This window comes from Novosphingobium sp. UBA6272 (assembly GCF_002440635.1).
GTDB lineage: Bacteria > Pseudomonadota > Alphaproteobacteria > Sphingomonadales > Sphingomonadaceae > Novosphingobium.
The window spans coordinates 252,224-308,723 of sequence record NZ_DJUW01000002.1; the positions used below are offsets into that span (position 1 = coordinate 252,224).

General features: G+C 65.3%; 51 protein-coding genes (2 of these 51 cut by a window edge). 23 read left to right on the plus strand and 28 right to left on the minus strand.

Annotation, left to right across the window (positions count from 1 at the left end; translation table 11 throughout):
* The 4 genes from B2V17_RS01950 to B2V17_RS01965 all read right to left on the minus strand — a co-directional run.
* Positions 1-1,903 carry the beginning of an NAD-glutamate dehydrogenase domain-containing protein gene (locus tag B2V17_RS01950; protein WP_292994588.1) on the minus strand. It extends 2,765 nt beyond the left edge of the window, so 1,903 of the gene's 4,668 nt are visible here — the first part of the coding sequence; it begins with the start codon at positions 1,901-1,903; its stop codon lies beyond the left edge, outside the window.
* A 132-nt stretch (positions 1,904-2,035) separates the two neighbouring features.
* Complete coding sequence (locus B2V17_RS01955; protein WP_292994589.1) at positions 2,036-3,016, minus strand: LLM class flavin-dependent oxidoreductase; 981 nt, start codon at positions 3,014-3,016, stop codon at positions 2,036-2,038.
* Positions 3,013-3,858 carry a tetratricopeptide repeat protein gene (locus tag B2V17_RS01960; RefSeq protein WP_292994590.1) on the minus strand — a complete coding sequence of 282 codons (846 nt, stop codon included), beginning with the start codon at positions 3,856-3,858 and terminating at the stop codon, positions 3,013-3,015. The genes B2V17_RS01955 and B2V17_RS01960 overlap by 4 nt, the downstream gene beginning before the upstream one ends.
* A 13-nt stretch (positions 3,859-3,871) precedes the next feature.
* The gene (locus B2V17_RS01965; protein ID WP_292994591.1) at positions 3,872-4,603 is read right to left on the minus strand and encodes an alpha/beta fold hydrolase; all 732 of its coding nucleotides are present in this window, start codon (positions 4,601-4,603) and stop codon (positions 3,872-3,874) included.
* A gap of 58 nt (positions 4,604-4,661) precedes the next feature.
* Here B2V17_RS01965 and B2V17_RS01970 point away from each other — a divergent pair, with 58 nt between their 5' ends.
* The 4 genes from B2V17_RS01970 to B2V17_RS01985 all read left to right on the plus strand — a co-directional run bounded on the left by B2V17_RS01970 (position 4,662) and on the right by B2V17_RS01985 (position 9,790).
* Complete coding sequence (locus tag B2V17_RS01970) at positions 4,662-6,314, plus strand: alkaline phosphatase D family protein (protein ID WP_292994592.1); 1,653 nt, start codon at positions 4,662-4,664, stop codon at positions 6,312-6,314.
* 104 nt (positions 6,315-6,418) lie between these two features.
* A complete protein-coding gene (locus B2V17_RS01975) occupies positions 6,419-6,745 on the plus strand; it encodes a GIY-YIG nuclease family protein (RefSeq protein WP_292994593.1) in 327 nt (108 codons plus the stop codon).
* A 305-nt stretch (positions 6,746-7,050) separates the two neighbouring features.
* Positions 7,051-9,042 carry a threonine--tRNA ligase gene (gene thrS, locus B2V17_RS01980; RefSeq protein ID WP_292994594.1) on the plus strand — a complete coding sequence of 664 codons (1,992 nt, stop codon included), beginning with the start codon at positions 7,051-7,053 and terminating at the stop codon, positions 9,040-9,042.
* Position 9,043: 1 nt separating this feature from the next.
* A complete protein-coding gene (locus B2V17_RS01985) occupies positions 9,044-9,790 on the plus strand; it encodes a sulfite exporter TauE/SafE family protein (RefSeq protein ID WP_292994596.1) in 747 nt (248 codons plus the stop codon).
* Here B2V17_RS01985 and B2V17_RS01990 read toward each other — a convergent pair.
* Positions 9,779-9,913, minus strand: coding sequence for a hypothetical protein (locus B2V17_RS01990; RefSeq protein ID WP_292994598.1), 135 nt, complete (start codon positions 9,911-9,913; stop codon positions 9,779-9,781). The two genes, B2V17_RS01985 and B2V17_RS01990, sit on opposite strands and share 12 nt — an antisense overlap.
* A gap of 44 nt (positions 9,914-9,957) precedes the next feature.
* On the minus strand, positions 9,958-11,679 hold the full coding sequence (locus tag B2V17_RS01995; RefSeq protein ID WP_292994600.1) for a class I adenylate-forming enzyme family protein: 1,722 nt from the start codon (positions 11,677-11,679) through the stop codon (positions 9,958-9,960).
* A 123-nt stretch (positions 11,680-11,802) separates the two neighbouring features.
* On the opposite strand from B2V17_RS01995, the gene B2V17_RS02000 reads away from it, so the two are divergent.
* A complete protein-coding gene (locus tag B2V17_RS02000; RefSeq protein WP_292994602.1) occupies positions 11,803-12,117 on the plus strand; it encodes an ArsR/SmtB family transcription factor in 315 nt (104 codons plus the stop codon).
* Positions 12,118-12,168: 51 nt separating this feature from the next.
* Here the strand turns inward: B2V17_RS02000 and B2V17_RS02005 are convergent, their stop codons facing one another.
* Positions 12,169-13,374, minus strand: coding sequence for an acyl-CoA dehydrogenase family protein (locus tag B2V17_RS02005; RefSeq protein ID WP_292994604.1), 1,206 nt, complete (start codon positions 13,372-13,374; stop codon positions 12,169-12,171).
* Complete coding sequence (locus B2V17_RS02010) at positions 13,371-14,465, minus strand: acyl-CoA dehydrogenase family protein (protein ID WP_292994606.1); 1,095 nt, start codon at positions 14,463-14,465, stop codon at positions 13,371-13,373. The genes B2V17_RS02005 and B2V17_RS02010 overlap by 4 nt, the downstream gene beginning before the upstream one ends.
* Before the next feature lie 73 nt (positions 14,466-14,538).
* Here B2V17_RS02010 and B2V17_RS02015 point away from each other — a divergent pair, with 73 nt between their 5' ends.
* A complete protein-coding gene (locus B2V17_RS02015) occupies positions 14,539-15,285 on the plus strand; it encodes an SDR family NAD(P)-dependent oxidoreductase (RefSeq protein WP_292994608.1) in 747 nt (248 codons plus the stop codon).
* 40 nt (positions 15,286-15,325) lie between these two features.
* Here the strand turns inward: B2V17_RS02015 and B2V17_RS02020 are convergent, their stop codons facing one another.
* Complete coding sequence (locus B2V17_RS02020; protein WP_292994610.1) at positions 15,326-16,567, minus strand: MFS transporter; 1,242 nt, start codon at positions 16,565-16,567, stop codon at positions 15,326-15,328.
* A gap of 82 nt (positions 16,568-16,649) precedes the next feature.
* Positions 16,650-19,037: a TonB-dependent receptor gene (locus tag B2V17_RS02025; RefSeq protein WP_292994612.1), complete on the minus strand. Its 2,388-nt coding sequence runs from the start codon at positions 19,035-19,037 to the stop codon at positions 16,650-16,652.
* 206 nt (positions 19,038-19,243) lie between these two features.
* Here B2V17_RS02025 and B2V17_RS02030 point away from each other — a divergent pair, with 206 nt between their 5' ends.
* From B2V17_RS02030 to B2V17_RS02055, 6 genes are read left to right on the plus strand one after another with little or no spacing between them, the layout of a single operon-like run.
* On the plus strand, positions 19,244-21,244 hold the full coding sequence (locus B2V17_RS02030; RefSeq protein WP_292994614.1) for an alpha-glucosidase: 2,001 nt from the start codon (positions 19,244-19,246) through the stop codon (positions 21,242-21,244).
* A complete protein-coding gene (locus tag B2V17_RS02035) occupies positions 21,241-22,254 on the plus strand; it encodes a LacI family DNA-binding transcriptional regulator (protein ID WP_292994616.1) in 1,014 nt (337 codons plus the stop codon). Before B2V17_RS02030 ends, B2V17_RS02035 begins: the two co-directional genes overlap by 4 nt.
* Positions 22,251-23,165 (plus strand): aldo/keto reductase, encoded by a 915-nt coding sequence (locus B2V17_RS02040; RefSeq protein WP_292994618.1) that lies wholly within the window; start codon positions 22,251-22,253, stop codon positions 23,163-23,165. The genes B2V17_RS02035 and B2V17_RS02040 overlap by 4 nt, the downstream gene beginning before the upstream one ends.
* Positions 23,162-24,247, plus strand: a complete 1,086-nt coding sequence (locus B2V17_RS02045; protein WP_292994620.1) for an LLM class flavin-dependent oxidoreductase — start codon at positions 23,162-23,164, stop codon at positions 24,245-24,247. The genes B2V17_RS02040 and B2V17_RS02045 overlap by 4 nt, the downstream gene beginning before the upstream one ends.
* A 23-nt stretch (positions 24,248-24,270) precedes the next feature.
* Positions 24,271-24,846, plus strand: a complete 576-nt coding sequence (locus tag B2V17_RS02050) for an NADPH-dependent FMN reductase (RefSeq protein WP_292994622.1) — start codon at positions 24,271-24,273, stop codon at positions 24,844-24,846.
* Positions 24,843-25,430: a 3,4-dihydroxy-2-butanone-4-phosphate synthase gene (locus tag B2V17_RS02055; RefSeq protein WP_292994624.1), complete on the plus strand. Its 588-nt coding sequence runs from the start codon at positions 24,843-24,845 to the stop codon at positions 25,428-25,430. The genes B2V17_RS02050 and B2V17_RS02055 overlap by 4 nt, the downstream gene beginning before the upstream one ends.
* Here the strand turns inward: B2V17_RS02055 and B2V17_RS02060 are convergent.
* Complete coding sequence (locus B2V17_RS02060; protein ID WP_292994626.1) at positions 25,427-26,644, minus strand: nucleotidyltransferase domain-containing protein; 1,218 nt, start codon at positions 26,642-26,644, stop codon at positions 25,427-25,429. The two genes, B2V17_RS02055 and B2V17_RS02060, sit on opposite strands and share 4 nt — an antisense overlap.
* A gap of 128 nt (positions 26,645-26,772) precedes the next feature.
* On the opposite strand from B2V17_RS02060, the gene B2V17_RS02065 reads away from it, so the two are divergent.
* The gene (locus B2V17_RS02065; protein WP_292994628.1) at positions 26,773-27,606 is read left to right on the plus strand and encodes a hypothetical protein; all 834 of its coding nucleotides are present in this window, start codon (positions 26,773-26,775) and stop codon (positions 27,604-27,606) included.
* Here the strand turns inward: B2V17_RS02065 and B2V17_RS02070 are convergent.
* The 4 genes from B2V17_RS02070 to B2V17_RS02085 all read right to left on the minus strand — a co-directional run bounded on the left by B2V17_RS02070 (position 27,603) and on the right by B2V17_RS02085 (position 30,321).
* The gene (locus B2V17_RS02070; RefSeq protein WP_292994630.1) at positions 27,603-28,112 is read right to left on the minus strand and encodes a lasso peptide biosynthesis B2 protein; all 510 of its coding nucleotides are present in this window, start codon (positions 28,110-28,112) and stop codon (positions 27,603-27,605) included. The genes B2V17_RS02065 and B2V17_RS02070 overlap by 4 nt on opposite strands.
* A complete protein-coding gene (locus tag B2V17_RS02075; protein WP_292994632.1) occupies positions 28,109-28,753 on the minus strand; it encodes a 2OG-Fe(II) oxygenase in 645 nt (214 codons plus the stop codon). Before B2V17_RS02075 ends, B2V17_RS02070 begins: the two co-directional genes overlap by 4 nt.
* A gap of 26 nt (positions 28,754-28,779) precedes the next feature.
* Positions 28,780-29,049, minus strand: a complete 270-nt coding sequence (locus tag B2V17_RS02080; RefSeq protein WP_292994634.1) for a PqqD family protein — start codon at positions 29,047-29,049, stop codon at positions 28,780-28,782.
* Positions 29,050-29,124: 75 nt separating this feature from the next.
* Positions 29,125-30,321: a putative 2OG-Fe(II) oxygenase gene (locus B2V17_RS02085; protein ID WP_292994636.1), complete on the minus strand. Its 1,197-nt coding sequence runs from the start codon at positions 30,319-30,321 to the stop codon at positions 29,125-29,127.
* Positions 30,322-30,534: 213 nt separating this feature from the next.
* On the opposite strand from B2V17_RS02085, the gene B2V17_RS02090 reads away from it, so the two are divergent.
* The 6 genes from B2V17_RS02090 (at position 30,535) to B2V17_RS02115 (ending at position 34,942) form a co-directional block, all read left to right on the plus strand.
* Entirely contained in the window at positions 30,535-30,669 is a 135-nt protein-coding gene (locus B2V17_RS02090) for a hypothetical protein (RefSeq protein ID WP_292994638.1), read from the plus strand.
* 116 nt (positions 30,670-30,785) lie between these two features.
* On the plus strand, positions 30,786-32,495 hold the full coding sequence (locus tag B2V17_RS02095) for an asparagine synthase-related protein (protein ID WP_292994640.1): 1,710 nt from the start codon (positions 30,786-30,788) through the stop codon (positions 32,493-32,495).
* A gap of 45 nt (positions 32,496-32,540) precedes the next feature.
* On the plus strand, positions 32,541-32,708 hold the full coding sequence (locus B2V17_RS02100; protein WP_292994642.1) for a hypothetical protein: 168 nt from the start codon (positions 32,541-32,543) through the stop codon (positions 32,706-32,708).
* Entirely contained in the window at positions 32,701-33,225 is a 525-nt protein-coding gene (locus tag B2V17_RS02105) for a hypothetical protein (protein WP_292994644.1), read from the plus strand. Before B2V17_RS02100 ends, B2V17_RS02105 begins: the two co-directional genes overlap by 8 nt.
* Positions 33,222-34,031, plus strand: a complete 810-nt coding sequence (locus B2V17_RS02110; RefSeq protein ID WP_292994646.1) for a hypothetical protein — start codon at positions 33,222-33,224, stop codon at positions 34,029-34,031. The genes B2V17_RS02105 and B2V17_RS02110 overlap by 4 nt, the downstream gene beginning before the upstream one ends.
* Positions 34,032-34,042: 11 nt before the next feature.
* Positions 34,043-34,942 carry a hypothetical protein gene (locus B2V17_RS02115; RefSeq protein WP_292994648.1) on the plus strand — a complete coding sequence of 300 codons (900 nt, stop codon included), beginning with the start codon at positions 34,043-34,045 and terminating at the stop codon, positions 34,940-34,942.
* Here B2V17_RS02115 and B2V17_RS02120 read toward each other — a convergent pair.
* From B2V17_RS02120 to B2V17_RS02160, 9 genes are all read right to left on the minus strand, one after another.
* Positions 34,939-35,874, minus strand: coding sequence for a hypothetical protein (locus B2V17_RS02120; RefSeq protein ID WP_292994650.1), 936 nt, complete (start codon positions 35,872-35,874; stop codon positions 34,939-34,941). The two genes, B2V17_RS02115 and B2V17_RS02120, sit on opposite strands and share 4 nt — an antisense overlap.
* A 62-nt stretch (positions 35,875-35,936) precedes the next feature.
* Entirely contained in the window at positions 35,937-38,366 is a 2,430-nt protein-coding gene (locus B2V17_RS02125) for a glycoside hydrolase family 3 protein (RefSeq protein WP_292994652.1), read from the minus strand.
* A gap of 69 nt (positions 38,367-38,435) precedes the next feature.
* Positions 38,436-39,626 carry an MFS transporter gene (locus tag B2V17_RS02130; protein ID WP_292994654.1) on the minus strand — a complete coding sequence of 397 codons (1,191 nt, stop codon included), beginning with the start codon at positions 39,624-39,626 and terminating at the stop codon, positions 38,436-38,438.
* Positions 39,619-40,680, minus strand: coding sequence for a LacI family DNA-binding transcriptional regulator (locus tag B2V17_RS02135; protein WP_292994656.1), 1,062 nt, complete (start codon positions 40,678-40,680; stop codon positions 39,619-39,621). Before B2V17_RS02135 ends, B2V17_RS02130 begins: the two co-directional genes overlap by 8 nt.
* 4 nt (positions 40,681-40,684) lie before the next feature.
* On the minus strand, positions 40,685-41,626 hold the full coding sequence (locus tag B2V17_RS02140) for a glycoside hydrolase family 16 protein (protein WP_292994658.1): 942 nt from the start codon (positions 41,624-41,626) through the stop codon (positions 40,685-40,687).
* On the minus strand, positions 41,623-43,125 hold the full coding sequence (locus B2V17_RS02145) for a tryptophan halogenase family protein (RefSeq protein ID WP_292994660.1): 1,503 nt from the start codon (positions 43,123-43,125) through the stop codon (positions 41,623-41,625). The genes B2V17_RS02140 and B2V17_RS02145 overlap by 4 nt, the downstream gene beginning before the upstream one ends.
* Positions 43,122-44,147 carry a cupin-like domain-containing protein gene (locus tag B2V17_RS02150; RefSeq protein ID WP_292994662.1) on the minus strand — a complete coding sequence of 342 codons (1,026 nt, stop codon included), beginning with the start codon at positions 44,145-44,147 and terminating at the stop codon, positions 43,122-43,124. Before B2V17_RS02150 ends, B2V17_RS02145 begins: the two co-directional genes overlap by 4 nt.
* Positions 44,140-44,856 (minus strand): SapC family protein, encoded by a 717-nt coding sequence (locus tag B2V17_RS02155; RefSeq protein WP_292994664.1) that lies wholly within the window; start codon positions 44,854-44,856, stop codon positions 44,140-44,142. Before B2V17_RS02155 ends, B2V17_RS02150 begins: the two co-directional genes overlap by 8 nt.
* A gap of 118 nt (positions 44,857-44,974) precedes the next feature.
* The gene (locus B2V17_RS02160; RefSeq protein ID WP_292994666.1) at positions 44,975-47,953 is read right to left on the minus strand and encodes a TonB-dependent receptor; all 2,979 of its coding nucleotides are present in this window, start codon (positions 47,951-47,953) and stop codon (positions 44,975-44,977) included.
* Positions 47,954-48,203: 250 nt separating this feature from the next.
* Here B2V17_RS02160 and B2V17_RS02165 point away from each other — a divergent pair, with 250 nt between their 5' ends.
* Positions 48,204-48,335, plus strand: a complete 132-nt coding sequence (locus tag B2V17_RS02165; RefSeq protein WP_292994668.1) for a hypothetical protein — start codon at positions 48,204-48,206, stop codon at positions 48,333-48,335.
* A 9-nt stretch (positions 48,336-48,344) separates the two neighbouring features.
* Here B2V17_RS02165 and B2V17_RS02170 read toward each other — a convergent pair whose 3' ends face one another.
* Complete coding sequence (locus tag B2V17_RS02170; protein WP_292994670.1) at positions 48,345-49,268, minus strand: hypothetical protein; 924 nt, start codon at positions 49,266-49,268, stop codon at positions 48,345-48,347.
* A 2-nt stretch (positions 49,269-49,270) separates the two neighbouring features.
* Between B2V17_RS02170 and B2V17_RS02175 the strand changes: the two genes are divergently transcribed.
* Positions 49,271-51,067, plus strand: coding sequence for an asparagine synthase-related protein (locus B2V17_RS02175; RefSeq protein ID WP_292994672.1), 1,797 nt, complete (start codon positions 49,271-49,273; stop codon positions 51,065-51,067).
* On the opposite strand, the gene B2V17_RS02180 is transcribed toward B2V17_RS02175, so the two are convergent.
* Together B2V17_RS02180 and B2V17_RS02185 are read right to left on the minus strand one after the other, a co-directional pair.
* Positions 51,068-52,255, minus strand: a complete 1,188-nt coding sequence (locus tag B2V17_RS02180; RefSeq protein ID WP_292994674.1) for a putative 2OG-Fe(II) oxygenase — start codon at positions 52,253-52,255, stop codon at positions 51,068-51,070. It lies immediately after the preceding gene.
* Between the two features lie 51 nt (positions 52,256-52,306).
* On the minus strand, positions 52,307-53,389 hold the full coding sequence (locus tag B2V17_RS02185) for a CaiB/BaiF CoA transferase family protein (RefSeq protein ID WP_292994676.1): 1,083 nt from the start codon (positions 53,387-53,389) through the stop codon (positions 52,307-52,309).
* A gap of 370 nt (positions 53,390-53,759) precedes the next feature.
* Here B2V17_RS02185 and B2V17_RS02190 point away from each other — a divergent pair, with 370 nt between their 5' ends.
* Positions 53,760-54,674: a UDP-2,3-diacylglucosamine diphosphatase gene (locus tag B2V17_RS02190; RefSeq protein WP_292994678.1), complete on the plus strand. Its 915-nt coding sequence runs from the start codon at positions 53,760-53,762 to the stop codon at positions 54,672-54,674.
* Positions 54,674-55,756 (plus strand): glycosyltransferase family 4 protein, encoded by a 1,083-nt coding sequence (locus tag B2V17_RS02195; RefSeq protein ID WP_292994680.1) that lies wholly within the window; start codon positions 54,674-54,676, stop codon positions 55,754-55,756. The genes B2V17_RS02190 and B2V17_RS02195 overlap by 1 nt, the downstream gene beginning before the upstream one ends.
* Before the next feature lie 139 nt (positions 55,757-55,895).
* Here the strand turns inward: B2V17_RS02195 and B2V17_RS02200 are convergent, their stop codons facing one another.
* Positions 55,896-56,500, minus strand: partial view of an AMP-binding protein gene (locus B2V17_RS02200; RefSeq protein WP_292994682.1) — the 3' end only. The gene runs 1,258 nt beyond the window's last position; only the last 605 of its 1,863 coding nucleotides appear in the window; the start codon falls outside the window, past its right edge; the stop codon is at positions 55,896-55,898.

Below are 56,500 nucleotides of genomic sequence, written 5' to 3' on the forward strand. Positions count from 1 at the left end.
TGAGCCCGGCCTGGCGCAGGTAACGGTACCACGCGCGCAGCCAGTTGGCCTCGCCCGCGCTCAGCGCCGCAGCAGTAATCAGGCGGTTGAAAGGATCGTCCTCGGCCGCGCCGTTGAGGACGTTGGACAGTGCTGCCTCGACCGCCTGGCCGCGGGCCAGCAGGTCAGCCGGGTCGAGCCCGGCGGGTGCGGACAGCAGGAAATCGTGGATCGTGCCAAGCCGGCCGTCATCCAGCTCGGTCGGCACGTCTTCGATTACCCGGAAACCGAAATTCTCCAGCGCCGGAACTGCATCGGACAGCGCCAGCGAGCCGGTCCGCTGATACAGCTTCAGGCGCAGCACGCCTTCGCCGTCCTCGGCCATGCGGTGGAGGCGGGCATCGCGCAGCGGACCGGCTTCGCCCTCGCCGGCAACCCGGCGCAAGCGGGCGATATCGAGCGCCGCTTCGCCCGCGCCATAAGCGGTGCGGTAAGCCAGCGGAAAGGCTTCGGCATAACGGTGGGCGATGGCGGCGGCGCGCGAAGGTTCTTCGCTGGCCGCAATCTCGGCCTCGACTGCATCGGCCCAGCCGCGCAGCATGGCCTTGAGTTCGGCGTCGAGCTTGGCCTCATCCGGCATCCGCGCCACTTCGGGCAGGTCGAGCACCACCCGGATCAGCGCGAGCTGGCCTTCAATTTCGGTGCTCCAATCAAGCACCGGTGCGCCCGCTGCCGCGACCAGCATGGTCTGGACCTGCTGCCGGGTCGCGGTCGACATCGCATCGCGCGGGATCCAGGCAAAGGCGAACAGGTGCCGTTCCAGCGGCGAGCAGACCAATGCCAGCTTGGGCCGGGGGCGATCAGTAAGGCTCATGCTGGCGGTGGCGATGCGCTCGATCTCGGCCTCGCTGAAGCTGACCAGCAGGTCGTGCGGCAGCACGGTCAGCGCATGAACCAGTGCCTTGCCGGCATGGCCCTGCGGCGAAAAGCCGAAGCGCTTGCCAAGGTCGACCAGGGTCGAGCGAAGCCGCGGAACCTGCGTCGGCGAAGCGGCCAGCGCGGCGCTCGTCCAGATCCCGGCATGGACCGAAAGCGCCGCAACCCGGCCCTTTTCGATCACCGGCAGGATGAACAGGTCAAGTGGGGTGCGGCGATGGACCTGGCTGGCCTGGTTGGACTTGACCACCAGCGGAACCCGCGCGCCTTTCTGCCCGTCGAACCAGGCGAAAGCGCGATCGTAAGAGATCGGGCCGAGCAGGACCTTGGCGCTCTTGCGGCAGATCCCCAGTGCCCCGCTCTGGCTGCCGTCGCGCTGGCGGGTGACGTGGCCCAGTTGAGTCAGCATCCCGTCCTTGAACCAGCGCAGCAGCGCCGCACCTTCGCTGTCGGGGCAGGAATCGGCGTCGGCACCCATCACTTCCTGCATCTTGGGCCAGTCCTGTACCGCGGCGCGGACATCGGCGAGGGTCGAGGCGAGGCCGCGCTCCAGTTCGCGGCGCTGGCGGGCATCGGCGCGGCTGGTCTCGAGGTAGACCATCGATTCGCGCTTTTCGCCGGCGGCATCCCCGGCGACGATCTCGATCAGCTTGCCCTTGACGTCGCGGCGTACGGGCAGGACCGGGTGGATCAGGCGGTCGATCGCGAGGCCATGGGCGGCAATGGTCGAGGCAATGGAATCGACCAGGAACGGCATATCGTCATTGATCAGCGCCAGCCGCATGAACCGCTCTCCCGCGGCGCCCGAAACCGATTCGATCGCGATGGTCGATGATCCCGGTTCGCGCTGGGCGGCGGCGGCGATGGTGAACTCTGCCGCCTGAGCCAGTCCGTCAGCGGCAAAGGGCGGATCGCCCGGCAGCATGGCATCCGACAGGCGCTGGGCCAGGGCCTTGACCAGGGGTCTCGGGGCAGACTTCGAACTCATCGCGGGCAAGCTCCTCGGCGGGCGCGGCCGCCATTCCTGCGTGTTATTTTATTGCTATCATGTGTAGCATTTGTACGCACCCTAGTCCAAAGTGGTCTCAATCGCAACCACCTTGCCCCTAGGGAAAAGGGCTTAGGCCAAGGCCTTGGCGGTTAATTCGAGCGAGCGGCGGCGCATGGCCGGATCATAGGTGGCGCCCGATACGATGATCTCGTCGGCCTGGGTGCGCTCGACAAACCGGGCAATATCGGCGCGGACCTTTTCGGGCGAGCCGACCGCACTGGCCTGGCGCATATGTTCCAGCATGGCGAGCTGGCCGGGCGGCAGGCTCTGCCGATAGCCGGGGACCGGCGGCTTGAGCCTGCCCGGATTGCCGCTGCGCAGCGCGACGAAGCTCTGGTCCATCGATGTGCCGAGCAGCGCGGCCTCCTCGTCGTCCTCGGCCGCAATCACCGTCATCGCCGCCATCACATGCGGCTTTTCGAGCGCTGCCGACGGCCTGAACTGCTGGCGGTACAGTGCCAGCGCCTGATCCAGATAGTCGGGCGCGAAGTGCGAGGCGAAGGCGTAAGGCAGGCCCAGCGCTGCCGCGAGACCGGCCCCGAACAGGCTGGAGCCCAGGATCCACAGTTCAACCGCCGCGCCTAAGCCGGGGGTCGCCCTGACCGGCAATTCCGGCTCGCCAGTAAACAGCGCGCGCAGCTCGACAACGTCCTGCGGGAAGTATTCGGCGGCGCGGCCCAGATCCTTGCGCAGCATCTGTCCGAACCGGGCATCGGCCCCCGGCGCACGGCCCAGCCCGAGATCGATCCGGCCCGGGAACAGCGCATCAAGCGTGCCGAACTGTTCGGCGATCACGAAGGGGTTGTGATTGGGCAGCATGATTCCGCCCGAACCGATCCGGATCGAACTGGTCGCATGGCCAATATGGGCAAGCACCACCGCCGCCGCGCCGCCGGCCACTCCGTCCATCGCGTGATGCTCGGCCACCCAGAAGCGTTTGTAGCCATTCGCTTCGGCGGTCTGCGCCAGCGCAGCAGCCTCGCCAAGCGCTTCGCTCACCGTGCCGCCTTCGCGCACGGTCACCAGATCGAGAACCGAAAGATCAATCACCGGCCAGAGGGTGCGTCGGTCTGCCCCAGTTGGTCAAGGTATCCGCGTGCGATTTTCGCGATATCGCTGCCGGGTGCAGCGCGGATCACCGATTCCCAGCTCTTGCGGGCGGCATCGTCGCGCCCGGCCAGCACCGCGATCACCCCGGCTTCCAGCCCGATCTCGGGATCGACCGGCATCAGTTCGGCAGCGCGCTCGATCTGCTGCTGGGCGTCGGCGAGCTTGCCCTGACGGCGCGACAACGTAGCGGACAGCAACCAGGCCTGGGCATTGGCGGGGGCGGCGCTGCGCGCTTCGGCCAGCGCGGCGGCGGCTTCGTCCGGACGGTTCAGCGCCACCAGCGCGCGCGCGCGGTCGATCGCAATGGCTGCCTTGAGCTTGGCATCGCTGCCCTTCGCGGCATCGCCCTTCGCCACATCGAGCGCGATCAGCGCGGCACTGGCATCGCCGGCGGCAAGGTGGGCATTGCCGCCCAAGGCGCCCAGCCGGGCCCGTTCGCCAAGATCGGTCACCGGCGTATCCTCGCGCGCGGAGAGGAACAGCGTGGCCGCTTCCGCCCAGCCGTCGATCCGGGTCAGCGCCATGGCCTGGCACTGCTTGGCCCCGGCCCGTTCGCGCATGGTCTTGGCCGCGGCGAGCCAGTTCTGCGCCACTTCGATCGCATCGGCCGGGCGGGACATGGCAAGGTCGAGACATTCGCGCAGCTGCGCATCGAACGGATCAGCTCCTGCCACTTTGGCCACGGCGGCATCCTTCTTTCTGGGGATCTGCAACGGAGCCTGCGGCAAAGCGCCGCCGGGTCCGACCTGAAGCAGCAAGGGGGCGAGGATCGAAAGCGGCATCTTGGTTCCTGATTCAGCCCAGTGCCGCCAGCACTTGCAGCAGCAGGGCAAGGTCGGAGTCGCGGCTGAGGCGATGATCGCCGTCCTTGACCAGCGTCACCTGCACATCGGCTGAACGCAAGGCGGCCGATAGCCGCAGCGCCAGCTCCCACGGCACGTCCGGATCCTGCTGGCCGTGGAGCAGCCGGACCGGGCAATCGAGCGGAATTTCGCTGTCCAGCAACAGGTTGGCCTGCCCATCGTTCCAGAAACCGGGATAGGTCGGGGTCGGCTGCGGGCCATAGGCGTTCTCTTCCAGCACGGTCTCCCCGGCCAGCAGTTCCGCCTGCTGCTCGTCGCTAAAGCCCCAGGCAGTGAAGTCCGGCGCGGCGGCGATCCCGACCAGCCCGGTGATCCGCTCGGGCATGGCAAGCGCCACCAGCAGCATCAGCCAGCCGCCCATCGAGGAGCCGACCAGCATGACCTTTTGGCTGCACAACGCACCAATCAGGGCCACCACCTCGTCCCGCCAGCGCGAGAGCGTGCCCTCGGCAAAGTCACCCGGACTTTCACCGCAGCCCGAATAATCGAGCAGCAGGCATTCGCGCCCTTGCGCAGTGGCCCAATCGAACACGGCAGTCGCTTTCCCGCCCGCCATGTCGGACATGTAGCCCGGCAGGAAAACCAGCGCCGGACCCGCTCCGGCCACCTGGTGGTAAGCGATCCGGCGGCCATCGGGCAGGGTGTGAAAGCGCGTTTCGGTCATGTCCTTGCCCTGTCATGAAACCCGGCTAGTCTGCAAGGCAAGACAGGGAGAGTTTTCCATGAATGCGCCGCTGCCCGAGGCTGCCCCCGAAACGCCGCTGCTGGCCGCAAGCCGCCGCAATGCGCTCAAGCTCGGGCTGCTCGGTCTCGCCGGGATCGGCACGCCGCTGCTGGCCCAAGGGGCCCCGCGCTTTACCCACGGCGTAGCGAGCGGCGAGCCGGGCGCGAACCAGGTCCTGCTCTGGACCCGTTATGCCGGCGATTCCGATACGGTGCTGAAATGGGAACTGGCCGAGGACGCCGCGTTCAGCCATGTCGCCGCCTCCGGCGATTGCACCGCCTCGCCCGCCAATGATGGCTGCGCCAAGGCCTGGGCCAAGGGGCTCAAACCCGGGCAGTGGTACCACTACCGCTTTATCGCCCCCTCAGGCGAGACGTCGCTCACCGGGCGAACCCGGACCCTGCCGCAGGGCAAGACCGCCAAGTTCCGGATCGCGGTGTTTTCCTGCTCCAATTACGGCTTCGGCTGGTTCAATGCCTATGGCCACGCTTGCGAGGCCGGTGATTTCGACCTGGCCGTGCACCTCGGCGACTATTTCTACGAGTACAAGCGCGGGGTCTATCCCAGCGAGAAACAAGGGCTGGGCGAGCGGCTGTTGCCGGTGGATGAGACCGTCACCCTCGATCAATACCGCGAGCGGTTCCGCACCTACCGCGCCGATCCCGATCTGCAGCGGCTGCATCAGCTCTACCCGATGGTGTCGGTCTGGGACGATCACGAGACCGCCAACGATACCTGGAAGAACGGGGCCGAAAACCACGATCCCAGCGAAGGCGATTGGGCCCTGCGCAAGGCGATGTCGGAACGGGCCTACCGCGAATGGCTCCCGGTCTCGGACGACGACTATGCCAGCTACGAGGTTGGCGATCTTGCCACCCTGTTCCGGCTTGAGACGCGGCACATCGCCCGCGATCAACAATTCGATCTCGATGCAGTGTTCAATGGAGCCGCGCCTGGCCAGGCCGAAGCCGCGCTTTCCGCTTTTCGCGATGGTCAGTGGCGCAATCCCGCACGCGAATTGCTGGGCCCGGCGCAGCAGGGATGGCTGGCCAAAGGCCTCAAGACCTCTGCCCGCGCGCGCAAGCCGTGGCAGGTTCTGGTCCAGCAGGTGATCATGGGCCGGCTCGCGATGCCGCAGAACCTAGCCGAGGGCATGGCAGCCAATTCTCCCGCCTGGCTCAAGAAGCGGATGCAGAGCGCGGTTGCGGCCGCACGTAACGGTCTGCCGATGAACATGGACGCCTGGGACGGCTACCCTGCCGCACGCGACCGGGTGCTCAAGTCCTCGCTCGAAGCCGGGGCGAACCTGCTGGTGCTAACCGGCGATACCCACAATGCCTGGGCCTTCGATCTCGATCATCGGGGCCAGCGGGTCGGGGTGGAAATGGCCGGCCAGTCGGTCACTTCGCCCGGCGCCGAGGATTCGGTGCCATGGCGCAAACCCGATGCGCTCGCCGCCGATCTCGTCGCCGCGAACACCCAGCTCAAATGGTGCGACACCGCCCGGCGCGGCTACCTCGCGCTCGAACTGACCCCCAAGGCCGCAGTGGGCGAATTCCGCTTCATGGCCACCGTGCGGCAAAAAGGGACCGCGCTGGCCGGGGTCAAGCGGATGACGGTGCTGGCGGGGGCGCGGAAGTTTTCGGTTTGAGCAAGACTTGCAGTATCTACTTGGAACCAGAAACTAACCCGTCGCCCCGTGCTCGACACGGGGCTTGGCTTTTCTAGCAACCCATCATTTGGCATGATGGTCCGATGGAGAAAGGCGGCTGGGTCTACATTATGGCGAACCGCTATCGCGGTGGGATGTATGTGGGTGTGACTTCCGACCTGACACGCCGCGTCTGGCAACATCGCGAGGGTCAAGGATCGATCCATGTTGCCGATTTCGACAAGCGGCGACTGGTCTATGCCGAACGGCACGAGGAAATTGAACCGGCGATCGCGCGGGAGAAACTGGTCAAGAAGTGGCGGCGCGAATGGAAATTCGCGCTGATCGAGGCTGACAATCCTGATTGGCTTGACCTGTGGGAGCAGTGGTATCCGGCTAGCGGTTCATTTGGGCCCAGCGTCGAAAGGTAGCCAAGCCCCGTGTCAAGCACGGGGCGACGGGTTGGTGGGTGGGATTGAGACTTGGCCCAGATTGCTTCCTTAACCTCTCCCTGCTATCCATCGCTGCGATGACGCACTGCCGCGCCTTGACGACTACTACCACCACCCCGGCTTTCCGGGGGCGGGTGGCAGGCGCCTGACAGGCGCAGCGCGCACCGCCGTCCGGGTTCGGGCGGTTGGCGTTACCTCTCGAACTTGCAGCCAAACCCAGCGCCGCCCCTTCCGGTGGGCCCCGGCTTGTGCCATGGCGCCCGGCAAGCAAGACGAGAGTGAGCATGTCCGAAGTTCTCAAGATCAGCCTTCCCGATGGTTCGGTACGCGAAATGCCGGCCGGATCGACTCCGGCCGATGTCGCCGCGGCGATCGGTCCGGGCCTGGCCAAGGCGGCGCTGGCCGCGCGGATCGATGGCGAGCTGGTTGACCTGACCCGGCCATTCGAACGCGATTGCGCCCTCGCGCTGGTTACCAGCCGTGATGAAGCCGATGCGCTGGATCTGGCCCGGCACGATTTTGCCCACGTCCTGGCCGAAGCGGTCCAGGCGCTGTTCCCGGGCACGCAGATCACCTTCGGGCCGAGCACCGACGACGGGTTCTATTACGATTTCGCGCCGGCCGAGCGTCCCTTTACCGAGGAAGACCTGCCCGCGATCGAGGCCGAGATGCGCAAGATCATCCAGGCCGACAAGCCGCTGCGCCGCGAAGTGTGGAGCCGTGAGCAGCTGATTTCGCGCTGGAAGCAGCAGGGTGAAAGCTTCAAGGCCGAATGGGCTGCTGAGCTGCCCGGCGACGAGCCACTGACGGTCTATTGGTCGGGCGACGACTGGCTCGACATGTGCCGCGGCCCGCACCTGCCCTCCACCGGCAAGCTCGATCCCCAGGCCTTCAAGCTGACGCGGGTTTCGGGCGCCTATTGGCGCGGCGATCAGAACAACGCGATGCTCAGCCGGATCTATGGTACCGGCTGGCTGAGCAAGAAGCAGCTGGCCGAGCATCTGACCCGGCTGGAGGAAGCGGCCAAGCGCGATCACCGCAAGCTGGGCGGGGAGATGGACTTGTTCCATCTTCAACAGGAAGCCCACGGCTCGGTGTTCTGGCACCCCAAGGGCTATCTGATCTGGCGCGAGCTGGAGGCCTATATGCGCCGCGCGATCGATGGTGCCGGCTACCGCGAGGTCAAGACCCCGCAGGTAATGGACGCGCGCCAGTGGGAGCAGTCGGGCCACTGGGGCAAGTACCGCGAGAACATGTTCGTGATTCCGGACGAAGTGCCGAACGTTGACGACGAAGGCCCGGTGATCTCGGGCGAGGCCGACTGGATGGCTCTGAAGCCGATGAACTGCCCGGCGCACGTGCTGATCTTCCGGCAGGGGATCAAGTCGTACCGCGATCTGCCGCTGCGGATCTACGAAAACGGCTGCTGCCACCGCAACGAGCCGCACGGCGCGCTCCACGGGCTGATGCGCGTGCGTCAGTTCACCCAGGACGATGCCCACATCTTCTGCCGCGAAGACCAGATCGTGGCTGAAGTGAAGGCGTTCTGCGAGCTGGCCGACCGGGTCTACAAGCACTTCGGCTTCACCTATTCGGTCAAGCTGGCGCTGCGCCCGGAAAAGCGGTTCGGCAGCGATGCCGATTGGGACAAGGCCGAGGCCGAGCTGCGCCAGGCGGTGATCGACGCAGGTCTGGCGACCGAAGAATACGGCTGGGAAGAATTGCCCGGCGAGGGCGCGTTCTATGCGCCCAAGCTCGAATGGCATCTGACCGACGCGATCGGGCGGACCTGGCAAGTCGGCACGATCCAGTCGGACCGGGTGCTGCCCGACCGGCTCGACGCCAGCTATGTCGGCGAGGACGGCGAAAAGCACCGCCCGGTCATGCTCCACCGCGCGATCTTCGGATCCTACGAGCGCTTCATCGGCATCCTGATCGAGCACTTCGCCGGCAAGCTGCCGGTCTGGCTCGCGCCGGTCCAGGCGGTGGTCGCGACGATCGTGTCCGACGCCGATGACTATGCCGGCAGCGTGCTTGCCGCACTCAAGGCCGCCGGGATCCGCGCCGAGAGCGACCTGCGCAACGAGAAGATCAACTACAAGGTCCGCGAACACTCGCTGCAGAAGGTCCCGCACCTGCTGGTGGTGGGCAAGCGCGAGGCCGAGGAGGGCACCGTCGCGGTCCGCACCCTGGGGGCCGAGCACCAGAAGGTCATGCCGCTGGCCGAGGCGATTGCCCTGATCCGCGGCGAGGCAACCGCGCCGGATCTGCGCTGACTTGGCGTTGGGCCTGACCGAGATCCAGCTGGCCGTCGCGCTGGCGGCGGCACTGGGTGCGGCCTTCGTGCGCGGCCTCGCCGGGTTCGGGATGGCGATCCTGCTGGTGCCGGTGCTGGGCCTCGCCATTCCCCCGGCCGAAGCGGTAGTCGTGGCGAACTGGCTGGGTCTGCTGATCGGGTTTGTCGGGCTGAAGCAGATCCTCGGCGCGAGTGAGCGCAGCGCGTTTGTCATTTCCGGCGTGGCGGTCGCGGCAACCCCGCTCGGGGTCTGGCTGCTCTCGGTCACCGATCCCTCGCTTGCCCGGCTGCTGATCGCGCTGATCGCGTTCGGTTCGTTCCTGCTGGTGCTGCTGCCCAAGAAGCCCGCACACTATGCGCCAGGCACCGCCGAAACCGGAGCGACCGGGCTGGCCTCGGGCGTGCTGACCGGATTTGCCGGAATGCCGGGCCCGCCGGTGGTGCCGTTCTATCTGCGGCGCGAGATCACCCCGCAGCTTGCCCGCGCCTCAATGATGACGATCTTCATGGCGACCTCGTTCGCGGGGGTCGGCTCCGCGCTGGCCCTGGGCGTTGCGACCTGGCGCGAGCCGCTGCTGGCCGCGCTGCTGTTTCCCGGCGTGTTGCTCGGCAACTGGCTGGGGCACATGGCGTTCGGCAAGGTCAGCGATGCTGCCTGGCGGAGCTTTACCGGCGGTGTTCTGGGACTGGCGGCCGCGGCCGCGCTGTGGAAGCTGCTACAGGCCTAGGCAGTAGCGAACCGGGCCGGCCAGGATCAGTGCCAGCGCGCAGCTTGCCACCACCGTGAAGCGCACCACCTCACTCGGCTCGGCGATCGGGCGTGCAACGATGAAGGCGATAACCTTGGCCATGGCGCGATTATCGCACGGCGTGATTACCGAAGCGTAAAGCTGCGCTAGGCCGGCTCAAACAGCGCCTTCAATTCGCGCTTCAGGATCTTGCCGTTGGCATTGCGCGGCAGGGTTTCGGGATGGAACAGGATCCGCACCGGCACCTTGAACGCCGCCAGCCGCTCACGCACGTGGCTTTGCAATTCGGCCTCGCTGGCCTGCATCCCGGGTGAGAGGTGGACCACCGCTGCCGGTTCCTCGCCCAGCGTGCGGTGGGGAATGCCGACCACCGCTGCGTCCATCACCGCCGGATGCTCGTAAAGCGCGTTCTCGACCTCGGACGAATAGATGTTCTCACCGCCGCGGATCACAATGTCCTTGGCCCGGTCGGCGATGAAGCAGAAGCCTTCCTCGTCGATATAGGCGAGGTCGCCGGTGCGGACCCAGCCGTCGACGAAAGTCGCGGCGGTGGCTTCAGGGTTTTGCCAGTATCCGGCCACGATCATCGGCCCACGCGCCCATAGCTCGCCGATCTCGCCCGCCGGCAGAACGGTGACTCCGTCCTCGGCGCGGATTTCAAGGTCGGCAGCGGCGACGGCCGGGCCGCAGCTGGTGGGCCGGTGCAGGTAATCTTCGCCCGAATGGGTGGTGACGGTCGCAGTGGTCTCGGTCATGCCCCAGCCATTGCCGGGCAGCGCGCCGAACTCTTCGTAGATCCGCCGGACCAGTTCGGGCGCCGATGGCGCGCCGCCATAGCCGATCGATTCGAGGCTGGAGAGGTCGAAGTTGCCGCGCTCGGGATGCTCGAGCAGTTGCCAGGCGATGGTCGGCACCCCGCCGGTGGCGTTGACCTTTTCGCGCTCAATGATCCCGAAGGCCTTCACCGGATCCCACCGGTACATGAAGATCAGCGTGTGGCCACCGGCGATCGCGCCCATCATCGTCGCGCTGCAGGCGGTGGCGTGAAACAGCGGAATCACCGTCAGCATTGTCTTGCGCGCCGGTTCGGGCAGTGGATCGCCCCGGCGCAGCACCGATCGCGCGGCGGCATAGCCGCTCGACAGGATATTGGTGGTGAGGTTGCGGTGAGTGCCCAGCGCTCCTTTCGGATTGCCGGTGGTGCCCGAAGTATAAAGGATCGTCGCCGGGTCGTCGGGGGCGATCTCGCTCTCCGGCAGGTCGGCATCCGGGAGGGCTGACCAGTCGGCGGACGGGCCGATAAGCTCCTCCATCCGCGTGGCACCCGGCGGCGCGGCCTCGGCCCTTGTGACCAGAACATGCTCCAGCGCCGGCAGGTTGGGGCGATGCGGCGCGATCCGATCGAGCCGCTCCGGATCGCAGATCAGCACCTTGGCGCCCGAATTGGCCAGGCCGTATTCCAGCTCGGCCCCGGTCCACCAGGCGTTGAGCGGAACGCAGATCGCCCCGATCCCGGTGATCGCAAAGAACGCCACCGGCCATTCCGGCAAGTTGCGCATGGCGAGAGCGACCCGGTCGCCCTTCTGCACCCCCAGCGATTGCAGATGCGCCGCCAGTGCCGCCACCGCGCGGAACCAGGCGTCATAGGAAATCCGCTCGTCCTCATAGATCACGAAGGTCGCATCGCCGTGGGCCTTGCCGGCCCGGGCCAGCGCGGCCAGGCTGGGATGGGCATTCTTCCAGACCCGGGTCGGCACGCCGCGAATCTCGACGGTTTCAATTTCGAACGGCATGCCCGGGGCGCAAAGCAGTTTCTGCACTTCGGTTATGCTCTTTGCCGGCCAGCTTTGTGGCACCGTCATGGTCATGCTCTTGCTGTTCCTCATCCCGGGTTGTTGTTTGCAATGTTGGTAACGCAAAGTCGGCCGCGCTCAAGCGGAGATGGCCCAGCGGGCCTTGCGCCGCGCGTCATTTCAAACCAGAAAGCCGCGATGACCAGGCCCGCCAACCTTGCCGACCTCAAGGCCAATGCCGCAGCAATGTCGGCGCGGCTCAAGATCATGAGCCATCCGGAACGGCTGATCATGCTGTGCCGGCTGGACGAGGGCGAGGCTTCGGTCAGCGAACTGGTCGCGCTTTCCGGGCTGTCACAGTCGGCCGTGTCGCAGCATCTTGCGCTGCTGCGCGAGGAAGGAATCGTCTCGACCCGCAGCGCGGCGCAGACCCGGTTCTACAGCCTGAAGGACCCGGTGGTCCGGGCGATCATCCACTCGCTCTGCGATATCTGCGCCGAGAGTTGCCCCTGACTTGCCTTGGTGCGCTATCGCCGTCCGCCGATAGCGCGCCAGACCAGACAATCACCCCGGAATCGCGTTGAACGGCACGCCCTTGTCGGGGCGGTGATCCTGCGGCAGGCCCAGCACCTTTTCGGCGATGGTATTGAGCAGGACTTCGTCCGAGCCGCCAGCGATCCGTCCGGTAGGCGCGTTGAGCCAAGAAGTGCCCCAGTCGGTCTTGACGTAGGCATGCTCGTCGAAGGCCAGGCTGTCGGCACCCTTCATGTCCATCGCCAGTTCCGACAGTTTCTGCCGGCTGCGCACCGCGACCAGTTTCTGCAAGCTGCCTTCAGGGCCCGGCTGCATGCCGGCCATCATCATCGCAAAGGCGCGGCGGGTGATCGAATCGAGCCCAGCGCGCATCGCGTGATTGCGGGCGATCGCCGCGCGGATCCGCCCATCCTCGATCGCCGGCTTGCCGTTGAGCTCGGTGGTCTGGGCGGTCTTGACGAATTCATCGAGGTGCGGTCCAAACCCGCCGCTGTCGGTGGCGATGTAGCGCTCGATCATCAGGGTATGAAGCGCGACGCCGAAGCCGCCGCCAACCGCACCGAGCCGCTGCGAATCTTCCACCCGGACATCGTCGAAGAACACCTCGTTGACGTGGCTGTCACCGCCCGCCAGCTTGATCGGACGCACTTCGACGCCCTTGGCCTTCATGTCGATCCAGAAATAGGTCAGGCCCTTGTGCTTCTCCACCGTTGGATCGCTGCGGGTGACGATCACGCCATAGTCGCAGTATTGCGCCCATGAGGTCCAGATCTTCTGCCCGTTCATCTTCCAGCCGTTGCCATCGGGCTCAACCTTGGTGCGCAGGGCGGCAAGGTCGGACCCGCCGGAAGGTTCGGAGAACAGCTGGCACCAGATCTCCTCACCGCGCAGCGCCTTGCGCACCCGTTCCTTCACCCATTCCTTGTCTTCGCAGTAATGCATCACGATCGGCACCGGCATGCCCAGCGAAATGCCGAAGAAGTGGCTCGGCATGCCGAACTGCATCTCTTCGCCATCGAAGGTGATCTTGTGGAGGTGAGTCAGCCCTTGGCCGCCCATCTCGACCGGCCAGTTGATCCCGGCGAAACCGGCATCGTGGCGCGCGGCCATATATTCGCGGCCCAGCGCCAGGTCCTGCTCGACCGTGTTGCCGCTGCGCGCATCGCGGCCATATTTGGGCGCCATCGATTCGAGGAAGGCGCGCGCCTTGGCGCGATAGGTTTCCAGCTCGCTCATGCCTTTTCTCCGGTCAATTGGTTCACCAGCAGGTCTTCCCAGAACAGCAGGTTGCCGCTTTCCACCGCGAGGCTGCGGGCGCGGCGCATGTGCAGGTGCAGGCCCAGTTCCCAGGTCACCCCGATCCCGCCGTGGATCTGGATGCAATCGCGGGCGTTGGTGTCATAGGCCTCGGTTGCGCTGATCCGCGCATCGGCCGCAGCGAGGAGAAATTCCTCGCTGCCTTCCTGCGCGGCGGCGTGGATGCAGTTCGCGCGGGCGACTTCGACCAGCCCGTACATCTCGGCGATGCGGTGCTTGATCGACTGGAACGCGCCGATCGGCTGGCCGAAGGCCTTGCGGGTTACGGCATAGTCACGCGCGATATGAAGCAGCGCCTCGGCCCCGCCAACCTGTTCGTGCGCGGTGACCACGGCCATCCGTGCCAGAACGTCGAGCGCCAGATGACGGGCCGCCTCGCCCAGCGCGACCAGCGTTGCCGGCGCGGCGTCAAAGCCGAGATCGGCATAGAGCCGGCTATTGTCATAGCTGTTCACCGCAGCGCGGGCCGCGCCGGACAGCTCGGCCACCACCAGCGCCGCTTCGCCCGCGCAGTCTGCCCAGACCAGCGCCAGATCAGCCTTGATCCCGCCCGGCACTGCCGGCTTGGTGCCGCTCAACTTGCCATCGGCGAAGGTGACGGAGGAAACTGGCGGCAGCGCCGAACTGCCTTCGGCAAAGGCGACGCAGCCGGTCACCTCGCCAGCGGCCAGCTTGGGCAGCCATACCCCGGCCAGTGCCGCGTCGCTGCCCTGCAGCAGGGCCTGCGCCAGGCCGCAGCTACCAGTCAGAAACGGTGCGCCCGAGGTGGCCGCGCCGCAAGCCTGGGCGACCAGGCCCAGCTCGGTCAGCCCCAGTCCAAGTCCGCCATGCTCTTCGGGAATTGCCAGCGCGGTCCAGCCTTGCTCGACCGCCGTATCCCAGAACGGCTGGTCGTGTTCGCCGACCTGTTCCAGCAGCTTGAGCAGCCGGCTCTTGTCCATGCGCGCATCGAGCACGCGGCGGCTTTCGGTCGCGATGGCCTGCTGGCCCTCGTCATAGAGTATCGACATCGGCATTCTCTCCTTGGCACCTTCTTAATCGATCGATTAAGAAGCGCAATCACCTGTACGAAGGGGCAAGGCCATGACGCGCGATCCACTGTTCGATTTCACCGGCAAGGTGGTGCTGGTCACCGGCGGTTCGCGCGGGCTCGGCTACCGGATGGTCAAGGCCTTTGCCGAGCGCGGGACCGATGTGGTGATCGCCAGCCGCAAGCTGGAAAACTGCGAAAAGGTCGCCGATGAGGTCCGCGCCATGGGCCGCCGCGCGCTCGCCGTGGGCATGCACGCCGGGCGTTGGGCCGATTGCGATGCGCTGGTCGAGCAGGTTTATGGCGAGTTCGGACGGATCGACGTGCTGGTCAACAATGCCGGGATGTCGCCGGCCTGCCCCAGCCACGAAATGAGCGAGGCGCTGTTCGATTCGGTGCTCAACCTCAACTTCAAGGGCCCGTTCCGGCTGGCCAGCCAGATTGGCCACCGCATGGCCGAGGGCGGGGGCGGCGCGATCATCAACATCAGCTCGATCGCCTCGACCCGGTCATCCCCGGGAGTGGTGCCCTATTCCGGGGCCAAGGCCGCGCTCAATGCGATGACCGTCAGCCTGGCCCGCGAATATGCCCCCAAGGTCCGGGTCAACGCGATCGTCGCCGGACCGTTCCTGACCGACATTGCCGAGGCCTGGGAGCCTGAAAAGCGGGAGAAGCAGCCGGTCGCGCTGGGCCGGCCGGGCTTGCCGGAGGAAATCGTCACCGCAGCGCTGATGCTGGCCAGCCCGGCCTCCAGCTATACCACCGGGGTCCTGCTGCCGGTTGACGGCGGTGCGGTCTGATCAGTCTGTCCTGCGGTGTCATAACGGGCACAATGTAGGTTCAAACTGCAGCAAGCTCACCGGAGCGGCGGATCGTCGGCAGCATCAGGTGCAGCCAGGCCAGCGCGAGCAGATAGGAAGCGGCGGCGAAGATGAACAGCGGCATATAGCCATAGCCGCCGACCAGCAGGATTCCGGTCAGCTTGACGATGCCGGCTCCGCCCATATTGCCCATGAAGGCGCCAAATGCGGTCACCCGGCCAACCTTGGCGCGGGGAACCACATCGGTGATCGTGGCAAAGATCGAGAGCGAGAAGCCCTGATGCCCGGCCATGACCACGCCCATCATGATCGCCACCGGCCAGAACGAATTGAGCTGGGTGATAAACGGCAGCGGCGTGACCACCAGCGCCGAGACCAGCATCACCGTCTTGCGGACCCGGTTGACCGACCAGCCAAGTTCCAGCAGGCGGGTTGAGATCCATCCCGCTGCCAATGCGCCAAGCGCCGATCCGGCAAAGGCAATGCCCAGCGGGACGGCAAGCTCCGCGGTGGTCAGCTCATAGGTCTTGCGGTAAAAATCGGCGAGCCAGAAGTTGATGAACCACCAGGTTGCATCCGAAATCGCCTTGGCGACGCAGATCGCCCAGGTCCGGCTTTCGCGCAGGATCGGGCCATAGGGCGCGGCATCGTCGTTGTAGTCCAGCGTTTCGTCTTCGGCGGCATCGTCAAACCGGATCCCGCGCGCCAGGACCAGCCAGGCAGCGAGCGTGACGAACCCCGCCACCCCGCCAAAGATCAGCGCGCCGCGCCAGCCAAAGGTGAGGGCCAGAAAGGGGATGAAGAACGGCAGGGATATCGTCCCGACGCTGGCGATCGCCGTGCCGACCCCGAAGGCGAACGATCGCTGGTCGGGCTCAAACAGCGTGGCTACGGTCTTGATGGTGAGCGGGGTCTGGACCGCTTCGGTCGCCCCGAGCCCGACGCGTGCCGCGACGACATGCCAGGTGGTCAGCGCCCAGCCATGTGCCATCGCCGCCAGGCTCCACGCAGAAACCCCTCCGATCATCGATCGACGCACACCGAGCCGGTCAACCAGCCAGCCGGTGAACAGGAACGAGAATGCCGCGGCCATCTGGGTGTAAAAGCCAAGGTCCCCGAAATCCTTGTCATCCCAGCCGAAATCGGCCGACATGTCGGGTTTGAGGATCGCGATGATCGGCCGGTCCATCGCGTTGAAGATTCCGGCCAGGCAAAGCAGGATGAACAGCGCCCAGCTCAGGCGGGTATTGATCTTGTGCATCGCTCTCTCCTCACCCGGCTCAAACGTTCAGGGCCTCCGTCACCGACGAAGGCCCTGATTCATTTCATCGTGGTCAAGCGGATCAGAAGTTGATCCGCGCGCTCACGCCCCAGTAACGGTCCGCATCGCGCGGGATCTGGTAGCGATAGGAACCGCTGACCCCGCCGTTGATGATCGCCGCAGCATAGCTCGAATCGAACACGTTGCGAACGATGAAGCTCAGCTTCCAGGCGTCATCGGGATCGACCAGTGAGAGCGAGGCATTGACCAGCGCATAGCCCGGGATCGTACCGAACTGGCGCTGCACCGCGTCGGGTGCGAACAGCGAGAGCTGCTTCGATTGGGCGTTCATGCTTGCTCCGAAGACGACATCGGCAAAGGTGCCGGTTTCGAAGCGCTGTTCGAAGCTCATCGAGCCCTTGACGGTCGGGGCATAGCCCAGCTTGGTGCCGGCCGGGATGATCGCGGTCGGCGCTGCGCCCGGCGCCGCATTGAACGCGACAACATGGGCATCGGTGATCGCCAGTCCGGCCGTGATCGTGGTGTTTCGGCCAGGGCGATAGTTCAGATCCATTTCGATCCCAGAGGTCGAGATCGATCCGGCGTTGGTAAAGCGGGTCACCACCACCCCGGCAACGAGGTCGGGGTTGTTGGCCTGGAAGTTGCTGTACTTGGAGTAGAAAGCAGCGATGTTGAAGGTCATCTTCCCATCAAGGAAGGTGTTCTTCAGGCCGACCTCGAACGAGTTCGAGGTTTCCGGCTCGATCACATTGGTGCCGGTCGAGGTCAGGTTGAAGAAGACGTTGTAGGCCGGACCCTTGTAGCCACGAGCGTATGAGACATAGCCCATCACGTCTTCGCTGAAGTCATACTGCAGCGCGACCTTGCCTGAGACGTTGTCGTTGCTGGTCTTGGTCCGGAACGGCACGCCGTTCGACAGTGCGACCGCTGCGGTTGCGGCGGTGGTCGGTGAAGTGCCGAGGCCGACCAGGCGAACGTATTCATTATAGACGCCCTGGTCGAAATTGGGCTGGATCCCCGGACCGGTCAGCGGCGAGACGCGGCCGTGGAAGACCGACAGTTTGTCGTTGGTGTAGCGCAGACCGCCGATCAGGCGGGCCTTGTCGCCGATCTTCAAGGTGGCTTGGGTGAAGGCCGCAAAGTTGTTGAAGACCGAGCCGAAGGTCGCGCTGCCATTGGGAGTGGTCGAGGCGTTTGCATTGACCGAGCCGCAGGGGATCAGCACGCCAGTGGGCGCGCCAACCGCTGCCGTGCACTGGGTGACATTGCGGGTGAAGGTCCGCTCGCTCTCGGCGCGCGAATAATAGAGCCCGACAACATAGGACAGGGTTTGGTCGGCCGGCGAGGTCAGGCGCAGTTCCTGGCTGAAGGTGTTGGAACTTTGCGGGCCGTTGTCGTGCAACTGGGCAAAGCCGACATAGGCCATAGGCAGCCAGTCACCGTCGCGGATTTCGGTGTTGTCCCAGCCGCGATAGGCGGTGATCGAGGTCACGGTGTGGCTACCCAGACCCAGGTCGATCTGGCCCGAAACGCCCCAGCCCTCTTCCTTGGTCGCGGTGACCAGGTTCTGGGCGACGGCGCGGGTGTTGGCCCCTTCTTGGTTCGGCAGGACCCCGAAGGCCAGGCTGGTGCTCGGCGCGCCAGTACCGGTCAGCGGACCGGTGGCGATGATATCGGCGCAGCAATCGTCGTCGTTCTTGTAATAGTCGGCGGCGAGATAGACACGCAGGTTGTCGCTCGGTTCGAACAGCAGCTGGCCGCGCACCCCGTAGTGCTTGTAGCCGTTGACCCATTCGTTGGTGGTAACATTGCGGATGTTACCATCATATTCGCCGTAGAAACCCGTCAGCCGCGCCGCCAGGTCCTGGCCCAGCGGAAGGTTGACCGCGCCCTTCAGGCGGAATTCGTTGCGGTCGAAATAGCTCGCTTCAAAGCTGCCGCCAAATTCGAACTTGGGCATCTGGGTGGTGATGTTGATCACCCCGGCCGATGCGTTCTTGCCGAACAGCGTACCCTGGGGGCCGCGCAGCACTTCGATCTGGGCGACGTCGACCATGTCGGAGAAGGCCTCGCCCGAACGGGCGTAGACCACGCCGTCGACAACGGTCGAGACCGAAGGTTCACCGGCGATCGAGAAGGTGGCGGTACCGACCCCGCGCAGGAAGATCGTCTGGTTGAGCGTGGTGCCCGACTTCAGGAAATTGAGCGAAGGCACCATCTGGCTGGCGCTTTCGATGCTGGGGCGGCTGGCATCGGCCAGGTCTTCGCCGCTCAGCACCGATACCGCGAGCGGGACCGACTGCAGGCTTTCAGAGCGCTTTTGCGCGGTCACGACGATTTCGCCGGGCGCCTGGTCTTCTTCTGCGGCGGCGGCGTCCTGGGCATAAGCCGGGGCTGCAAAGGCCGACAGGGCCAGCACGGCGGCAGATGCACGAAGCATGGCTTTCATGGGTTTCCTTCCTCTCTCCCAGGCCGAAAGGACCGGCCGTGGTTGCTGCGAACCGAGGCTCGGGCCCGAATCCACATGATCCGCTCCCTGCCACTTGTGCGCTTGAATTGCGGACAATGGCTCGATATGTCAAGCGGTGTCATACAGAACAGGCGCGGACCGTGGCAGACCTGCCACACAGCCGCGACACAAGGATGCTCTAGGGCGTGGAGACGGGTTTCAGCGCGACCGAATCGGGATTCGACCTGCATTTCGCGGGTCGGCTGGTCCTGTCGCACCGCCCCGATTCTCCAGTGCTTGCCATGGCTCGAGGGAATCCGGCGATCGAAATGGTGCGGGGCAACTTCCGGATCGAGGATGCGCCAGGTGATCGGATGGTGCCGCTGGACTGGTCGCTTGAAGGCGAGGCGGTGGTCCTGTCGGAAGGTGGGGTCCCGGCGGCAAGGCTCCGCTTCGCTGGCGATGCGCTTGCGATAGAGTTGCTGCGCGGCGGCTTTGACCGGATATATCTGAACTTCCATGTGGAACCGGACGAAACAGTCTGGGGCGGCGGGGAGCAGATGAGCTACCTGGCGCTGAATGGCCGGGCCTTTCCGATCTGGACCAGCGAGCCCGGCGTCGGGCGTGACAAGTCGACCGAGCTGACCCGGCTGCTGGACGCGCAGGGCATGGCCGGGGGCGATTACTGGAACACCAATTACCCGCAGCCGACCTTTCTGACCTCGCGCTGGCTGGCAGTGCATTGCACGGCAGAAGCCTATTCGGTGCTCGATTTCACCGATCCCGCCGTTCACAGGGTCGAAGTCTGGTCCGGCGCAGCCACGTTCGAGCTGTTCGCGGGTGACGGCCCGCAGGATTTGGTTGGCCAGCTCTCAGCGCGCTTCGGTCGCCAGCCGCCCTTGCCGGACTGGGCGATCGGCGGCGCGATCGTCGGGCTGAAGGACGGCGCGCGCAGTTTCGAGCGGCTTGAGCGCTTCATCGCGGCCGGGACAGCCGTGTCCGGCCTGTGGTGCGAGGACTGGGCCGGGATCCGCGAGACCAGCTTTGGCCGACGCCTGTTCTGGGATTGGCGGCGTGACAATCAGCGCTTTCCCGATCTGCCGCAGCGGATCGCCGGGCTGGCCGCGCGGGGCATCCGCTTCCTCGCCTATGCCAACCCCTATCTGGCGGTCGACGGGATCCTCTACGAGGAAGCGCGCGAAGGCGGACATTTCTGCCTGCGGCAGGATAGCGACGCGGTCTATCTGGTCGATTTCGGCGAGTTCGATTGCGGGGTGCTCGATTTCACCCGCGAGGAAACCCGCGCCTGGTTCGCAGAGAAGGTGCTGGGCCGCGAAATGCTCGACATCGGTATCGCCGGGTGGATGGCGGACTTCGGCGAATACCTGCCAACCGACGTGCGGCTGGCCGATGGCTCGGACCCGATGGAGGCGCACAACCGCTGGCCGGTGCTGTGGGCTGAGGTCAACGCCCGCGCGGTGGAAAGCCGCGGCAAGACCGGCGAGGCGGTATTCTTCATGCGCGCCGGCTTTTCCGGGGTTCAGGCGCATTGCCCGCTGCTCTGGGCCGGCGACCAGTCGGTCGATTTCACCCGGCACGACGGGATCGGCACGGTGATCACCGCTGCGCTCTCAGCCGGGCTGGTCGGCAATGCCTACAGCCATTCCGACTGCGGCGGCTATACTTCGCTCCACGGCAATGTCCGCACCGTTGAACTGATGCAGCGCTGGTGCGAACTGGCGGCCTTTGCCCCGGTCATGCGCAGCCACGAAGGCAATCGCCCGGACGATAACCTGCAGTACGACAGCTCCGCCGAACTGCTGTCCTGCTTCGCCCGCTGGAGCCGGGTCCATGCGCATCTGGCACCCTATGTTCGCCAGCTGTGCGACGAGGCGCAGGATCTTGGCTTGCCCGTCCAGCGCCCGCTGTTCCTCCATCATCCCGATGAAACCACGCACTTTGCGGTGCAGGACCAATACCTTTACGGCGGTGATCTGCTGGTGGCACCGGTGATCGAGCAAGGAGCCGTGGCGCGCGAGGTGATCCTTCCCGGCGAAGGACCCTGGCGGCATTGCTGGAGCGGGGAGGATTATGCTCCCGGCCTGCACACGGTCCCCGCCCCGATCGGGTGCCCACCGGTGTTCTACCGTCCGAACAGCGCCTATGCCGCGCTGTTCGCGAAGCTGCCGGAGGTGCTGGAAGGATGAGTGAAAGGTCCAACATCCGCGATGTCGCCGCCCGCGCGGGCGTGGCGGTCAAGACCGTCAGCCGGGTGCTCAACGGCCACCCCTATGTCAGCGCCGATACCAAGGCGCGGGTCGAAGAGGCAATGCGCGCGCTCGATTTCCGCCCTTCGGTCGCCGCCCGGATCCTGTCCGGGGCCAAGAGCAACCAGGTCGCGCTGATCTATGACAACCACAGCCCCTACTACATGTTCCAGATTCAGACCGGCTGCTGGGAATACTGCAAGCAAATGGGCATCCGCCTGCTGGCCCAGCCGGTCGATGTGGCCGATCCCCGGGTTGGCGACCAGGTCCGCGGGCTGGTCACCGAAACCCATGTCGACGGGATCATCCTGTCGAGCCCGGTGACCGATTGCGACCCAGTGCTGCGCGCGCTCGAGGCGATGGACATCCCGTTCGTGCGGATCTCGCCCGGTACCAACCATGCCCTGACCAGCTCGGTCTTCATGGATGATGCCCAGGCGGCCGACGACATGACCACTCACCTGATCAACTTCGGCCACCGCCGGATCGGGTTCATCAAGGGCCATCCCAACCACATGGCTTCGGACGACCGGCTGTTCGGCTATCGCCGGGCGCTCGACCGGGCCGGGATTTCGTACGAGCCAGGTCTGGTCTGCGATGGCGAGTTCGACTTTGAAAGCGGCGTGCGCGCGGCCAACTACCTGCTCGACCAGCCCGACCGGCCGACAGCGATCTTCGCTGCGAACGATGACATGGCTGCCGGGGTGCTGGCGGTTGCGCATGATCGCAATCTCGACCTGCCGGGTGAGCTCTCGGTCGCCGGATTCGACGATACCACTCTAGCCCGCACGGTCTGGCCGCCGCTGACCACGATCCACCAGCCGATGGCCGAACTGGCCCGGACTGCCGCCGAAATTCTCATCGCCGGGGGCGATATTACCCATCGCCGCCTGCCCCATACCCTTGTCGAGCGCGCTTCGGTCGCGCCGCCAGCCAGGAAAACACCATGAGCGAATTGCCCCTGCCGCCTGCCACCCGCACACTCGGTGCGAGCGGTATCAAAGTTTCCTCGATTGCCTGGGGGATGTGGCGCTTGGCCGAAGGTGGCCGCACCGCCGCCGAAGCGGCGCGGCTGGTCCATGCTGCGCTCGATGCCGGGATCAATTTCCTCGATACCGCGGATATCTATGGCTTCGATGGCAGCGGCGGGTTCGGCGATGCCGAAGCACTGCTGGGCGAGGTGCTGGCCGCCGAGCCGGCCCTGCGCGCGCGGATGGTTCTGGCCAGCAAGGGCGGGATCATGCCGCCGCTGCCCTACGACCAGAGCGCCGGCTATCTCTCGGCCGCGCTCGACAAGTCGCTGGCGCGGATGCGGACCGATTGCATCGATCTCTACCAGATCCACCGCCCCGATATCCTTGCGCATCCGCAGGAAGTGGCGCGGGTGCTCGATGATGCCGTGGCCGCCGGCAAGATCCGCACCATCGGGGTCTCTAACTTCACCATGCCCCAGATCGCGGCGCTCAACCATTTCCTTGGCCACAAACTGGTGGCGACCCAGCCCGAGATTAGCCCGCTTAGGATTACCTGCTTCGAGAACGGCGAGCTGGATCAGGCGATGCTGCTGGATCTGACCCCCTTGGCCTGGTCGCCGCTTGGCGGCGGGCGGCTCGTCGCTCCGCAGAGCGAGCGCGACAAGGCCGTGGCAGCCGAGCTTGACCGGGTAGCAACACAGCGTGGGATTTCGCGCAGCGTCGCGGCCTATTCCTGGCTGATGGCGCATCCGGCCGGGATCATTCCAATCATCGGCTCGCAGCAGGCCGAACGGATCGCGGAGGGCGCGGCGGCGCTGAAGGTGCAATGGAACCGGACCGATTGGTACGCGGTGCTGGTCGCCGCCCGCGGGGAGAATTTGCCATGACCCAACAATGCGAGATCGCCTGGTTTTCCGCGCTGTGCGATGACGATTACGAGTTCCTCGGCGTGCCCGATCCCTACCTGGCCTCCAGCTGGGAGCACTGCCGCAATATCGTGATGCGCGCCGAAGAAGGCGGGTTCGACAATATCCTGCTGCCCTCGGGCTATCAGCTCGGGCTCGATACGACCGCCTTCGCCGCTGCGGTGGCCACCCAGGTCAAGCGGATCAAGCTGCTCTGGGCGACCCGCATGGGTGAGGACTGGCCGCCGCAGTTGGCGCGCCGGATCGCCACGCTCGATCGGATCCTCGGCCCCAATGCTGCGGGCACTGCCGGGCGCCTCAACGTCAACATCATCTCGTCCGACATGCCGGGTGAGAAGATCGAGAGCGGCCCGCGCTATGCCCGCGCCACCGAGATCATGAAGATCGTCCGGACCCTGCTCAACGGCGAGCATCTCGATTTCCAGGGCGAATTCTTCAATCTCAAGCTCGATCCGGCCCGGATCACGACGATCTCGGGCAAGTGCCCGGCATTCTATTTCGGCGGCCTTAGCCATGAAGCCCGCGAATGCGCCGCCGAAGCCGCCGACGTCTACCTGATGTGGCCCGATACGATGGACAAGGTCCGCGAAACCGTGACCGACATGAAGGCCCGCGCGGCGGCCAAGGGCCGCAGCCTCAAGTTCGGCTACCGCGCCCACGTGATCGTTCGCGAGACCGAGGACGAGGCGCGCCAGTATGCCGATCGGCTGCTGTCCAAATTGGATGAAGAGGCGGGCAAGGCCATCCGCGAAAAGTCGCTCGATGCCAAGAACTTCGGCGTACAGCGCCAGCAGGAACTGCGCAGCGCGGCCGATGGCGACGGCTTTGTCGAGGAAAACCTGTGGACCGGGATCAGCCGGGCGCGCTCGGGCTGCGGCGCGGCAATCGTCGGTACGCCCGATCAGGTGATCGCCAAGCTGCGGGCCTACCAGGACGCGGGGATGGAGGCCTTCATCCTTTCGGGCTATCCCCATGTCAACGAGTGCGACATGTTCGCGCGTTATGTCCTGCCGCAACTGCAGCACGGCCCGCTGACGCTGTAGGCCATGCAGAAAGAGGTGCAATCTTGACCATCCGAATCGTCGCGTTGGGCGGCACCGTCAATCCCGGTTCGACCACTGAACAGGCGCTGCGACTGTCCGCCGCCAGCGCCGCAGCGGGCGGGGCCGAAGTGCAGGTGTTCGGCGGGGAATACCTTTCGACCCTGGCCCACTACGGCAGCGGCGCGCACCAGAAGGGCGATGGCGGCGAACTGGTCGAGGCGGTCCGCAAGGCCGACGGCCTATTGATCGCCGCGCCGGGCTATCACGGCACGATCTCGGGCCTGGTCAAGAATGCACTCGACTATCTGGAAGATCTTTCGAAGGATAGTCGGCCTTATCTAGACGGGCGCGCGGTCGGGCTGATCGCGACGGCTTACGGCGATCAGGCGACGATGAGCACGCTCATCACGATGCGCGCGATCGTCCATGCGCTGCGCGGCTGGCCGACGCCGATGGGCGCGACGATTCGGACCTATCACGGGCTATTCTCGCCCGATGGCGAGTGTCTGGAAGACCGGGCGCGGATGCAGCTGGAACTGGTCGGGCAGCAAGTCTTGCGCGGTGCGCGGGCCTTTGCCGGGGCGCAGGAGGGACCATGAGCGGCGGGCTGGAACCGGCGCTGGCCGCGTTGGCTGCGGGGCAGGTGATCGTCCTGACCGGCGACCGCCTTCGCGACGGCGATATCGATTTTGCCCTGGCCGCGCGCCATGCCAGTGCCGAAACGATCAACTTCATGGCCGCCCACGGCCGCGGACTGATCTGTCTGGCGCTGACCCCGGCTCACGCAATGCGGCTGGGGATCAGCCTGATCAACCCCGGCAGCGAGCGCCAGTCCGGCCGCCCGCACGGCCGCTCGATCGAGGCGAAGACCGGGGTTTCGACCGGCATCTCTGCGGCCGACCGGGCGCGCACGATAGCGGTCGCCTGCGATCCGGCCTCGACCGGGGACGACCTGGTCTCGCCCGGACACGTCTTCCCGTTGATCGCAGCCGAGGGCGGGGTCAAGGAACGCCCGGCCGCGCTGGAGGCCGCAATCGAACTGACCCGCCGCGCGGGTGCAGGAGAGGCTGCGGTGATCTGCTCGATCATGCGCGATGATGGGGAAATGGCCCGGCTGGATGATCTGGCCGAGCTAATCGCCCGGCACGGTCTGGCCGTCGCCGATATCGGCGATTTGATCTAGCGTTCCTGCAGCCAGCCGAACACGGCACGGCTGCGGCTGATATCGCGGCGCTGGACCGGATCAGCCAGTGCGCGCAGCATCCGCCAGGCCAAAGTAAGATTGCCGCTGTCGCCGTGGTGATGGTGATGCTCGGCCGCACGCGAGCGCAGCGCGGCGCGGTCTCGCACTAGCCTCAGCCGCCGCCGCCATGATCCGAGCGCAAACAGCCGGTCCCATCCGCCCTGCGCATCGGCCTGCCCGGTATCCTGCAGCATCAGCAGCGCGCTGCCCTCGACCGTTGCGGGGTCCGGGTTCTCGCCACCAGGGAGCGCGGCTGCCGGTAGTTGCGGGGCAAAGGCTTCGATGATCCCGAACGCCAGCCGCGCCCCGGCCCCGCGTCCGGCCCGGTCGGCGATTTCCCAAAAGCGCGCCCAGTCGGCCTCGGGATCGGTCGCCAGCACTGCGCAGTCGCTCAGCACCAGCGGGCCATTGTTGAGCTGGTGATCGTAAACCGCGTGGACGATCAGGTGCAGCATCGTCTCGGCCCAGCCCAGAACCGGGACCGGGTGCCCGCCGACATCTTCGCTGCGCCGCCCGCCCAGCAAGGCCTCGACCTGCAGCAATACATCATCCTCACGCCGGCCGCGCGGCTGGTCGACCAGTGCGGTGTGAACCTCGACCGCGACCCGCCGACGCGGGCACCAGAGCGCCTCGAGGTGCTTGTGCGTGGCATAGTCGACATGGACCGATCCGCTGACCTCGGCGCGCGCGACCAGTCCTGATTTGACCAGCAAGGCAAAGGCCTGCTGGGCCTCAGCCGGGGCAACCAGCACGTCGATATCACGCATCGGCCGCAGCGCCGCGCTGCCGTAATGGCGGGCCAATGCTCCGCCCTTGAGCACGGCGGCGGCGATCCCGGCAGCTTCGAGCGTCCGGGTCACGTCGACCGTCACCGCTTGCCGGTCAAGCGCACGCAGCGCGGCGCGCTTGTAGGCCGCGTGCCAGTTGACCCGCAGCGCATCGGGCATCGCCCAGTCCGCCCAGCTATCGCGCAGGCGGTGGTAAAGCAGCGGCCGCAGCCGGTGCTGGCCCGCGCACCGGGCGATCATGTCCCAGTCTTCCGCCGCAAAGCCGGGATCGGCCAGAACTTCGCCCGGGCGCGCCAGCATGACGCCGATCAGCCACAGCTTCAGCCGGTCAAGCCGGGGCAGGTCAGGATTGATCGGCGCGGGCATGGCTCTGCTTCTAGGTTGGACTGGAGGGCTGACGGTCAGGTCCGGGACCACATTGGCCTTTGTTTCGCGGCGATGGTAGAGGCGGGGTGGATCGAGATCAACCGCCGGGAATGGGACAAGGCGCAGCAATGGCAGCAGGGATTGATCCAGCGAGGGCTCTGCAGGAGGTCTATGGCCTCAGCCTGAGCAGCCCCTTCGCTCTGCCGGGTGCCGGCGTTGCCACGTCTGCCCTTGCCGATCTGACCATTGCCGAAGGCCCGGCGACCCTGCCCGATGCGGCCGTACCGCGCGGCCCCTATCGCCAGCTTGGCGAACAGATCGAACTGACCATACCCGCTGCGGGCCGGTTCCTGCTGGCCGGGCCGGGCCGGCTGGAGGTCGCGCCCAAGCTGGGAGTCGAGACAGAGGTGTTGACGGCGTTTCTCGTCGCCAGCGGACTGCCGATGCTGTTGTGGCAGCGCGGCGGACTGTTGCTCCACGCCAGCGGGGTCGAGCTGGACGGCAAGGCGATCGCCATTGCCGGGCCTTCGGGCGTTGGCAAATCGACCCTGGCGCGGGCCTTGCTGGAGCGCGGCGGGCGGCTGATCGGGGATGATACGCTGTGGCTGACGGACCCCGCCAATCCGGCGTTGGCGGCGGGGCTTAGCGGCGGGCAGTTCCTGCGCAATGGCGACGAATTACGCTTTGCCGTTCTGCCGCTACAGCAGCGGGCCGAGGTGACGGTGCTTGACGCGGTGGCGATACTGTCGCGCGGAGCGCCCGGGCCTTCGCGTCTTCGGCCGATCGAAGCCGTTCAGTCATTGTTGAAACTGCGCCATCGCCCTGCGCTCCCGGCCATGCTGGGCCAGGAGGCTGCAGTTCTGGCGCATTGCACCCGGCTCGCCGCTGCGGTGCCGATCTTCACGCTGGGTCTGGAAGAGGGCGCAATCGAACGCGCCGCCGATGCTCTGGCAGCGATTTAGCGCGCGGCCGCCATTGCGGCGAAGCATTGCACCGGGGTCCATTCGCCGAACCCTTCGCCACCGCTGACCGCTACCCGGCCCGAACAGGTCCAGGCGTGAGCCTCCATCGGCTTGGCTCCGCCCAGCCGCACGCCAAGATGCGTCGTGACTGGAACACGGGCCAACCGGCAGAGCACCGTGGCGGCAAGTGCCTGAGGCAAGCAATCGTTTCGCCAGGGCGAGATTCGCGCGGCTCGCCGCACCGCCCGCCGCACGATCCGCGCCCGGTCTTCCTGCGCTTCGCTTGCCAGCGGCACGCAGCCGACGGGGCCGATCTTACGGCCCAGCAACGGGGCAAAATGCCTGAAGGCGATGACCCGGACCAGCAGCGCCGAAAGGCCCAGCAAAGGCCAGGCCAGGGCCAGGGTCAGCTTGTCTGCCGCCGGCATCCGCAGGAACCCGCCCAGTGCTTCGCCAAGCCCCGGACGGAGGGGTGCGGTCGGCACTGGTGATAGCGGATCGTTCACCCGAACACGCTCCGGACGCCTTGCTCCGGGCGCGACATCATCCAGCCGGCGAAGACCCGGCGCGGTCCTCCGCTGGTGACCGGGGAAACCCGATGTTCCAGATCCCGGCGCACGGCGAACAGGGTGATCGAGCCCGGACTTCTGTGTTGATAGGAAAACAGCGGTTCAATTTCGCCCTTGCGGCGCAGTTCGAACAGGCCGCCTTCGTAGGGCTGATCCGACAGGTTGATGACGACGCCCAGCAAACGGTCTGGTGAATCGTTGTCATCGTGCCAAACCAGTTCATCCTGATCGTTGGCGCGGGTCTGGGCGATTCGCCCGGCCAGCGCCTTGATTGGTCCGCAACCGGTTGCCTGTTCAAGCCAGTCGAACAGGTCTCTGTGCCCCAGCATCAGACTGATCATGCCGCTGACCCGCTGTGGCGATTCGATCTGGCGGGTGCCGATGTAGCGCACATCGTCGTCGATATAGCTTGCCCCCGCGGCCTGCCGCATCAGCAGGTCCAGCAAGTCGGGTGACAAGGCCTCTTCCAATGCCATGGCCGGGACGGCATCGAAGCCGGATCGCCAGTCAGCCGGGTCCGCGACGATCTCGGTTCCCATCCGATTGATCTGGAACGGTGATCGGACCGATGCGCTCATCCTGGATGCCCTGACCGGGCCGCCGGTCAGACCTGGGCGGCGAGCTGCAGCTCGCTCATCGTTCCAAGCACGCGGCTCACCGAGTTGCGGCAGGTTGCATCGTCGACATCGAACTTGCCGAGCAGGTCGGCGACGATTTCGTCGGTCGAGCGCGGCTGTTCCATGGCGTCCCAGATCGCACTGGCCGAGGCATTGAGCGAGACGTATTTGCCGGTCTCGATGTTCACCATCACAAAGTTGTCTTCGATCTGCGAGCCGACCCAGTTGTCGTCGCGCTGCCACTTGGATTCAGTCATACCGGTCGTTCCCCTTGTGCCGGGCGGGTTACCCCAGGCCCCGGCGGATTTGCAAGGGCCAAAGCCCGGGCCCGCTCAATCCGGCCAGATATCGAAGGCTACGCAGATCCGACGCTCGCTAAGCAAGTGCGGGAACGTCCGATGGTAACAATGCGACGGAAACAGAGAGAGCATCCCGGCCTGCGGTCGCACGAAATCCTGCCCGAACGCCCGGGCAATTTCGTCCCCAACCAACTCTTCCGGAAGACCATGGGCAAGGCAGCCGCCTTCGCCGTTGCCATTGGCGATCTGGTCCGGGATTTGGACATAGTAGGTGCCGCTCATCCAGCCGAACTGGTGGACGTGCCAGGTTTCGTATCCGTCATCGTCGGTGATCACGCTCCAGCAATGGAGCTTGCCGGCATCGGGGCGGATCCGCAGCCATGGATGGTCGATCCCGGCGAGGCTATCGACGTGTGAAGCAATCACCTCGCGCAGTTTGGCCAGCAGCACGCCGACCAGCGGGGCGTGGACGCTTTGCGGCGAATCGATCCGCCAGGTCAGCTCGGAAGCGGTGCCATAGCGTTCGTAGCGCAGTTCGGGATGGTTCAGCAGTTGGCTGGCCAGCTCGCGGTTGAAATCGGCCAGGCTGGCAAAGCCTTCGGGCAGGGGCAGCATCGCCCGGTGGCAAAGCTGGGACAATCCATCAAGCGCGCGGGCTTCATCCATCCGCCCGGTCAAGGCCAGACCCATCACCCGGGCGGCGAACAGGCGCGAGTGGCCGGCGCCCTGCGCGATCAGATTGCCGGTGAAATCGACCACCCGCTGCGCCTCGCCCTGGCCCAGCAGCAGTGCTGCGAGACGCTTGCAGGCGTTCTTGTTATGCGGATCGAGCGCCAGCGCGCGGACCAGGTTCGATTCTGCTTCGGCCATGCCCAGCCTGACCTGAGCCTTGCCCATTTCCGCCAAGGCCGCAGCCCGTGCCGCATCGCTCTCAGCCTGTTCGACCATTTCGGCAGCAAGGTGCAAGACCTTGCGGTTGCCCTCGTCGGTCTCGACCGACAGGTAGGCAAACAGCAGCACCATGGTTTCACCGAAGCTGCGATCCCTGGCTGGTTCCAGCAGTTCGATGACAGCTTCAAACGAATCGGACAGGTTTAGCAAGCCGGCCAGGCGGGCGCGCATCAAAGCGCTGTCGGGGTTTCGGGCCAGTGCCTCGCGGGCCAGCAGCACTTCCTGCCGGGCATTGAGTCGCTTGGCGGATTCCACCTTGAGATCGAATTGTGCCGACACGGCTATGCCCCTTGCCCTTGGATTGCAGCCAGTTTGGTGCGATTTGCCATGCGCCATCGCCGCGAGCAGGGCAAGCGTTCAGCGTGATTTGTTGCTCGGCAGCGCTTGCAATGTTGTCGTTCTTCCAATAGCCATCTCCTCGATGGGTCGCTGTTTTTGATGATTTTCGGCGCCAAGCCTTCGGCGCGCCACTCTAAAAAGGTGAGACTGACCATGACCAACACTATTGAAGCAAAGCTGGCGGCTTGGATCGAACCGGAAGTTTCGACGCTGGAAATCGACGAAACCCATACTTTCCCCAACAACGGGGCTGACGGCTCTCCGTTCCCGGATTGCACCCGCTCCTGATTGTTGCGGCGATTGCGGATCGAGGCCCGCGCACCGCAAGGTGCGGGGGCCTTTTCGCGTGATCGGCAGAGGGCATTGAATCCACTCCGCTGCGCCCAATATCGACAGTTGAGTGCATGAGCGGAATCACGGCTCTTTGCGATCTGGGCGGTGGCAAACTGCCCGAAGGGGATCTTGCCGCGCTTGGCCTGCGCGAGGTTTCAGCCGGTTTTTCCGGGCAAGCAGTCGATCAGACCCTGCAATCGCTGGCCTGTTCCGCGATCCTGCCCAATCGCCAAACGTTTCTGCTCGGCTGGCCAGCCGGCAGTGAACTCTCGCGTGTTGATACCAACGACCTGGCCAATCCCGCTGATACGATGCGGGCCTTGCTTGATCGCCATGGCGCCGCACTCTCCGAAAAGGTCGATGGGGAATGGCTGCTGCTTGATTGGCAGCCGGGTCGCCTCATCCTTGTCCAATCCCGGGTTCGTCGTGACTGGTTATTTTATGCCCGGCGCGGAGATCGCATCGTCGTCAGCGGTGATCTTGAGCGAATCGCCGAACTGGACTGGATCGGGCGCGAGATCGATCCGCTGGGCTTCGCCGCCGCATTCGGCCGCAGCCCGCTGCGTACGGCCGCGTCGCGGCGAACGGTTGTTCCGGGAGTATGCCGGCTTGAGCCCGGAGAAATGCTGGTTCTGACCCCTGGCGGCGACCAGAGCTTTCGTGCCGCGCTCCCCGCGGTCGAATCATGGCGTGGCAGCTTTGACGATGCGGTTGAGGCGGCGCGGGAATTGCTGCACCGGATCCTGACCGATCGGCTAGCCGTGGCCGGCAAACCGGGGCTGCTGCTGAGCGGCGGACTCGATTCCTCGACCCTGGCGGCGCTGGTCAGCCACGTTGCGGGCGGTGGAAGTGGGTTGACCGCCTTTACGTCGGTCGCGCCGCAGCACGGAGACTTGATCGATGAGCGGGCCGAGGCGGCGGCAGTGGCCGATCGGCTGAATCTGAACCATGCCCCGGTGGTGCCTGACCTGACGACCTCGGTCTATCGGCCTGAAATCGACGCCTATGCGGTGGCCGGTGGGCCTACGCTTTCACCCCGGCATTACCTCTACCGTGCGTTGTGTGCGGCGGCGCGCGATCGCGGCGTGGCAACCCTGTTCGACGGGGCCGCCGGAGAATACACGCTAACCAGTTACGCGCCGCTGCTCGGCCCGCGCTATCGCTTGCGGCAAATGGCCAAGCGGCTGCTGGGCCGTGGCGGCGATCCAACGCTCGGCTCGCTTTATCATGCCCGGCTGGCTCCGCACCGTGCGGCGCAGTTGGACCCGGAAGCGTCCGAACTGGCCCGCCAACACCACTTGCCGCTGGCCGAGCGCCGGCCCGGCGAGGCCTGGGGATGGATGCCGGGATTCCGCAAGATCTGGGAACCGCCGACTTTGCTAAACCTGGGTCTGCGCGGCGAGGTGCCCTATCGCGATCCTCGTCTGCTGGCTTTGTTCGCCGGGTTCCCTGCGCAGTTCCTTGTCCACGACGGTCTCAACCGCGCGCCGGCCCGGGCGATGATGGCCGGGCAGCTGCCCGAAGCAATCCGTTTGCGCCGGACCACCGGAGCCTTCTCGCCCGATTACATGACGCGGATCCGGAGCCAGGCGCCCGCGGCGCTGGAACGATTGTCTGTCTTCCGCAAGGCCGGGGCAGAGGACTGGATCGACCTCGTCTGGCTCGAACAGGCGTTGCAGCAGGTCGGCGCACGGGGCCCGCAGTCGATCTCCGAGGCCTTCGAAGTGCAGCTGACCGCGATGGCTGCCGAATTCCTGGTCTGGTGGCGCGGTGTCGGTTGAATCCGGCCATGGCGCGGTGCTAGGCCGGTCGCGAAAGGGGCCCCGATGAAACTCAGCGCTGCGGAACTGGCCCGGTTCGCCGAACTGGCCGAGCGGCATGGTGCCAACCGGACACGGGCCGTGCCGGGCCAGCCCGGTTGCCGCGAACGACCGCTGTCCTACGTTGCCTTGTTGCACGAACGGCGCAGGGCCCTGGGCCGCGACGATGCTTGATCTCCTCGCCCAAACGGTACTTGCGCTGGTTTGCCTGCTGCTCGTCTGGACGTTGTTCCGCCAGTTCGTGGTTAGCAGCCCCGCCGGCATGGTGCTCGATCAGCTGGCGATCGCCCCGCAATGGAAGTTTTTCGCGCAGACCAGAATCGATGGCCACGCAGAGTTCTTTGATGACATTCACCTCCTGGTCCGCACTTCGCCGGAGGCCGGAAAGCCGAACGACTGGGTTGAGCTTCTCCACTATGGTGAGCGTCCGTTGTGGCACGGAATATGGAATCCGCGCCGTTACAGCCGCAGCCTGATTGTCCAGCATGTGATGACGCTGGCCTTGGCTGAAGACGATCCGGAGCAATCGGCCCGGCCTTCGGCGCTGTGCTATCTCACCGTCCTGCGCTTTGCCCTCGACCGGATGATGCCCGGCCCGGGTGAAGCACTTCAATTCTCGGTCGCCACTACTGGGGGCCGGATCGGGCGCGAACCGAAAGTGCGGTTCCTTTCGGCATGGCATTGCCCATGATTCCGACCGAGACCCTGGTGCGGGCTACTTGCGCGCTGTTCGGCGTGTGGGGCCTGCTTCATGCCGCGCAATGGCTGGCGGATCTGCCGCGCTGGCGTGTGGGTTCGGCAATCGGCTGGGACCTGCAGCGGCTGCGCAAGGGGATCAAGGGGCGCTCGGCACTGGTGGCTGTGCTCTATGGAGAGCGCGGCATGGCGCTCCTCGCGGTGCTGCTTGGTCTGGTCGGACTCGCGCTGGTGGCGCTCCCGCTCGGTCCGGTCACCCCGCTGCTGCTGGCCGTTGCACTGGTCGTTGCCCTTTTGCTTGGGCAGCGTTCGATACCCGATGGCGCTGACAAGATGGCGATGATTGTGGCCGGCGGAGGTTTGTTGCAGACGTTGGGTCTGGCGCTCAACAATGCAACGCTGGTCCTGGCCGGTGCGCTGTGGACTGGGGGACAGCTGACGATCGCCTACTTCGCTGCAGGGGCCAGCAAGGTGATCCTGGCGGACTGGCGCAGCGGCGCGGCTCCGCGCGCGGCGCTGGGTTCCTACATGTGGGGCAACCGGCTCAGCGCCTGGGGCGTGAACCTGCCCGGTGGAGCATTCGCGCTGGCCTGGACAGTCATGCTGCTTGAAATGCTGTTTCCCTTGGCGCTGCTTCTGCCGACCCCCTGGCTGGGGGTGGTGCTGGGCTGCTTCTTCCTGTTCCATGCGGCAATCGCGCTGGTCATGGGGCTTAGCACCTATCCGATCGCCTTTCTTGCCGCCTATCCCTCGGCGATCTGGCTGGGGCAATGGCTGCGCGCCGCTTCTGGTCTAGGTTAGGCAGCGCACCGGTGAGCGAAACTTCCTATCAGGCCGAAGCATTTGGCACCCTGTGGCAGGCCGATCTGCCGCTGCCGTACTTCGATCAGGCGCGGGACGAACGCGCCCGCCCGGCGATCCATATCTCCCGCGCGGCCGCATTGACCGATCGTCCGGTTCTGGCCCGGCGCAGCCGCGGGGCGGTCCATACCGGCGGCTTTCGCTTCGTCTGGGGCGATGAAGTGACCTTCGATTTCCATGCGCCAGACCGGATCCTGTACCTGCCCGGACCGGCCTGGCGGGGCACGCTGCCCGACTGCTTCTACTCTACCGTGGCGGCTTTGGCCTCGGCCTGGAACGGGCGTTTGCCGCTTCACGCCAGCGCGATCGAATGGCGCGGGCAGGGCTTTCTGCTGGCGGGCAAGGCCGGATCGGGCAAATCGACCTTGGCGGCAGAATTGCTGAGCCATGGCGCACGGCTGATCGGCGATGACCTGACCGTTCTCGCGACTACCGGAACAGGTTTCACCGTGCTGCCGGGCCGGCCAGCGATGCGGCTTCATCCCGCCAGCGCCGCGGCGCTGGCCACGCTTTCCTGTGAGGAAGTGCCGGAGGATCCGCGGGGCAAATTGCTGGTCCGGCCAAAGGCGCGCTGTGAGCTGGCCGAAGTGCCATTGGCCGGGGTCATCCTGATCGGCGGACACCATGGCCGGCTCTCTCCGGCCCAGGCCCTGCGACTTCTCCCGCCGCATCAGTTCCGGCCGCGTTGGTCAGAGGTGCTACCCGGCCACGGTCAGCGCCGGGCCTGGCTGCTCGCATTGGCTAGCACCATCCCGGTTGCGGGGTTCCCGTCGTTGGCCGGCTTCGACGATGATGCACGGGTGGAGCGGCTGACTGTGGCGACGGCCTTGTTGGACGAACTGACAGTCTAAAGCGCAATCAGGTCGGTCGGCGGCCCATCGAGTTCGATCCGTTCGCGTGGGAAAAGGTCCGGGCCGAGCACGACCAGCGTCCCGCGCAGCCCGTCGCGCGCCTCGCGCGGGCCGAAAGTAGAGACGCCCACAGCCATCCGGTCCCGCGAAAAGGCGATGCCCCGGGTCATCCGCTCGGTATCGATAGTCAGCCGCGTCCCGTCGAGGCTGGCGATCTCGCCGCTCATCGATGCACAATACCATGTCCGCCCGGCGGGATCGGTGGCAAGGTCGTGGCAGGCGTGGCCTTCCAGCGGCATGCGCTCGGTCACGCGCCAGTCATCATCGAGCCAGGCGATCTCGCTGGGCCGGGCTGGCCGGGCCTTGCCGTTGTGGAGCAGCACGGCCAGCCGCCCGCCAATCCGGGCAATCGAATTGATATGGAGGTAGGCGCCGCTGCTGTCCTGGATATCCGCGTGCGGAAACAGCTGCCGGTTGTCGATCGGTCGTCCTGCTGGATTGAAGCGCAAGACAGCTTGGTTTGCCGTATCGACCAGACAAACCAATCCATCAATCATACGCACCTGATGGCAATTGCCATCAAGGCCCTTTGCGAGCACCTGGGGTGCACCTAGCTGCCCCTCGGCTATCCGCAGCTTTAGCAAGCGGCCCAGCCCGGACCAGCGATCGCGCAGGCCGCAGTTCTCGAACAGGTACAGCGCGTCGCCGTCGCGGCAGATCCCGAAGAACCAGCCGTGGATCGCGAGCCTGGCCGCACCGTCTCCAACCGCAAAGACCCCGCGCGGAGAAGCGACGAGCCATTCGGCCCCGGTCAGATCAGGATCGGCGATCCGGACTTCGTCGGTCTCATAGGCCTTACGCGCCAGGGCGCTGCGGATCGCCCGCAGGCGGTCCGGATCGAAGTTCGGGTCGGCAGGGGGGCTGGCGGCCATCGGCCGTGCCTAGCAGAACGGTCCGGCCAAGGCCAAACCCCTCTGCTCAGATCAGTACCAGCTCAACCCGCCTTGCGCGGACAGGGGATTGCAGGCCCTGCATGATCGATCCGGGCGGTGCGTATGGTCATGCCAAAGCCCATGGCGGCCTCGATCCGCAGCGGCTGGCCGACACTGGCGAGCTTCGCCCCGGCCTGCGCAAAGCAGCGCAGCGGGATCCGGGTCTGCAGCACGGTTCCGGGCTTGCTCCGCCGCAGCATGGGGGTCAGGTCGAGCTTGGCTCCGCCCAGCGTCAGATGGACCGGGCTGCGGCCAAGACGATCGATCCGCCAATCGAGCAACAGGGTTTCGCCTTGTTGTGCGCGGGCGGACAGGTCGACCGGGTTGCCCTCAAGTGACAGCGCGCCGCGGCCCGACCAGGTGAACTGCCGGGCGTCTTCCTGCGCCGAAAGATCGACCGCGCGCACCGCGATCGACCCGTCGTTGGACAGGTGCCAGGGCGCCAGCGCCTTGCCCCGAACGAAGAACGAGGTGGCGGTGTTGTAGGCCGAGAGGTCGATCCGGGGATCCTCGTTGACTCGCCCGGGACCCGATGCATCGCCATAGCGCAAGCCGTAGCCCAGCGGGAACAGCGGCTGCGCAATGGGTGAGCGGGCATCGGCCGGCCAGGGGAAGGAGAGCCGTCCGGTAAAGCCGCGCAGCGGCTGGCCATCGGCGCGCGCCACCAGCACATCGGCCACGCCTTCGCCCTGGCTGCCCGGAAGCCAGGCGGCGACGAAGGCATCGGCGCGGTTGATCAGCGATCCGGTGAACAGCGGCCGCCCTGACAGGAACACCACGACCACCGGGATGCCCTGCGCCTTGAGCCGCGCGACCAGTGCTCCTTCGCCGTGCTGTTCGGCGAATGCCAGATGCGGAATGTCGCCCTGGAATTCGGCATAGGGGGTCTCGCCCATCACCACGATCGCGACGTCGGGCTTCGCGGAAAAACTGCCGTCAGCCGAGATTGCGGCCTGTCCGCCGGCCGCGCCGACGGCCGAGACGATGGCCTTGCCGATCGTGTTACCGCGCGGATAATCGGCCGCCTTGGTGTCAGTGCCTTGCCAGGTGATCGTCCAGCCGCCGGCCTGCATCGCCATGTCATCCGCGCCCGGACCGGCTACCAGGACCTTCGATCCCGGTTTCACCGGCAGCAGGCCGCCTTCGTTTTTCAGCAAGACCAGCGATTTCGCCACGGCCTCGCGCGCCACGGCCAGATGATCAGGCGCGCCAACCAGCGCCGGATTGCCGCGGGCGACGGTCTGTTCACCCATCAGTCCAAGCTTGAACTTGACCCGCAGGATCCGCCGCACGGCATCGTTGAGCCGGGCCAGCGGGATCCGCCCATCGCGCGCGGCCCGCAAGGTCGAGGCGTAGAGGCCCTTCCAGCTGTCGGGCGCCATGTAGAGATCAAGCCCCGCGTTGATCGCGGCCGGGCAATCGGTGGCCGTGCAACCGGGCACCTGGCCGTGGCCGTTCCAGTCCCCCACCACCAGCCCGGCAAAGCCCATTCGCCCCTTGAGTACGTCGGTCAGCAAGTAATGGCTGCCATGGTGCTTGACCCCGTTCCAGCTGGAAAAGCTGGCCATCACAGTCAGTGCCCCGGCGTCGATCGCCGCAGGATAGCCGGCGGCGTGGATCCGGACCAGGTCTTGTTCCGATAGGCGGGCATCGCCTTGGTCGCGGCCTTCGACCGTCCCCCCATCGGCGAGAAAATGCTTGGCCGTTGCCGCCACCCGGTTAGCCGGAAGCGGCTTTCCGGAAACGAGCTCGCCCTGCAGGCCGAGGGTCATGGCCCGTCCATAGCTCGCGACCAGCGCCGGATCGGAGGAATAGCCTTCGTAAGCGCGGCCCCAGCGCAGATCCTGCGGCACCGCCAAAGTGGGCGCGAAGGTCCATTCGATCCCGCTTCCGGCGATCTCGGCAGCAGTCACCGCGCCGATCCGCTGGACCAGTTCGGGATCGTGCGCCGCGCCCAGGCCGACATTGTGTGGAAACAAAGTCGCGCCCGGCAGGTTGTTGTGGCCGTGAACCGCATCGATCCCGAACAGGATCGGAATGCCCGCCCCGTGATTTTGCGAAGCGGCGCGGAACTCGCCGACCAGCCGCGCCCACTTGGCAGCATCGGCCCGTTCATCGCCATAAGGTCCGGAATTGCCACCGGCCAGGATCGAGCCCAGGGGATAGGTGGCGAGATCGGCGGGGGTGATGGAACCGATATCGGCCTGGATGATCTGGCCGACCTTCTGTTCCAGCGTCATCCCGGCAATCAGGGCGTCGATCCGGGTCTCGGTTGCCGCGTCGCTCAGCGAGGCGGGGCTTTTCGCCGTCGGCCACAGTTCGAGCTGCATTGCTGCTGCCGGTACCGCCTGGGCCAGGCTCGCGCCGCCCAGTATTGCCGCACTGCCGCCCAGCGCGATTGCAATCGCCGCAAAAGCCGAATTCAAACGCATCTCACCCACCCGGAACTTTCTTGTGAACGTTCTCATGACACGATGCGACGCCGAAATCAAGCCAGCGGTTCAGTCCTTCGGAATCAGGGTGAGCAGCAGGACGGCAGCGGCAAAAGCCAGGCCGGCCAGGATGAGGAACAGCGCCTGATAACCGAACAGCGGGACCAGTGCGATTGCCAGCCAGGGCATGATCAGCGACGGCACGGTGTTGGTCAGGTTGAACAGCCCCAGATCGCGGCCCCGGCGCTCGGGCCGGGGGAGGATCCGCAGGGTTTGCGAGGAGTGGAGCGAGAGGAACACCGCACTGGCCAGCCCGAACAGGGCATAGGCCAGCGTTGCCCAGCCAAGCCCTGGCGCCAGCGCCATGCCCAGCAGGCCTGCCGCCGATCCGAAAGCTGCCACCAGCAGCGGCGCGATCGGCCGGTCGACCCGGTCTGACCAGCGCCCGGCCGCCAGTGCCACCGGGATCGAAACCAGCATGATCGCGCTGAACAGTCGGGCAGTCTGATTTTCGCCGACACCCGGTTCGAGACTGCGGAGCCAGAACAGCAGATAGGCAAACAGGGTGGCTTCGGCGATCTGCACGGCCAGCCGGGCCAGCCACATCCGCACCACCGCGCGCCGCGAAGACGCCTGCACGGGTTCGGGCGGTAGCGGCGTGATCGGAGTGGGGGCCGGAGCGCTGCGCGGGGCCAGCACCAGCACCGGGATAAGGCATGCCGCGGCCATCGCTGCAACCACCGTCAACCGCTGCTCAGACTGGGCCAGACCGGGCTGGGTGACGATCGCTCCGGCAAGCGCGCCTGCCCCTGGAGCGAAAGCCATCAGGCCACCAAGCAGACCCTTGCGGCGGTCCGGCACCCTGTCGCCGGCCCAGGCCGACAAGGGCCCGAGCATCATGTTGAGCGCCAATTGCCAGGCCCCGACGGCGGCGATCAGCCCGGGCAGGGTGGTCGCCTTTCCGATCAGCGGCAGCAGCAGGCAGGACAGGGCCAGCCCCGCCGCGATCCAGGCGCGGCGGTGCTTGGTCAGGTCGGAAAGATATCCGAACAGGATGTTGCCGGCAGACGCCGCCAGCGCGCCGACCAGCGCGATCTGCGCCAGCCAGGCCACCCCGGCGTCATTGCCGGCCAGGGCCGCAACGCGGCTGGGCAGCAGAATGGTCAGCAACGGGGTATAGGCGATCGCTCCGCCGGCCCAGGCCAGCGCATAAAGCAGGATGAACCGGTCGGTCGAAACCGAAGCGGGCTGGTCAGTCACGCTTGGCGACCGGCGGCACGACTGAGCCGCGCTCGACCATCGCCGCCGAGATCACGGTCAGCACCTTGGGCGGCTGCTCGCCCTTCTGGGCGGCAATGATCAGTTCCACCGCCTTGGACGCGGTGGCGGCGATCGGCTGGTCCACCGCGGTCAGCGGCGGCTGGGTGAAATGAACCAGCGGGGTATTGTCAAAGCTGATCAGCGACAGTTGATCCGGCACAGCGATCCCGCGTTGGCGCGCAACTTCAAGGGTTGCGAGCGCCATCTGGTCGTTGCTGGCGATGATCGCGGTTGGCGGCACGTCCGCATCGAGCAAGGCCCGCGCTGCCCGTTCGCCCGAGGCATAGGAAAAGTCCCCCTGGGCCAGCAGCCCAGCGGTATTATGGCCGGCGGCTTGCATTTCGGCCTGCCACCCGTCGACCCGCCAGCCGCTCAGTTCATATTCGCTCGAACCGGCGATGAAGCCGATGCGGCTGTGGCCGCGCGCCAGCAAATAACGGGTCGCGGTCCGGGCCGAGCCTTCGTCGTCCATCGAAACCGGGATGCCCTTGCCGTTCTGCTTCGAGCCGATCCGCACGAACGGAAGGTTCTGCTCCGCCAGCAGATCGACGATCTGGGCATTGTCGGAATGCGGCGGGGTCAGGATGATCCCGTCGGGCTGAAGCGCGGCAATCGCGCCGAGCAGCTCGCGTTCGACGTGGTCGGAATGGGTGTCGACCAGCTCGAAGATCATCCGGTAGCCATGCTCGGCGCATTTGAGCATGCCGCCCAGCAGCATCTGATCAACCCAGTCGGTCCCCTGGCGGGCCTGCCAATCGGCAATCGTGCGTTCGCGGTCGTTGATCGCCAGGATCAGATAGCTGCGCGATCCGCTCATCCGCTGGGCCGCGATCGAAGGGACATAGCCCAGCCTGTCGATCGAGGCCTGGACCCGCTCCTTCATTTCCGGACGGACGTTCGGTTCGTTGTTGATGACGCGGCTGACGGTCTGCAGCGAAACGCCGGCATCGGCGGCCACATGCTTGATCGTTACAGCCTGGCGGCGACGTGCCATGCCCCTACTTGTCCCCCGCGCCGGATGCGCCCGCGCCAGCGGTAGCGACAGTCGGGCCCTTTTGCCAGACGCGAACCCAATCGATTTCCATCCGCTTGGGATAGCCATCGAGCCGGACCCCGCCGAGGCCCCGCCCTTCGGGCAGCTTGCCGCCGATCGCAAGGTTGAGGATCAGGTGAAACGGCCGGTCGAACGGTGCGCCCGGTGTCTTCGATCCGGTGGTCGACCACTTCTCGGCGGTCTGCTCGGCATAGACCTTGCCATCAACCAGCCAGACGATCCGGTCCGCCTGCCATTCGACCGTATAGGTATGAAACCCTTCCAGCACTTCGGGATAGGCAATCTCGGTGCTGGCCAGCTTGTTGTTCGGCCACTTGGCCCCGAAATGGATCGTGCCGAGGATCGTGTTTTCGCGTCCGCCGGGGCACTTGGCGCAAGGCACGCCGAGGTTCACCGCCTCAAGGATGTCGATCTCGCCCGATGCGGCCCAGGGGCCGTAGCTGGCCTTCTCCGGCAGCATCCAGATCGCCGGCCAGGTGCCCTGTCCCTGGGGCAGTCTGGCGCGGACTTCGATTCGGCCATAGGTCCAGGCGGCCTTGCCGCGGGTGGTCAGCCGGGCCGAGGAGAAGTTGCGGGTCGCCTCGGCATTGGGCGTGGCAGAGAACCGGCGCTGTTCCGGCGGTAGCGCCGGGCCGGTGGTCCGCTCGTTGCGGGCGGTGATCACCAGTTTGCCGTCTTCGATCGCGGCGTTGCGCTCGCTGCGGGTGTAGCACTGGTGCTCATCATTGCCGCCGCCCCAGCAATCGACATCGAAGCCCCATTTGCGTTTGTCGATCGTGGCCGCGTCGAACTCGTCGGCCCAAACCAGCGTCCAGCCGTCCTCTCCGGCATGGGCCGGGGTTGTCGCGGCCAGTAGCGCGGCAATGGCAATCGCGCGACGCTTCATGCCGCCACCTTGTCATCCGCCGCTGCGCAATAGCTGGCGATATAGTCCTGGTGGCTCGGCAATCCGGCCACGGTCTTGCTGACCATGTCGCGCAACGAGCCGAGGAAATGATCGAGCTCTTCCGGGCGCAGCTTGCCCGCGATCGGGTGATAGGCCTGCGGCATGATCCCTTGGCCCAGCATGACCTGGATCCAGCTGTTCTCGGCAAACAGCTCCTCGTTCTTGCGGAACACCCGCCCGGTCTCGCGGAACAGTTCGATCTTCTGCTCCAGACTTTCGGGCACCGCCATGCTGGCGCATTGCCGCCAGAACGGGCTGTCGCGGCGTTCGGTCACCTTGTAGTGCAGGATCAGGAAGTCGCGGATCTGCTCCATGTCGGCGAACTGCTGTTCGTTGAATTCGGTCACGTCGCGCTGGCTGACCCGGCCGCTCGGCAACATCCGGATCAGCCGCAGTACCGCGCGCTGAATGAGATGGATCGAGGTCGATTCAAGTGGTTCCATGAACCCGCCCGAGAGGCCCACTGCGACGCAGTTCCTGTGCCACTGCTTGCGCCGTACCCCGGTGACATAGCGAATGAAATTCGGCTCGGTCAGGGTCTGGCCCTCCACCGTGCTAAGCAGGCGCTCAAGCGCGGCATCCTTGCCCAGATAGCGGCTGCAATAGACGATCCCGTTGCCCTGGCGGTGCTGCAGCGGAATCCGCCACTGCCAGCCGGCATCGTGGGCGATGGCGCGGGTGTAGGGCACCGGCGGACGGACACTGGCAGTCTGGATCGCGATCGCGCTGTCACAGGGCAGGTAATGGGTCCAGTCGTCGAACCCGGCATGCAGCGCACCCTCAATCAGCAGCGCGCGAAAACCGGTGCAATCGAGGAACAGGTCGCCTTCGATCCGGCGATCACCATCCAGGCGCAGCGCGGCGATTTCGCCGGTTTCGCCGTTCAGTTCGACTTCGCTGATCCGGCCCTCGATCCGCTTTGCGCCCTCACCCTCGGCGCGCTTGCGCAGGAAGGCGGCATAAAGCGCGGAATCGAGCTGGTAGGAATAGTTCATCTTGTCTTCGGGCAAGTGCGCGAACTTGCCCTCCAGCGCAGCCTTCAGTTCCAGACAGTAATCGTCGTAGCTGTGCGCATGGCCGTGCTGCAGGCCACGCAACCAGAAGTGCTGGAACCCGGCCGACCAGTGATCCTTGCCCGCCGCGCCGAAGGAGTGGAAATAGCTCTCGCCCACATCCTTCCAGTTCTCGAATTTGATCCCCAGCTTGAAGGTCGCCTGGGTCGCGCGCATGAATTCGGCCTCGCCGATCCCGAGCAGGCGGTTGAACAGCAGCAGCGGCGGGATCGTGCTTTCGCCCACGCCGATCGTCCCGATCGCGTCGGATTCGACCAGGGTCAGGTCGATCACGCTGCCCAGTGTGTTCGATAGTGCCGCAGCCGCCATCCAGCCGGCCGTGCCGCCGCCGGCAATCACTACGCGCAGCTTGCTCTGGGGGGTCATCGCGAAAGTCCTCTCAGCAGTTTGGCCTTGATCCGGCCGGCGGTATCGGGAGTCAGTGGGGCGAGCACCCCGCGGGCGGCTTCCGGCAGGTGCGCGGCGGCATCTACGCCGCCGGAAAATACGTAGTGTTCGAACAGGTCGCGCCAGCGCCGGCGATCAGCATCGGGCAGGTCGCGGATCGCCAGGACGGCGTTGTAGAGCGCATCCTCGGGCTGACCCAGGAAGGCCGGAACATCGCGCCACCAGTAATTGACCAGCAGGTTGAACGGGGCGAGCCCTTCGACATGGTGCCACCACAGCGAGGGCACGAACACCGCGTCGCCCGGCTCAAGCTCGGCTATCTGCGCGCTTGCCAGGGCTGCGGCGAAGCGCGGATAGGCCGCCAGATCGGGCTGGTGAAGGTCAACCATCGAAACCGGACGGCCGCCGGGATTGTGCTCGAGCGGGCCGGGATAGAGGTTTGCGAACTGTTCGGGCGGGAACAGCGTGAAGCGCCGCTTGCCGGCCGCGCAGACCGCCAGATTGTCAGGCACGTCATTGTGTGCGGCGATTCGGGTGCGGCTGCCGATCCAGATCGAGGCGATCGGACGGCGGTCGCCCAGCGGCAGGTTGTTCGCCTCTCCCAGCCCTGCAAAGAAGGCATCGATGTCGATCGAGGAGAGGTAAACGGTCGGCGCAGCCGGATCGGCCTCGGCCCGTTCCAGCGCGGTCAGCCAATGGCCGAGCGGGGCCTGACTCATGCCGAAATTCATTTGCATCGCGCCATCATAGAACAGGCGCTCGTCTCCGCCCTGATGGGCGACACTGGCCGGGAAGGAGCGGTCCCGCGCGCGCTCGGCAAGATAGCTCCTCGCCGAAGCGCTGCCGGCCAGCGAAGCCTTTACCAGTGGCCAGTGCGCAGCCAGCCCGCGCACTACGAACGGTTCGCGCGCGCCGGCCAGCGCCGAATCAAGCTCGCCTTGCTCAAGCGCGCGTTCGGCAACGCGCGGCAGCGCGGCCAGATGGGGCGGTGCCTCAGCCATGGCTCCGGCGGTTCTTGCGCCGCACCAGCTTGCCGAGATTGCCGAGCGAGGCCAGCGCCATGTACAGCGGCATCAGATGCCCGGCGGCGCTCAGTTCGGCGAGGATGCCGGGCTCGAGCGCGGAGAGGCGCTCTTCGTTGACCAGGTGATAGCCGACCATCCGGTGCATCGCGCCGCTGTCCAGGGTCACGTCCATCGAGAACGCTTCGAGCAGGTCGTAGCGCTTGCAGGCGGCGAAGAAATCGTCGCTGGCGCGGTAACCCTCGTCCAGCGCGCCAAGCATCTCGATCACCTGTTCGAGATAGGGCGTCGGCTGGCCATCGGCATCGAATACTGCCGCTCCGCTGCCGTCGGTAGCGATCCGGGGATGGGCCATGTCGATGTGGACCTGGGCGGCGGCTTCGCCCGTGTCGGGGCGACCGATCAGGAACGGCTGGACCGATTGGGCCAGCGGCCTCACCGCGGCATCCCAGTGGCCACCTTCAAGGTAGAGATTTTCGCCAGCTTCGAAGCCGAACAGGGCCAGTGCCGAATAGGCCCCGCGTTCGGCGTCATAGCGGAACAGGATCGGATATTCGCAGGCCAGCCGCCGGAATTCGGCAGGTATCGCCAGGCAGGCATTGACCCCGTCGCCCAGCGCCGGGCCAGCATCGGTCCTGATCCGTAGCTGGGCATGGTCGGCCGGGTTGAGGATCTGGTGCTTGCTCATGGTTGGTCCTGTCCCTTGCCGCTGTCGTTTTACGCATCGGCCTCATACAGATCGAGAGCCGCTTCCGGTACAGAAGCGACTCTCGATCATTTACCCCGTGCAGATCAAGTCTGCTGCGTCAGAAGTTGACGCGCAGCCCCGCCGCATAGCGAGCATAACCCGGTGCCGCGAAGAACACTGTCTGATCGTTGCGCATATGGCCGCTACGATCGGCATTGGTTACGTTGATCCCTTCGGCGAACACGGTCATGCCCTTGCGGAATTCCCAGCTCGCGCTGACATCGAACTGCCCATAGGGGTTGATGTAGTAAGGATCGAGGCCATAGCCTGACAGGAACTCGTCGCGCCAGTTGTAGGCGACGCGGAACTGGATACCGTTCTTGTCATAGTAAAGCACCGCGTTGGCGCTGTCGCTGGCTCCGTTCACCGCAAACTGGGTAACGGTGTAGCGCTGTGCATTGTCATATTTGGTATCGCTCTTGACGATCGTGTAGTTCAGGATCGCGCCGAAGCCGGTGTCCCAGAACGAATGCTGGATGGCGAATTCCCAGCCCTGCAGCCTGGCCGTCTGGGTGCTGTTGATCGGACGATCATAGGTGAATATCACCGCAGGATCGCCTGGCTGCCCAAGAATTCCGCGCGGTACGCCGCCAATGAATTCAACGACGCTGGGGTTGTTGACTGCCAGCCAGGCCAGGATCTGGGCATGGCCGGGGTTACCGCCCAAGGCTGTCCGGGCAGCAGCAACGGCCGCGCCCTGCGCCGGGTTGGTCAAATCGAAGAACGGCTGTTGCACCGTGGAATTGGCGATGAAGTTCTCAACGCCCTTGTTGAAATATCCCACCGAAATGTAGCTGTCCCGGCCGTAGTACCACTCCGCCGAAGCATCGATGTTCTTCGACTTGTAGGGCAGCAGGCCCGGATTGCCGCTGGCCGCGGTGCTGCCGCCATTGGGACGCAGCGGCTGGTTGATCGTGATCCCGCCTTGCATCCGGCCATAGTCGGGCCGGGTGATGGTGTGGCTGTAAGATGCACGCAGCTTGACGTTGTCGATCGGAGAAATGTCCAGGTCGATCGCGGGCAACCAGTTCTGGTAATGACCCTTGGTCGATTCCGCCAATTGCCCACCGCCAAAGATCAGGCCGATTTCGTTGTCAGCTGTCCAGCTCGTGCCAGTCGGAATCCCCGTGCCGGCCGAAGAGCTGATAATGGTGTCCTCATAACGCAGACCGAGACGCAGATGCGCTTCACCCGCGCCCAGATCGAACGAATGGGTGGTCTGGATATAAGGTGCAATGGTCTTTTCCTGGATCCTTCGATCGGCCGTGAATTCCGCCAGACAGGTCCCCGGAATGGCGTCGCCAACCCACGAGTTGCTGCAGACGCCGATCTGGCTTTCCAGCAAGGTGATCAGCCCGACCGTGTCGATCTGGAAGTAGTTCGGAATGATTCCGTTGGCATTCGATCCCGACATCCCGGCGAGCCGGTCCGGCAGGCCGGTCAGGGTGTACAGGCTGTCCGGTGTAGCCGCTGCGGACAGGGTGCCGCCCCAGCTGTCGGACTGGAGGAAGCCATAGGCCGAACGGACCTTGTTCTCGGTATAGGTTACCCCGAAATCGAGGCTGTCGATCAAACCGTCGTTGAAATCATAGCCGCCGCGCATCGAGACTTCGTTGATTTCGTCCTTCATGTAGGCATTGCGGAAGGCGTTGCCGGCCGGACGGATGTTCGAAGCGGTGAGCGCCGCGCTCGGATACATGGTGACCGAGATCACCGGCATGTCGCTGGTGAAATCGACCCGCTGGTTCTGCACACCGAAGATCGCGCTGCCGACCGCGATGTTGCTGCCATAGGGCGAATTCGGCTTGCTTTCCGCGGTCGAGTGGTGGCCGTCGAGTTCGAAGTGCAGCCCGCTGTCGCCCTTCCAGCTGAGGTTGCCGCCGAGAGACTTGTTGATCGAGCGGTTCTTGGCCACGGCCCCGGTAATCGCGAGATCTTTGCCTTCGCCCGGCCCAAAAGCCTCGGCATAGAAGTTCGGGCCGGCAGCAGGGCCGTTGGTCCAGCTGCTCGAAGTCTGGTTGTGGTTGAACCACACCCCGATGCTGTTGGTGCGGGCATCGATGGTGTTCTGCGAATAAGTGTAGTCGATCACCGCCGAGAGGGTTTCGGTCGGCTTGAACTGCAACACGACCTGGCCGTTGATCCGCTCGCGCTCGATATCGGTGAAATCGTAGCCGGCGTTCTGGGTCACCTGATAGACCGTTGTGGCGTTCGGGCGGTTCTGTGTCTGGGCGAAGTTGCCGCGCCAGTCATTGGCGTCGACCGGCAGCGAGCCCCAATTGTTTTCATTGCCGAGATAGCCTTCGCGCCAGCCGGCATTGAACTGCGCCAGGCTTGCCTTGCGCTTCTGGTAGGAGCCGGTGACCAGGATGCCGATCTTGTCGTCATAGAAGGTCTGGCTGAGTATGCCCGACACTTCCGGAGTGATATTGGTGCCTTCAAAGGTGTGGTCGTATACGCCCTTGACGCCAATGCTGCCCTGAAAGCCAGGACGGTCCAGCGGACGCGGGGTCTTGATGTTGATGACCGAACCGATCCCGCCAGTCGGCAGCGAGGCGCGGCCCGACTTGTAGATTTCGACCCCGGCAACACCTTCGGCGGCGAGGTTGGCAAAGTCGAACGAGCGCGAAGCCGGTGCTTCGCAGCAACTGCCCAGGCCCGAGGCCGGCATCTGGCGGCCATTGAGCAGCACCAGATTGAAATCGGGGCCGAAGCCGCGAACCGTAACCTTCGAGCCTTCGCCGCTGTTGCGATCAATCGACACGCCGGTGATGCGCTGCAGCGATTCGGCCAGGTTGGTATCGGGGAACTTGCCGATGTCTTCGGCAGAAATGGCATCGACAACACCGATCGAACTGCGCTTGGTGTCCATTGAGCTGCGCAGCGAGGCGCGGATCCCGGTGACCACGATTTCCGCCTCGGAATCATCTGCAGCTGCAACTTCTTGCGCCACAGCGGGCTGCGCTGCGACGCCCAGCGCCAAGGCCGATGCGCCCAACATCATCCGGTCGAGCACAGGTCTGCGGATAGCCTTCATTCGCGATTCCCTCCCAAAATTGCGTGTGCCTGATCGACACACACCTATCAATTGTGAACGTTCACCTAAATGATAACGTTCACTTCGTCAAGGGGCTGAGCCTTGGTTTTGCGGCCACGATGATGCCACCCCGGATCCTGGACGCTCAACTCTGACTAACAGAATCGTTGCATTAGCATGGCGGACAATGTTAATGCCGCGCGGGTTCGCAAATTTCCTGCAGTTTCTTTATGGATAGGTAGTCGCCATCATGACCATGAACGCACCCAAGACCTGGATCGAGCCGGAAGTGACCGAACTTGAAATCGAGGAAACCCATGCTTTCCCGAATTTGGGTGCGGACGTCGGCGGCAATCCTGCTCCGGACTGCCAGCGCTCATAAGGCATGGCCCTAGCTCGCCAGACCAACAATGTCGGTCGGCGAGCCAGGTAAATCCAATAATTCCAGTGGCTCGAGCTCGCGGTTCAGGATCGCGAGTCCGCCGCGCAATCCGTCACGCAGGTGACGCTCGCTGAAAATTGATAGGCCAACAGCCAGCATCTCGCCATTGAAGGCGAGCGCGCGGGTCATCATGCTGTCATGTACCTTGGCACGGCGGCCATCCGACGCGATGATTTCTCCGCTGGCCGAGGCAGAATGCCAAAGCGTGCCGTGCGAATCGGTCAACAGGTCGTGGCACTGGTGGCCTTCGATGAAGCTGCGTTCGGTGACCTGCCATTGGTCGTCTAGCCAGGCCAGCTCGCTCCGCTTTTGTGGAATCGCCTTGCCATTGTGCAGCATAAGCACCAGCCGACCGCCGATCCGGCCGATTGAGTTGATGTGGAGATAGGCCCCGCTACGATCATCCGGCGAAGCAATCGGAAACGGCCGTTTGATGTCAACCGGCGCGCCGCCGAGCGAAAAGCGCAGCACGGCCTGGTTGGCCGTATCCACAACACAGATCAGATCGTCGATCACCCGAACCTGATGGCAATTCCCGTCAAGTCCCTTAGCCAGCACCATTGCCTCGCCCAGCTGTCCACCTGCCAGCCCGATCCGGATCAGCCGACCCAAATTGAGTGTGCGGTCATGGCGGCCGCAATTTTCGAACAAATACAAGCTGTCACGATCGCGGCAGATGCCAAAGAACCAACCGTGGATGAGCGTCTTCCATTTACCCGGCGCAGCTGCGAAAACCCCGTTATGCGACGCCACAATCCATCGCCACCCAGATATGTCGTGATCGACGATCCGCACGCTATCGGTTTGGTAAGAACGCGTTGCCAGCGCCTGGCGGATCGCGCGCTTGGCATCATGATCGAACGCGGCTGACATCGATGAATCCTTACCAGCATGGCCAAAGTGCGCAAGCTGCCGGGTCGGGGCTCCGCCGCAGCGGGGTCCATGGACTGTTCCGTCTTGATGAAGGGCCAATCGATCCGGACGATGCGGTGCGGTTGGGGCTGGATGCGGTTCGGTCGGGGGCGGGTATCCTTGAAGCGTTTGATCCGGTCGAGCCCTGGGCCGGCACATCGGCGGTCGAAGATGCTTGTACAACTTGCCTGGCCGGCTGGATTGACGATGCCGCAATGATCGCGGAACGGCTTGGCCTCTCACCGGGCAGTTCGCCGGCCCGGATCGCGCGCGCCGCACTCGATCGATATGGCGCTGAAACACCGCTGCAGCTGAGCGGTGAATGGACCTTGCTGCAATGGGATCGGCGTGCAGGCCGCGCCGCGGTCACCATCATGGCCTCGGCAGCACGGCGCGATCCGGTGCTCTATGCACAGGCCGGAGCGCGCCTCGCGGTTTCATCGGATCTCTATGCACTGGCCCGGATCGGCTGGGTTGACAGCGAACTGGATGAGACCGGCCTGCTTGCAGGAATGGGCCGTCCGGCTGCGCGGGCCATGGCCCCAGGGCGAACGATTTATCGCGGCGTGGCCCGGCTCGGTCCAGGCCAGGGCCTGGTCTTCCGGGCTGGTGCCTCACCAAAGGCGCTCCATTGCGATCCTTTGGCCTTGCCGCCGCCCTGGCCGGGCACTGCAGAAGAGGCCTTGGCTGAAGCAGAGGCCTTGCTGCGCCAGATCATGCGGGAGCGGATCGCTCGGGCGGGATCGGCGGCGATGCTGCTTAGTGGCGGGCTCGATTCGACCCTGCTGAGCTGGGCTGCGGCGACAGAAGCTGATCCAGCCTCAAACCTCATAACATTCACTTCGGCTGCACCGCCAGGCTGCGCTGTGCGCGATGAAACCAATGAAGCGCGGTTGGTGGCAGACAGCCTTGGCCTCGCCAATCTGCCGATTGTTGTTGGTCCGGAGCACGACAGCTATCGCCCGCCCGCCAGAGTCCTTGCGGGGGCCAATGGACCGCCGCTTGGCAACCGTCATTGCCTGACCGAGGCGTTCCAACAGGTCGCCCGGCAGCACGGGATCAACCTGCTTGTCAACGGCACCTATGGCGAAGGCACGCTGACCGCCCGGCTTGAAAAGCCAGGGCCGCTTTCCATAATACGCAGATTTGCCAAACGCCTGTTGGGCAGGACTGAGGGTCCGTCCTTGTTGCAGGCGGGTGACTGGTTCCATGTCCAGCTTGCAACGCACAGGCTGGCAAAGCTGCCGCCGGAGCTAGCGGCCAGGCCGGAGCCAGCCAAGCCCGACGCGCACCATGGACAGTTTGGATTCCAACCTGTCGCGGCGAAGGCGCTGGCTCACCCCAACGCTTTTTATGCCGGCGCGGTGCGCATGGATTTCCCCTTCCGAGACCTGCGCCTTTTGCGGTTCTTCGCCGGTTTGCCCACGGGCACTGTCAGTTCGTTGGGCGCTGATCGCGGGGCCGCGCGGCGCATGTTGGCTGGGCGGGTTCCGGCCGCAATAGTCGATCGCCGTGCGGGCCGCCCGGCCGATCCAGGCGGTTATGATCGTCTGCAGCGCCAGGCTCCTACTGCCCGCGCACGGATCGCGGGTTATCGCAAGGCCGGGCTCGATGCGTGGTTGGACCTGGACTGGCTTGAGCTGGAACTGACCCGCGTCGCAAGCCATGGGGTCAGCGGAGTCGATCAGGCAAATCGGACGCAGCTGACCGCGATGACAGCGGAATATCTGCAGTGGTTGCAGGATGGCGCAAAGTCCTGATCAGCCGGGTTCCAGGTCAAACGCCATGCAGATCCGCCGCCCCTGTTGCCCGTGCGGGTAAGTCCGATGATAAGCGTGCGAGGGAAAGAGCGCGAGCATGCCCGCAAAGGGAGGCACGATCGTTTCTCCGAACGATGCGGCCGCCTCTGCTCCGGCCAGGCGCGGCGGCACCCCAAAGGCCAGGCTGCCGGCCCGGTCTTCACTGCCAGCGCCAAGGTCGGGAACCGCGATGTAATAGCCCCCGCTCATCCAGCCCGCAGGGTGGTTGTGCCATTCTTCATAGCCGTCGGCTTCGGTCATCACGCACCAGCTGCGCATGACCAGCCGCTCCGGCCTCGCCGCCACCCAGGGATGGTCGATGACTTCCAGCTCGGCGACTCTACGTGCCACTTCGCCGGCGATCCGCCGGTGCAGCACGTCAAAGGCCGGTGATCCGGCGCGTTGCGGGTGGTCGACCCGCATTGTGCCGCGCGATGATGTGCCGTGCCGCCCTTCGCGCAGGTCCGGATCGGCCTCCGCTTCGGTCTGCAAGGCCGCATTGAAAGCGTCAAGATCGGGCCAGCCCGCAGGCGTTGGCAAGGTGGTTGTGTGGACCAAGTCGATCCCGGAGAGTTCGCGGGCCACCTGGTGATCGCCCATCCGGGCCTGACCCAGCATCCGTGCGCCCAGCCAGCGAGGGTGCGATGCCCCCGCAAGGACCATCTGATCTGCCAGGTCGATCACGGCCGCTCCTTGTCCCAAATGGAGCAGCCTGTCGGTAAAGGTTCGGAAAGCCCCGTGCTGGTTCGGGTTTGCCGTGATGATCTGGCGAAGCAGATCCAGACCCTGGTCATCCCGTCCCAGCCGCAACAGGGCCCGTGCCCGCGCTAGCATGGCCTGTTCGCGCTGACCCGGCGTCTCGGCAATGGCAACAGCTTGTGCGGCCAAGGCCTCGGACCGCTCCGCATCGCTTGCCGCGTTCCTCGCCAGCAGGATCCGCGCAAGCAGCAGGAGTTCCCGCCCCGAAACTCCGGTCGTTGAATCGCCCAGGATTGCAGCCGCCTCTTCAAACAGGTCGCGATCGAACAGCAAGGCCGCCAGTTGCTCCTTCAGCATTGCGGATTGCGGTTGCCGCGTGATCGCGCTGCGCAGCACCTCAAGCCGCGTCACGGCCGCAACGGCCAGCGCTGGGGGAACAAGCACTTCCATGTCGGCGCTTCTTCGCCGAACCGGAGGTTGCGTCAAGCCGCTATCGGGGCCTTAGCAATCGGCGTCCAGTTCGGGCGCGGGGCGCGGCTCCCAGCTTTCGCCCGCAAAGCGGATCGCCGGGCCAATCATGTGCCCGCCGCCAGCCTCGACCAGCAGACCGCGCTCGGCCACATGGGGCTGATCCAGCGCCTCGCGGAAATCGAGCACTGGGGCAAAGGCGACGTCCTTGTCTGCAAACCAGGAGACCCATGCGTCGCGGGTTTTGCCGCGGAAGGTTTTACGCAGGAAGGCGATCAGCTCGTCCTGCTCTCCGGCCGGGCGCTCCGCGATCGGGTAGAGGTCCATCCGGCCCAGCGCCCCCAGCAGGTTGGCCGCAAACTTCAGCTCACGCCCGCCCAATACCAGATGGCGGCCATCGGCGGTTTCATAGACCTGGTAGAACGCTGCCCCGCCCAGCGAGCGCTGGCTGGCGGAGCGCGGCGCTTCGCCCCCGGCAATCGCCGACCCGGCGGTATGGGCGCACCACGGCAGCAGGCTGTCGAACATCGCGCAGTCGATATAGTCGCCCTTACCGCTATGCTCGCGGCCGAGCAGCGCCATCAGGGTGGCCGACAAGGCGGTCAGGCCGGCGGCCATGTCCGAGGCCGCGACGCCGGGTACCACCGGTGCGCCACCGGGTCCGTCGTTCACCGCCATGAACCCGGCGAGGGCCTGGGTCGCCATGTCGTGCGCCGGGTGGTGCGCCATCGCCCCGGTCTGGCCGAAGGCGGAGATCGAACAATATACGATCCCCGGATTGCGCGCCGATACCGCGGCATAGTCAAAGCCCAGCCGCGCCATCACCCCGGGGCGGAAGCCTTCGACAAACACGTCGGCTCCGTCGATCAGGTCCCACAGCCGCGCCCTGCCGGCCTCACTCTTGAGATCAAGCGCCAGGCTTTTCTTGCCGCGGTTGAGGCTGCGGAACCAAACCGATTGCCCGCCTTCAAAGGGCTCCTGTTCGCGGGCTGGGTCGCCCCCAGGGCTTTCAACTTTCCATACCTCGGCACCTTGATCGGCCATCATCACGGTCATCATCGGGCCGGGCAGAAAGACTGAGAGGTCGATAACCTTGATGCCAGTTAGTTTGCCCATCGGCGGCGACCTTTCTGTTGCAGATGATATCGGCAGGATGGGAATCGGATTGCGCCGATCGAGCGTCAAAGCAAGTCCCGATCTTGCAGATGCGAGCTCTGATACTCGATCGCAGCCGGCATCGGTTGTTGGTCGACTGCGGCATGATGCACCGCGAAACAAGTGCTGAGGGTAAAGGCAGCCTGGATGGGCAACTGACCGGTCCTGGTGGCAAGAACGAACTCTGTGCAAATTCGGATCTGGCCGAGGCCGGACCTGAACGGCTTGCGAAGTCTATGCCGGGATGTAACCGAACTGACTCTGAACTGTCAGCACCGCGCAACCTTGAGCGCCTATCCGGGCCTCGGATCGAAGCCGCCTGGAGTGGGCAATGCAGATCGGTGACTTGCTGGTGCTCGGCACGGAAACAGATCCGAAAGGAGCGACCCCGGCTTGGCTGAGCCTGCCTGAGCCACGGGGCTTCCGGCCAAAGCGCAAGCACCGGACCGTATGGATTTCAGACGTCCACCTCGGCACCCGTGGCTGCAATGCCGCCATGCTGAATGACTTCCTCCATTCGATCGAATGCGAGACGCTCTATCTGGTCGGCGACATCATCGATGGCTGGCGGCTGCGCAAGGGCTGGTACTGGCCCGATGCGCACAACGAGGTGATCCGGCGTGTGCTCAAGATGGCGCATCGCGGCACCCGGGTCGTCTTCATCGTTGGCAATCACGACGAAATGCTGCGCGAATATGCCGGCTTCACCTTCGGCGGGGTCGAACTCGCGCTCGAAGCCATCCACGAGACGGCGGACGGCCGCCGCCTGCTGATCACCCACGGCGACAGTTTCGACGGCGTCGTGCTCTATGCCAAGTGGCTCGCTTTGTTGGGAGACAAGGCCTATTCGGTGCTGCTGCGGGCCAATGTGCTCGTCAATGCCGTGCGGCGGCGGCTGAAAATGCCCTACTGGTCGCTGTCCGCCCATCTCAAGAAGCGCGTCAAGAACGCAGTCCAGTTCGTCTGCGCCTTTGAGGAGGCCGTCGCACGCGAGACTACCGAACGTGGACTCGACGGGGTGGTCTGCGGCCACATCCACTGCGCCGAAATCCGCCGGATCGGCGAGATTACCTATTATAACGATGGCGACTGGGTCGAAAGCTGCACGGCTCTGACCGAAGACATGGCCGGCCAGATCGCGATTGTGGACTGGGCCGCCGAATGCGCGGCGCGATCCAAACCGGGCGCCAGCCCCCCTGTACATCCGCCCAGGCCGACCCCGGCCCGCCAACTGGAGAATGCCTGATGCGCATCGCCATCGCTACCGACGCCTGGTTCCCCCAAGTCAACGGTGTTGTCCGCACCCTCGCTGCCACTGTCTCGGAACTCGACCTGCGTGGCTACGAAGTCGAAATGATCACGCCCGAGCGGTTCCGGACCATTCCGATGCCGGGCTACGGTTCGATCGACCTGGCCATCGCGCCGCGCTTTTCAGCCCGCAAGCTGCTCAAGGCCTTCCAACCCGACGTGGTCCATATTGCGACCGAAGGTCCGATCGGCTGGAGCGCACGCGGCTGGTGCAAATCGCATGGCGTGCCGTTCACCAGCGCCTTCCACACCCGCTTTCCAGACTATGTCGCGGTTCGGACCGGGATTAGCGCGGAGCATTTCTGGCCGATCTTCCGGCGTTTTCATCGCGATAGCCGGGCCGTCCTGGCGGCAACTCCCAGCCTTGAGCGCGAACTGAACGCGCGCGGGATCGGCAATGTCCGCCGCTGGACCCGCGGCATCTCGCATTGGCAATTCCGGCCCTATGGCGAAATCCATCCCGGTATGGTCGACCTGCCGCGGCCGATCCTGCTCAATGTCGGCCGGGTCGCGCCAGAGAAGAACCTCGAAGCCTTCCTGTCGCTCGAAACCCCTGGTACCAAGGTTGTAGTCGGCGATGGACCGGCGCTCGACATGCTGCGCAAGCGTTATCCGGACGTGGTCTTCCTGGGGGCGCTTGGCGGCGAGGATCTCGCCAGTGCTTACCGAGCCGCCGATTGCTTCGTTTTCCCGAGCCTCACCGATACCTTCGGCCTGGTCGTGATCGAAGCCCTGGCCTGCGGATTGCCGGTCGCGGCATATCCGGTTCCCGGCCCGATCGACATTCTGGGCGAAGTAGGACGGGGGGGTGACAACGACTTCCCCGCCAGGATCGGTGCCGTCAACGCTGACCTCGGCGAAGCGATCGCCTGCGCCCTGCAAGTCGATCGCAAGGCCACAGCCCTGTTCGCGCAGCGCTTCACCTGGGAAGCCGCGACCGATCAGTTCCTCGCCGCTGTCCAAGGCGCGCTCCGCTCGGCTGATGTGCAGAGCGACGAACACGCCATGCTCCTTGCCTAGGGTAAGCACTATGTGAACCACAAAACGATGAGAGGCATCACTTTAGTCTGGCCGAAGCGACTTGCTGAACAGGCCAATCGAGCCGACAAACCCGTGGCCGCGATGGTTTGCGAGAATCGTGATGCTGGCGGTGCGGCGATCAGATGGCAGCCGCAATTGCTGCCGGAACAGCCGGATCCTCGATCGTCGGCGGGATCGTCCAGTCTTCGCCGTTGACGATCTTGCGCAGCAGGTTGCGCAGGATCTTGCCTGAGCGGGTCTTGGGCAGGCCCGGCACGATGTAGGCGGTCTTGAGCGCGGCAACCGCGCCCAGTTCGCGCCGCACCGCCGCGATCACCGCAGCGTGCAGCGCCGCCGCATCGTTTACCCCCGCCCGCGCCACTACGAAGGCGACCGGGATCATCCCCTTGATTGCATCGTCGGCACCAATCACCGCGCATTCGGCAACGCCATCGGTGGCGGCGACGATCTGCTCCATCTGCCCGGTCGAGAGCCGGTGCCCGGCAACGTTGATGATGTCATCGGTGCGGCCCATGATGTTGAGGAAGCCCTCGTCATCGAAATGCCCGGCATCGCCGGTTTCGTACCAGCCGGGGAAAGTGGCGAAGTTCTTCGCGAAGCCGGCCGGGTTGTTCCACAGCGTGCGAAAGGCACCGGGCGCAAGCGGCTCGCGGATCGCGACTGCACCGCTCTGGCCTTGCGGCACCGGCTGGCCATCCTCTCCCAGGATCGCGAACTCATAGC

What these genes read in the sequence shown, in the direction of transcription:
- B2V17_RS02165 (WP_292994668.1), top strand. Translation starts at nt 48,204, where the DNA reads ATGACCATGAACGCACCCAAGACCTGGATCGAGCCGGAAGTGACCGAA.
- B2V17_RS02140 (WP_292994658.1), bottom strand. Translation starts at nt 41,626, where the DNA reads ATGAAGCGTCGCGCGATTGCCATTGCCGCGCTACTGGCCGCGACAACC.
- B2V17_RS02075 (WP_292994632.1), bottom strand. Translation starts at nt 28,753, where the DNA reads ATGAGCGCATCGGTCCGATCACCGTTCCAGATCAATCGGATGGGAACC.
- B2V17_RS02150 (WP_292994662.1), bottom strand. Translation starts at nt 44,147, where the DNA reads ATGGCTGAGGCACCGCCCCATCTGGCCGCGCTGCCGCGCGTTGCCGAA.
- B2V17_RS02180 (WP_292994674.1), bottom strand. Translation starts at nt 52,255, where the DNA reads ATGGAAGTGCTTGTTCCCCCAGCGCTGGCCGTTGCGGCCGTGACGCGG.
- B2V17_RS02170 (WP_292994670.1), bottom strand. Translation starts at nt 49,268, where the DNA reads ATGTCAGCCGCGTTCGATCATGATGCCAAGCGCGCGATCCGCCAGGCG.
- B2V17_RS02100 (WP_292994642.1), top strand. Translation starts at nt 32,541, where the DNA reads ATGAAACTCAGCGCTGCGGAACTGGCCCGGTTCGCCGAACTGGCCGAG.
- B2V17_RS02025 (WP_292994612.1), bottom strand. Translation starts at nt 19,037, where the DNA reads ATGAAAGCCATGCTTCGTGCATCTGCCGCCGTGCTGGCCCTGTCGGCC.
- B2V17_RS02065 (WP_292994628.1), top strand. Translation starts at nt 26,773, where the DNA reads ATGGCAGCAGGGATTGATCCAGCGAGGGCTCTGCAGGAGGTCTATGGC.
- B2V17_RS02135 (WP_292994656.1), bottom strand. Translation starts at nt 40,680, where the DNA reads ATGGCACGTCGCCGCCAGGCTGTAACGATCAAGCATGTGGCCGCCGAT.
- B2V17_RS01990 (WP_292994598.1), bottom strand. Translation starts at nt 9,913, where the DNA reads ATGGCCAAGGTTATCGCCTTCATCGTTGCACGCCCGATCGCCGAGCCG.
- B2V17_RS02005 (WP_292994604.1), bottom strand. Translation starts at nt 13,374, where the DNA reads ATGAGCGAGCTGGAAACCTATCGCGCCAAGGCGCGCGCCTTCCTCGAA.
- B2V17_RS02195 (WP_292994680.1), top strand. Translation starts at nt 54,674, where the DNA reads ATGCGCATCGCCATCGCTACCGACGCCTGGTTCCCCCAAGTCAACGGT.
- B2V17_RS02090 (WP_292994638.1), top strand. Translation starts at nt 30,535, where the DNA reads ATGACCAACACTATTGAAGCAAAGCTGGCGGCTTGGATCGAACCGGAA.
- B2V17_RS02155 (WP_292994664.1), bottom strand. Translation starts at nt 44,856, where the DNA reads ATGAGCAAGCACCAGATCCTCAACCCGGCCGACCATGCCCAGCTACGG.
- B2V17_RS02105 (WP_292994644.1), top strand. Translation starts at nt 32,701, where the DNA reads ATGCTTGATCTCCTCGCCCAAACGGTACTTGCGCTGGTTTGCCTGCTG.
- B2V17_RS01970 (WP_292994592.1), top strand. Translation starts at nt 4,662, where the DNA reads ATGAATGCGCCGCTGCCCGAGGCTGCCCCCGAAACGCCGCTGCTGGCC.
- B2V17_RS02160 (WP_292994666.1), bottom strand. Translation starts at nt 47,953, where the DNA reads ATGAAGGCTATCCGCAGACCTGTGCTCGACCGGATGATGTTGGGCGCA.
- B2V17_RS02125 (WP_292994652.1), bottom strand. Translation starts at nt 38,366, where the DNA reads ATGCGTTTGAATTCGGCTTTTGCGGCGATTGCAATCGCGCTGGGCGGC.
- B2V17_RS02015 (WP_292994608.1), top strand. Translation starts at nt 14,539, where the DNA reads ATGACGCGCGATCCACTGTTCGATTTCACCGGCAAGGTGGTGCTGGTC.
- B2V17_RS02110 (WP_292994646.1), top strand. Translation starts at nt 33,222, where the DNA reads ATGATTCCGACCGAGACCCTGGTGCGGGCTACTTGCGCGCTGTTCGGC.
- B2V17_RS02060 (WP_292994626.1), bottom strand. Translation starts at nt 26,644, where the DNA reads ATGCCCGCGCCGATCAATCCTGACCTGCCCCGGCTTGACCGGCTGAAG.
- B2V17_RS02045 (WP_292994620.1), top strand. Translation starts at nt 23,162, where the DNA reads ATGACCCAACAATGCGAGATCGCCTGGTTTTCCGCGCTGTGCGATGAC.
- B2V17_RS01960 (WP_292994590.1), bottom strand. Translation starts at nt 3,858, where the DNA reads ATGCCGCTTTCGATCCTCGCCCCCTTGCTGCTTCAGGTCGGACCCGGC.
- B2V17_RS02040 (WP_292994618.1), top strand. Translation starts at nt 22,251, where the DNA reads ATGAGCGAATTGCCCCTGCCGCCTGCCACCCGCACACTCGGTGCGAGC.
- B2V17_RS02010 (WP_292994606.1), bottom strand. Translation starts at nt 14,465, where the DNA reads ATGTCGATACTCTATGACGAGGGCCAGCAGGCCATCGCGACCGAAAGC.
- thrS (WP_292994594.1), top strand. Translation starts at nt 7,051, where the DNA reads ATGTCCGAAGTTCTCAAGATCAGCCTTCCCGATGGTTCGGTACGCGAA.
- B2V17_RS02175 (WP_292994672.1), top strand. Translation starts at nt 49,271, where the DNA reads ATGAATCCTTACCAGCATGGCCAAAGTGCGCAAGCTGCCGGGTCGGGG.
- B2V17_RS01975 (WP_292994593.1), top strand. Translation starts at nt 6,419, where the DNA reads ATGGAGAAAGGCGGCTGGGTCTACATTATGGCGAACCGCTATCGCGGT.
- B2V17_RS02020 (WP_292994610.1), bottom strand. Translation starts at nt 16,567, where the DNA reads ATGCACAAGATCAATACCCGCCTGAGCTGGGCGCTGTTCATCCTGCTT.
- B2V17_RS02095 (WP_292994640.1), top strand. Translation starts at nt 30,786, where the DNA reads ATGAGCGGAATCACGGCTCTTTGCGATCTGGGCGGTGGCAAACTGCCC.
- B2V17_RS02000 (WP_292994602.1), top strand. Translation starts at nt 11,803, where the DNA reads ATGACCAGGCCCGCCAACCTTGCCGACCTCAAGGCCAATGCCGCAGCA.
- B2V17_RS01965 (WP_292994591.1), bottom strand. Translation starts at nt 4,603, where the DNA reads ATGACCGAAACGCGCTTTCACACCCTGCCCGATGGCCGCCGGATCGCT.
- B2V17_RS02185 (WP_292994676.1), bottom strand. Translation starts at nt 53,389, where the DNA reads ATGGGCAAACTAACTGGCATCAAGGTTATCGACCTCTCAGTCTTTCTG.
- B2V17_RS02080 (WP_292994634.1), bottom strand. Translation starts at nt 29,049, where the DNA reads ATGACTGAATCCAAGTGGCAGCGCGACGACAACTGGGTCGGCTCGCAG.
- B2V17_RS02120 (WP_292994650.1), bottom strand. Translation starts at nt 35,874, where the DNA reads ATGGCCGCCAGCCCCCCTGCCGACCCGAACTTCGATCCGGACCGCCTG.
- B2V17_RS02190 (WP_292994678.1), top strand. Translation starts at nt 53,760, where the DNA reads ATGCAGATCGGTGACTTGCTGGTGCTCGGCACGGAAACAGATCCGAAA.
- B2V17_RS01995 (WP_292994600.1), bottom strand. Translation starts at nt 11,679, where the DNA reads ATGACCATGACGGTGCCACAAAGCTGGCCGGCAAAGAGCATAACCGAA.
- B2V17_RS02035 (WP_292994616.1), top strand. Translation starts at nt 21,241, where the DNA reads ATGAGTGAAAGGTCCAACATCCGCGATGTCGCCGCCCGCGCGGGCGTG.
- B2V17_RS02145 (WP_292994660.1), bottom strand. Translation starts at nt 43,125, where the DNA reads ATGACCCCCCAGAGCAAGCTGCGCGTAGTGATTGCCGGCGGCGGCACG.
- B2V17_RS02055 (WP_292994624.1), top strand. Translation starts at nt 24,843, where the DNA reads ATGAGCGGCGGGCTGGAACCGGCGCTGGCCGCGTTGGCTGCGGGGCAG.